Origin of the sequence: Dietzia sp. PP-33 (genome assembly GCF_033790845.1) — a bacterium.
GTDB lineage: Bacteria > Actinomycetota > Actinomycetes > Mycobacteriales > Mycobacteriaceae > Dietzia.
On the sequence record NZ_JAMYEI010000005.1, the window covers coordinates 171,293 to 228,963 of the forward strand.

The window sequence follows — 57,671 nt, forward strand, 5'->3', positions numbered from 1 at the left end:
AGTCCTCGACGCGGGCCGTGTACGTAGATCCCGGGTCGGGCCGGCGCACGACCTACGACGAGGACTCGGTGCTGGAGTTCCGCCGCGTGGAACAGGAGCCGGCGGGTCAGTAGTCAGCGGGTCAGGCGACAGCGCAGCTGGCCGGCGGCTCGAGCCCGGCATTGGTGATGAGTGCGCAGGCGAAGGACTGCTGGAGCTGCCACTGACCGTCCTGCCGGATGAACTGCGCCTGGACGTTGATGTCCTCCTGGCCGGGCTGCATGATCACCGCGTTGGCGATGAGCGTGCCGGGGATGTCGCCCTCGGCGGCGCCGGTGATGGTCACGTCGGCGCCCTGCTCGGCCTTGAGGGCCGCGATCTGGTCGAACAGCTCGGGCGCCTCGGCGCCGCCCTCCACCAGGTCGACCTTCTCCGCGACGGGGACCGTCGGGTCGGAGGCCCGGTCGAGCAGCTGGGTCAGTTCTTCGGCGGTGGGTACGGCGGCGGCCTCCTGCGCGGTCGTCGTGGGGGCCGGTGCGGTCTCGCGCCCTCCGTCGTCGTCCCCGCCACAAGCGGCGAGTCCGCCCAGGGCGAAGGCGGACAGGGAGACTGCGGCGATGGTCCGTCGAAGACTCACGCGTGGTCCTTTCGTCGTGATGGGCGATCGTCGTGTCGCACGATCGTCTGTGTTGTTCGGCTGTCAGTGTTGTGCGGTTGTCAGGCCGTTCACCGGCCCAACGAGTCCGGATCCACCATTGTTCCATCGACCGCGGCCCGGGTGGTTGACGACAGCACCGGAGCACTCCACTGTGGACCGGGTGAACAGCGTCGATACCAGCACGGACACCGCGCACGTCGTGATCTGCACCACGGGCGGCACCATCACCGCCTCGACCACCCCGGCAGGCGTGGTGGCGGGCGACTCGGACGCGGCCACCCAGGCGATGCTCGACGGTCTCCGCACGGTGCTGCCCGGGTCGGTGCGGGTGAGCGCCCGGACCCTGCTGGATGCCGACTCCTCGACGTTCGGCCCGGCGGAGTGGGACCGGGTGGTCGACGCCGTCGCCGACGTCCTCACCGATCCGGGCGTGTCCGGGGTGGTGCTGACGCACGGGACGGACACCCTCGAGGAGACGGCCATGGCGCTGGATCTCCACCACACCGATCCTCGCCCGGTGGCGGTCACCGGTGCCCAGCTGCCCGCCGACCATCCCGAGGCCGACGGCCCGGCCAACCTCCTCGACGCGGTCCTGCTCGCGGCCGATCCGGTCTCGCGCGATCTCGGCGTCCTGGTGGTCCTGGGCCGGGCGATCCTGCAGGCCCGTGGCGTGCGCAAGTGGCACACCACCGAGTCGGTCGCGTTCGCCCGGAACGCCCCGGACCTGCCCGTCGAGGACCTCCCGCCGGAGCTCGAGCGACCCACCCTGTCCGGCCGGGCGCGGTTCGCCGGCACCCGGGTCGACGTGGTCTCCTGCCCACCCGGATCAGACGCGGTGGCGTTGCGTGCATGCGTCGAGGCCGGGGCCCGCGGGCTCGTTCTCGAGGGCTCCGGCTCCGGAAACCTGCCGCCGCTGGTCGCCGAGGCCGTGGCGGAACTGTCGGTCGAGCGCCCGGACGTCGTGGTGGCGATCGCCAGCCGCGTGCCGCGGGGCGAGGCCACCGCCACCTACTCGGGGCCCGGCGGTGGCGCGGAGCTCGCGACGCGGGGCGTGCTGAGCTGCGGGTACCTGCGTCCGGGCCAGGCGCGGGTGTTGCTCACCGCGCTCTGCTCGCTCACCGATGCCGCCGACCCCACCGAGGGCGCCGCCGAGATCCGCCGACAGTGGCCGCGGTTCCATCTCTACAGCTGATGCGCCCGCCCCCTCCCGCGGGGTTACGCTGGCCTTCTGTACGGCTCCCCCGGGGTTGCGATGCCGCTCTGGTCCCGACACGCAGCGCACCCGGGGAGGGGGGAGGTGATGGCCGCCCGGGCCTCACCAGCCGAGGGAGTCCAGCGGATCGGCGGCCTCGAGTGCGGGGTCGTCCTCGGCGAAGGTCCGCATCCGACCCGGCCCGGTGAGCGCGGTCTCGAACCGCACGGAGACCCTCCCGTGGCCGGAGCCCTGGACCCATCCGTGGCCGTACTCCGGGTGCCTGACGTCCGCCCCGCTCTCGAACCGCTGGTGACCGCGCTCACGCCACGCACCGATCGCCGGCGGGCCTCCGGCTGCGTCGTCGAGCGGAGACTCCGTGCCGTCGGCCGTCACCGCCCCCGCCCCGGCCACGGCGTCCGCGGGGTCGGCCTCGTCGGTGGTGACGGTGGTGCCCACCCCGATGATGTCGGGCAGGTCCTCGTCGTCGACTCCGTGGCCCGGCCGGTTCTCCGGCCGGTACTCCTGCTCGAACAGGGCGTCCTGGTGGATCTCGGTCAGTCCCGACAGGCCCACGCCCAGCAGGCGGATCGCTCCGAAGTCGAGCGGGTCCGGGGCGAGTGACCGGGCCACGGCGACGATGGTCTCCAGCGAGGTGGTCCCGGCCGGGAGGGTGTACGAGCGCGTGATGGAGGTGAAGTCCGGCCGCTTGACCTTGACCGTCACCGTCCGGGCCGCGCGGCCGTCGCCCAGTAGCCGCCGGTGCGCGCCCTCCGCGGAGCGGCGCACGGCCATGCCGACCTGGCCGGCGGTCGTGAGATCGGCCGCGAAGGTGCTCTCGGCGCTGATCTGCTTGGCCTCGGCCCGCTCGTGCACCGGTCTGTCGTCGTATCCCCGCGCGATCCGGGCGATGGCCGGGCCCACGGTCCGCCCCAGCGCGTGGACCACGTCGTCGTCGTCCATCGCGGCCAGGTCCCCGATCGTGGCGATCCCGAACTGGGACAACCTCTCCCCCGCCACCGGCCCCACGCCCCACAGACTCCGCACCGGGAGCGGGAACAGCACCTCGGTGTGATCACGACGGGGAACCACCACCACTCCGTCCGGCTTGGCCAGTTCCGAGGCGATCTTGGCGTACTGCTTGCCGGCACCCGCGCCCACCGATGCCGGCAGGCCCGTGGCCTCACGAATGGCCGCCCGCAGGTCGTGGGCCCACCGCCGCGTCCGGTCGACGTCGGCGCCCCGGAGCTCCGGTGGTTCGAGGAACGCCTCGTCCACCGAGACCTGCTCGACCACCGGCGCGTGCTCGGCGAAGACCTCGAACACCCGCCGGCTCAGCGCGCGGTAGACGGGCATCCGCGGGGAGACGAACACCGCCGCGGGCCCGACGAGGCGCCGCGCCTGGTGGGAGGGCATGGCGGAGCGGGCACCCTTGGCCCGCGCCTCGTACGAGCACCCCGCGACCACACCGCGCCCGCCCTGGCCGCCCACGAGCACCGGGCGACCCCGCAGGGTCGGCCGGGTCAGCTGCTCGCAGGAGGCGAAGAACGCGTCCATGTCCACGTGCAGGACCCATCGGTCCTGCCCGTCCGTCACAGTCGCCCCCGGTAGGTCACGACCACCCGCGCCGGGTCAGACCCGGGCGAGCGTCATCCTGACGCCCTCGGCGAGCTCTACGGGGTCACCGTCGGCAGAGGTTCCGTCGTTCGGCCCCAGCGCGTCGACCACGGCGAAGTCGGTGGCCAGGACCTCTCCGGCGATGAGCCGGGCGTGGCGGTCGGCCCAGTCGCGGCGGGCCGCCGGGACCTCCAGCCGCACCCGGATGCGGTCGGAGATGTCGAACCCCGCACCGCGTCGGGCCTCCTGGATCTCGCGGATCCTGTCCTTGGCCCAGCCCTCCGCCTCCAGCTCCTCGGTGACGTTCAGGTCCAGCACCACCAGTCCGGCCCCGCCTGGGAGCGCGGCCGTCGACTCCGGGTCCGCGGCCACCAGCCGGTGTTCGAACTCGCCCGCCTGCAGTTCCACGCCGCCGGCCGTCACCACGCCGCCGGATTCGGACCAGTCACCGGTCTTGGCGGCCTTGATGCACGCCTGCACCTGCTTTCCGAGCCGCGGCCCGGCCGCGCGGGCGTTGACCGCCAACTCCATCCGTCCGTGGGCCGCCACGTCGCTGGTCAGGTCGACCCGGCGCACGTTGACCTCGTCGGCGATGATCCCGGTGAACGGTTCCAGTCGCTCGGCGTCGGGCATCGCCACGGTGAGGGAGTTGAGCGGCAGGCGCACGCGCAGCTGCTTGGCCTTGCGGATCGAGGACACGGTCGAACACACGTCACGCACGGCCTCCATCGCCTCCACCAACTCGGGGTCGCGCGGCAGCTCGTCCGCGGCCGGCCAGTCGGCCAGGTGCACCGACTCCTCGCCCGTGAGCCCGGTCCACACGACCTCCGACATCAGCGGCAGCAGCGGTGCCGCCAGGCGCATCGTGGTCTCGAGCACGGTGTAGAGCGTGTCGAACGCGTCGCGGGAGTCCTGCCCCGAGGACTCCCCCGCCCAGAACCGCGATCGGGAGCGGCGCACGTACCAGTTGGTCAGGGCGTCGGCGAACTGCCGCAGCTCGTCGCACGCGGAGGCGATGTCGGTGGTGTCCAGGGCCTCGGTCATCGCGTCCCGGGTGGTGGCCAGTCTGGACAGGATGTAGCGGTCCAGGACGTGCTGCGAGTCCGTCCGCCACGTGGCGCGCTCGGCCGCGTACAGCTGGAGGAAGCTGTAGGAGTTCCACAGCGGCAGCATGGCCTGACGCACACCCTCCCGGATACCCTGCTCGGTCACCACGAGGTTGCCGCCCCTGAGGATCGGCGAGCTCATGAGGAACCAGCGCATGGCGTCGGACCCGTCGCGCGCGAACACCTCGTTGACGTCCGGGTAGTTGCCCTTGGACTTGCTCATCTTGAGCCCGTCGTTGCCCAGGACGATCCCGTGGGCGGCGACGTGGGTGAAGGCCGGGCGGTCGAACAGCGCCGTGGCCAGCACGTGCAGCGTGTAGAACCACCCGCGGGTCTGCCCGTTGTACTCGACGATGAAGTCACCCGGGTTGTGGGTCTCGAACCACTCCTTGTTCTCGAACGGGTAGTGGACCTGGGCGAACGGCATGGACCCGGACTCGAACCAGCAGTCGAACACGTCGGCGACCCGGCGCATCGTGGATCTGCCGGTCGGGTCGTCCGGGTTGGGCCGGGTCAACTCGTCGATGTACGGGCGGTGCAGATCGGTGGGCCGCACGCCGAAGTCGGCCTCGAGCTCGTCCAGCGAGCCGTACACGTCCACGCGCGGGTAGGCGGGATCGTCGGACTCCCACACGGGGATCGGTGCACCCCAGTAGCGGTTCCGGTTGATGTTCCAGTCGCGGGCGCCCTCGAGCCATTTGCCGAACTGCCCGTCGCGCACGTGCTCCGGCATCCAGGTGATGTGGTCGCGGTTGAGTTCGACCATGCGGTCCCGGAACGCGGTGACCTTGACGAACCAGGCGGGCAGGGCCATGTAGATGAGCGGCTTGCCGGAGCGCCACGAGTGCGGATAGGAGTGCTCGATGGTCTCGTGTCGGACCAGGCGCCCCGCGGCTCGCAGATCGCGCGAGATGGGCGCGTTGGCGTCGAAGACCAGTTGCCCCGCGTACGGCGGGACCTCGGAGGTGAACTTCCCGTCGGGGCCCACCGGGATCACGAGCTCGATGCCCGCGGCGTCGCAGGCGTCCTTGTCCTCCTCACCGAAGGCGGGGGCCAGGTGCACGATGCCGGTGCCCGACTCGGTGGTGACGTAGTCGGCCGACAGCACCACGTGGGCGCCCGCGTGTCCGACGAAGAAATCGAACGGCGGGATGTACTTCAGGCCCACCATCTCGGTGCCCTTGACCGTCGCCACCACCTCGGAATCCTCGCCGAACTCGGGGGCGTAGACGCCGCGGCGGGCCTCGGCCACGACGAAGCGTCGGCCGGCGAGCTCACCGGAGTTCACCCGCACCACGGAGTAGTCGATATCGGGATGCACCGCGGCGGCGAGGTTGGACGGCAGGGTCCAGGGGGTCGTCGTCCAGACCAGCGCCTCCGCGCCGTGGAACGGGCTGGACTGCGGCGCCTCGAGCAACAGGCCGACGGTGACCGCCGGGTCCTGACGCATCTTGTACGCGTCGTCCAACCGGGTCTCCTGGTTGGACAGGGGCGTCTGTTCGTACCAGGAGTACGGCAACACCCGGAAGCCCTTGTAGACCAGCCCCTTGTCGTGGAGCTGCTTGAAGGCCCACAGGACCGACTCCGTGAAGTCGATGTCGAGCGTCTTGTAGTCGTTCTCGAAATCCACCCAGCGGGCCTGACGGTGGACGTACTCCTCCCACTCGTCGGTGTAGCGCAGGACCGAGTCCTTGCAGGCGGCGTTGAACTCCGCCAGCCCCATCTCGAGGATCTGCGACTTCTCGGTGATCCCGAGTTGCTTCTCCGCCTCGAGCTCGGCCGGCAGTCCGTGGCAGTCCCAGCCGAAGCGGCGCTCGACCAGGTATCCGCGCATGGTGCGGTAGCGCGGGATCACGTCCTTGACGTACCCGGTGAGCAGGTGTCCGTAGTGGGGGAGGCCGTTGGCGAACGGGGGGCCGTCGTAGAAGACGTACTCCTCGTCGTCCGCGCGCCTGCGGACGGACTCCCTGAAGGTGTCCCTGGCGTCCCAGCGGGCCAGGACCGACTCCTCGAGCGCGGGGAAGGACGGCGACTGTGCGCTGGTCCCCCCGGTGAGGTCGAGAACCGGGTACGCGCTGCCCGTCGCGGTCTGCTCGGGGTTCGCGGTCTCGGTGGTCACGGTGTCGGGGGTCATGGGCTCGGTGCTCATGGGGGGCGGACTCCTCGCGGTACGGGGCCCGCACGAGTTGGCAACCGTGGGGCCGACAGGCCTGCGCTCGGGGACGATCCGGATCGCGACTGGCACGTTCCGTCCGCGGTACCACCCCGTTTGGCGACGACGGTGCGACGCCCACTCGTGGGTCGGGGGCGTGAGACGTTCTCCCCCGGTTCGGTTCTACTGAGCCGGTCCCGTGACGGGGCCGGCCGTTCTTCCGAGCGCTCCCCGGTGATGGCCGGATCACAGCACGCCCGGCTCACAGCCGGACATCAGGTGATGCTACCCGTCGGCGCGGGTGTCCGCCTCTTCCGCCACCTCCGACGGGCCCTGCCCGGACCTGTCGGTCGCGCCACGACCCCGGACGAGGTCCACCACCAGCAGGATGAGCCCGAGGGCTCCCACCGCGATGCAGGCCCACGCCCACCCGATCTGACCGGTGGCCACGGCGGCCACGAGGAAGGCGAACCCGAGGATCGTCAGTCCGAGTGCGGCGACGAGCATGCGTTCCTCCTGCCGGGTGGCGTGTCGTGGGGCGAACCGGCCCGAGGGCGGACCCACCCCCTGAATATACGTCGGCCCCCGCACCCTGGGCAGGGGCGGGGACCGGACGAATGGAGCAGGAGGGGACTACTCGGCGCGGTGGCCGCCGTCCTTCTTCGCACCCTGCTCAGGTGCACCGGCGTTCTCCGCCGGGGCGGCGGGTGCGGCGGACCCGGTCTTGCCGAGTTCGGAGAGCTGGTTCTCCAGGTAGCTTGTGAGCCTGTTGCGGTAGTCCTTCTCGAACGTCCGCAGCTGGTCGATCCGACCTTCGAGCACGCCACGCTGCTGGTTGATGGTGGCCATGATCTCGGTGTGCTTGCGCTCCGCGTCGGCCTGCAGGGCGTCGGCCTTGGCCTGCGCCTCCTTGATCTGCTGGTCCGAGCGCGTCTGGGCGTCCTTGACGATCCCGTCCGACTTCGTCTTGGCCTCGCCGAGGATCTTGTCGGCCTCCTTGCGGGCGTCGCCGACCATCTTCTCGGACTGCGACTTGGCGTCACCGACCAGTCGATCGGACTCGCCTCGGGCCTTGGCCATGAGCCCGTCGGACTCCTTCTTGGCCTCTCCGGTGAGCCGGTCGGCCATCTCCTGCGCCATGGCCAGCACCCGGGCCGCACGTAGGTGGGTGTCCGAGTTCGCGGCACCGCTGTCGTCGCTCTTGGCGAGGGACGGCGTCGCCGCAGCCGGGGCCGGGGTGGGAACCGGGGCGGCCGGGGCGGCCGGTGCGGCGGCCTGCGGCTCCTCGACGCGGCCGGCACCCGAACCGCCCGCGGAGTCACCGGAGGACTTGTCGGACTTCTCGGGGGCCTTCCGGGCCTTCTCGAGGTCCTTGGTCAGCTCCTCGACACGCTGACGGAGGTCGTCGTTGTCCTCCACGAGCTTTCCGAGCTCCTCCTCGACCAGGTCCAGGAACTGGTCGACCTCGTCCTCGTTATAGCCCCGCTTACCGATCGGCGGCTTGGAGAACGCGACGTTGTGCACATCGGCTGGAGTCAAGCGCATGGGATACCCCTCGTGGTCGTCTCGGGTGCCGGCCCGGCGTTCTCGCACCGGACCCACGACTTCATTACTACCTTAACGCGTGCCAATCTAGTCACATTCGGCCCGCGCGTCACCAGCGGCCCGCGATACGCCTCACGCGACGCTGGTCATCAGGATGCGCAGGATCAACTGGATCACGATGATGATCACGAAGAGGACCAGGACCGACAGGTCCAGGGATACCTGACCTATCCGGACGGGCTTGATCACCTTGCGCAGCGCCTTGACAGGTGGGTCGGTGATGGTGAACAACCACTCGAGGACCACCGCCACGACACCGCGGGGGTTCCAGCCGCGGGAGAAGGAGGCGATCATCTCCACGACGATCCTGGCCAGCAGGAGATACCAGAAGACCTGGGTGATGATGTAAAGGACCAGCAGGATTTCTTGCACGTCATCACCCTACTGGCACTCGTCGACGCTCCGTCGCGGGCACCTGGTCAGGCGGGGTGGGCGGGGCGGGATCAGCGACGGAACGCGCCGCTGACGGCGTCGCGGATCTCCGCCTCGGTGAGGTCCATCCCGGCGGGCTGGAGCAGGAAGGTGCGTTCCCGATCGGACACCTTCTCCATACGGCCGTCGAGCCCGAAGACCAGTCCGGCGGCGAAGTCCACCATGCGGCGGGCGTCCCCGGAGGCCATGGTGGACAGGTCCAGCACCACGGCGCGCCCGGCGCGGAAGTGCTCCCCCAGGCTCTTGCCGTCGCCGAAACCACGAGGGCGCTCGACCACGGTCTCGGGCACGGTCACCAGTCCGTCCTCGATGAAGTCCTCCTCCGGCGCGAGCGCCACGGAACCGCGGGTCACGGGCACACCCCGCAGTGACGCCCGGGCCCCGGCCTCGGCCGCGTGGTAGCGACGGGGGCGCGGTGCCGGCTCGTCGAGTCCACCGCGTCCACGACGATCCGGAGCGTGGTCCTCGACGGGGTCGAGGTCCGACAGGCGGGTCCGGGGCACCGACTCGTCACCGAAGCGGTCGGCGGCGTACCCGTAGTCCTCGCGACGATCCCGGGCGACGGGGCCCAGGTCATCGGTCTCGTGCAGCGCACGGGAGCCGCGGATGTCGTGATGGACCGGGCGGTCGTAGTCGTCCAGGTACTCGTCCTCGTACGCCGCGACGGGCGCCATTCCGAAGTACTCCTTGAACCGGGCGATTGCGCTCATCTTCCGGGGACCTTCCTGATGCGGTTCGTCGCGGGCGTTCTCCGTGGGGAGAGGCCCCACGATGCTGCTGCTCAAATTACTGGTCGCGGCCCCAGGATCGCCGTTCCGACACGCACGCAGGTCGAACCCGCGGCTATCGCGGGCTCCAGATCGCCGGACATCCCGGCGGAGAACTGCCCGGCTCCCGGATGGTCCCGGCGCAGTGCGCGGGCCACCTCCGCGGCGTCGGCGAAGTGGGCGGCCGGCGCCCCCTCCAGCGGAGGCACCACCATGAGGCCGGCCAGGCGCAAGTGCTCCAGTGCCGCGACGTGGTCGGCGAGGCCCGGGAGGTCCTCGCGGGTCACCCCACCGCGGGTGGTGTCGCCGTCCAGGCTCAGTTGGAGCAGGACCGGCAGGACCGGGGCGTCGTCCCGCCCGGCCGCAGCCCGGGCGCGGCCCTTCTCCAGTCCGTCGGCGACCCTGACCGAGTCCACCGAGTGCACGCGGTCGGCCCATCCGGCCACGGCGGCGGCCTTCTTGGACTGGATGTGCCCGATCATGTTCCAGCGCACGCCCGCGGCCAGTCCGGGTTCGGCGGCCGACAGGTCGGCCACCTTCGCGGCCGCCTCCTGGACCCGGTTCTCCCCCAGGTCACGGACCCCCAGGCGGGCGAGCCGTGTCACGTCGTCGACGGGGTGAAACTTCGTGACGACGACGAGGTCGACCTCGTCGGTCCGGCCCGCGGCCGCCAGGGCCGCGTCGAGGCGATCCCTGGTCTCGGCGAGCCGCGCGGCCAGCTCCTCGGATCGGGGATCAGACACGGCCGGCGACCACCGGACAGGTACATCGGTACATGACCGTAACCTATCGGAGAGTCCCGACCGGTCGCCAGACGGTCAGACCTGTCGCCAGATCACGCTGGCCTGGCGCCCGGTGCGACCCTGCCTCCGATAGGAGAAGAGGGAGTCGTCGGCGATGGTGCACCGCGGGTCGGTGTCGACGCGGACGACTCCGAGACCGGCGAGTTGGCGAGCGAGTCCGGCACGCAGGTCCACCCCGGTTGTCCCGTCGACGGTCCGGGTGCGGCTGCCCGGGAGCGCCGTCTCGACCTCGTCCGCCATGTCGTCGGGGAGTTCGTAGTGCTGCCCCGCCGCGGCCGGCCCGAGCAGGACGGTGATCCGTTCGGGACGTGCACCCAGCGAGGTCATGGCCCCGATCAGCGAGGGCACGATCCCGCCCACCGCGCCCACCCGGCCGGCGTGGACCGCGCCGATGACCCCCGCCTGCTCGTCGGCGGCCAGGACCGGGACGCAGTCGGCGGTCAGTACCGCGAGGGCCAGCCCCGGCCGGTCGGTCACGAGCCCGTCCGTGGCCGGGACCGCTCCCCCCGTGGGCCGGGTGACACGTGCGATCCGGGTGCCGTGGACCTGGTCCATCCACACCACGTCCGAGGCCGGCAATCCGAGCCTGCGCGCGAGGCGGGCCCGGTTGGTGGCCACCGAGGCCGGGGCGTCGCCGACGTGGTCGCCGAGGTTGAAGGAGGCGAAATCCCCGGTGGATGCTCCGCCACTCCGGTTGGTGATGACACGGCGGACGCGCCCGGGACCGCGCGTGGCTCGGGTGGTCATGTCCCGCGCTCAGTGCCGCATGAAGGGCGGGACGTCGATGTCGTCGTCCTCGTCCCGGCGCCGCGAACCCGCGGAGCCGGCGCCGGACTGCGCCGGGGTCGACTCGCGCCGCTCCTCGCGACGGCCGCCGTCGAGCGGGGTCGATCCGAGTCCGGAGGCACCGCCGGTGTCCCCCGAGGCGCCGGGGACCGACTCGTCGTCGTCGAGGTGATGACGCCCGCGCCGCGACAGTCCCGTGCCGGCGGTGACCTGACGGGAACCACCCTCGAAACCGGCCGCGATCACGGTCACCCGGACCTCGTCCCCGAGCGAGTCGTCGACGACGGTTCCGAAGATGATGTTGGCGTCGGGGTGCGCCTCCTCCTGGACGAGGGTCGCGGCCTCGTTGATCTCGAACAGGCCCAGATCGCTGCCACCGGCGATCGACATGAGCACGCCCTTGGCGCCCTCCATCGTCGTCTCCAGCAGCGGCGAGTTGATGGCGGCCTCGGCGGCCTTGTAGGCCCGGCCCTCGCCGCGCGAGGAACCGATGCCCATGAGGGCGCTGCCCGCACCGGACATGACGCCCTTGACGTCGGCGAAGTCCACGTTGATCACGCCGGGGGTGGTGATGAGGTCGGTGATGCCCTGGACACCGTTGAGGAGGACCTCGTCGGCGGTCTTGAAGGCCTCCATCATGGACACGCCCGCGTCACCGAGCTGGAGCAGGCGGTCGTTGGGGATCACGATGAGGGTGTCGCAGGCCTCGCGCAGACCCTCGATGCCCACCTCGGCCTGTCCCCCGCGGCGCTTGCCCTCGAACGAGAACGGGCGCGTGACCACGCCGACGGTCAGCGCGCCGAGCTTGCGCGCGATGGACGCCACGACCGGCGCGCCGCCGGTTCCGGTGCCGCCGCCCTCGCCGGCCGTGACGAAGACCATGTCCGCCCCCTTGAGGACCTCCTCGATCTCGTCCTTGTGGTCCTCGGCGGCCTTGCGGCCGACCTCCGGGTCGGCGCCGGCGCCCAGGCCGCGGGTCAGTTCGCGGCCGACGTCGAGCTTGACGTCGGCATCGGACATGAGCAGGGCCTGCGCATCCGTGTTCACCGCGATGAACTCGACACCCTTGAGACCCTCGTCGATCATCCTGTTGACGGCGTTGACACCGCCGCCCCCGATTCCGACGACCTTGATGACTGCGAGGTAGTTGTGCGGTGAGCTCATCGAGGCCCGGCCTTCCTATGGGGGTGTCGTGCTCGGTTGCATGCTGTCTCGACGGAGTCCCCCGACGGTGAACTCTCACCCTCAAGTTGAGGGTTAAAGTTGCTGGTCAGAGGCGGTTTCCGTCGTCGGATCTCACGGTAGGGCCACCGGCCCCACACGTCCACGAGGCTCGCGGGCGTGTCGTGTCTACCGCGAGGCGGGCAACGCCGGATTGGCCACGTTCCAGACCTGGCCCGGCTGTTCGAGGACCATCTGCAGAGCGACCGCCTTCTCGTGATCACGCCCCGCGGATCCCCACTCCACGGTCCGCCCGTCGACGAGGGTGAGCACGATCGACGCCGGGGTCTCGACCTCCACCGCGGCGATCTCCTGGCCCGCGGTCCCCCGGACCTCGGCGAAGACCGTCGCCAGGTCCCGGACGATCCCGGGCAGGTCGGCGCGGGCCTCGTCTCCCACGGTGAGCACGGGTGTGCCGGGCGGCGGCTCCCCCTGACCGAAGTCGATACCCTGCCCGTCGACCAGGTGCTGTGCGCCGTCGACCTCCACCACGACGAGTGCGGTGCGCTCGATCAACTCGATCCGCAGGGTCGAGGGGTACTCCCGCTTGACCGTGACCTGGTCGACCCTCGGGATACCGGCGACCCGGCGGGCCACCGCGTGGGTGTCCACCTGCAGCAGCGGGGTGCCCGCCGGCACCGCCGCCCGCTCGGTCACCACCTCCTCCGGGATGGTGCGGATCCCGTCCACCTGCACATCCCGGACGGAGAACACCGGCAGGAAGTACAGGGCGACGTACCCCACCAGCAGGACCACCAGTGCCACGCCGAGCCCCATGTAGATGCGGTTGGTGCGGCGACGTCGCCTACGGAGCGTGGCCCGGACCGCCGGGTCGGAGTGCCGCACCCGCTCGTCGGAGCGGCGCAGGGTGGCCTCGGCGAGTCTGCGGTCCGGATCGTCGGACACCGTGTGCTCCGTCCGGTCCGCCGGGTCCTCGAGCGGCTCGTCGGTCACGGCGCGGCCCTCGTGCGCGGATCCGTCCCGCTGCCCGCGGGCCCGGCCACGATCCTCGGGCCGAGCGTGGTGATGTCGCCGGCGCCGAGGGTGAAGACGACGTCGCCCGCGCGGGCGACGTCGAACACCGCGGCCAGGGCGGCGTCGAGGTCGTGGACGTGGTGGACGGGGCGGGTGACGTGTCGGGCCACCAGTCCGCCGTCGACACCAGGCTCGGGCTGCTCGCGGGCGCCGTACACGTCCAGAACCACCACCTCGTCCGCGAGGGACAGGGCCCGCCCGAACTCCTCGGCGAAGATCCGCGTCCGCGAGTACAGGTGGGGCTGGAAGACGGCGATCAGCCGTCCCCCGTCCGAGGAGACGATCTCGCGCGCCGCCCCGAGGACGGCCGTGACCTCGGTGGGGTGGTGCGCGTAGTCATCCCAGACCCGCACCCTCCCGCCACCGAGTACGGCCGTTCCCTTGGGTTCGAACCGGCGCCCCACTCCCCCGAACCCGGACAGACCGGCGAGGAAGCCGTCGACGTCGATCCCGGCGTCCGGACCGATCTCCCGTGCGGCCAGCAGCGCGGCGAGCGCGTTGAGCGCCATGTGTTCGCCCGGGGTGCCCACGTGGAGCTCCCCGCGGGGCCGCCCGTCGAGGGTGAGCCCGGCGCGGGTCCCGCCCGCGTCGACGTCGATTCCCGCGAGTTCGCCACCGACGGGCAGGTCGGTGCGGGGCCCGGTCGAGGTGCGGTACCCCACCACGCGGACCCCCGCGGCGGCCGCGCGACGGGCGCGTTCGACGGCACCCGGGTCGTCGAGGCACACCACGAGCGCACCGGTCTCGGGGATCCGGGCGAGGAACGTGTCGAAGACCTCGAAGTACGCCTCGGCGGTGCCGAAGTGGTCGAGGTGGTCGGGCTCGGCGTTGGTGAGGATCACCACGTCCGGCTCGTAGTGCACCAGGGAGCCGTCGGACTCGTCGGCCTCGGCCACGAACACGGGGTCTGCGCCGCCGCGGGCGTTGGTGCCGAACTGCAGCACGGTGCCCCCCACCGCGAAGGACGGATCCGCGCCGGCGGCCAGCATCCCCGCGATGAGCATCGATGTGGTGGAGGTCTTGCCGTGCGTTCCGCACACCATGATCGACCGGCCGGCCCGGGCGAGGTGACCGAGCACCTGCGATCGGGTGACGACGGGGATCCCGGCGGCCCTCGCCGCGACCAGCTCGGGATTGTCCGCGGGGATCGCTGCCTTGGACACCACCACGATCTGCGGCGGCGCGGCGAGCGCGTCCAGCGCCGCCGCGTCGTGGCCCACGCGGACCACCGCACCTCGGCCGGCGAGTGTCCGTAGCTCGGCGGAGTCCCGGGCGTCGCTGCCCGAGACGGCCACCCCGTGGTCGAGCAGGATGCGCGCGACGGCGGACATCCCCGCGCCGCCGATCCCGATCATGTGGACCCGGGTCAGGCCGTCGGGCACGGTCGAGCCGGCGGTGTCTCCTGGTGGTGTGCTGCTCTCGGTCAACGCCTGGCCTTTCCGGCGGCGTCGAGCGCGATTCGCGCCACGACCTCCGCCGCATCTCGTGAGCCGCCGTGGACGGCGGCCGCGGACATCGTCCGCAGGCGGTCCGGGTCCAGCGCGAGCGGCAGGATCGTGGACCGCAGGTAGTCCGGGGTGAGGGCGGCGTCCTCGACGAGCAACGCGGCCCCGCCGGCGACCAGGTCACGGGCGTTCAGCGCCTGCTCCCCGTTACCGTGCGGGAGCGGGACGAACACCGCGGGGAGCCCGACCGCGGACACCTCCGCCACGGTGATGGCCCCCGAGCGGCACAGGATCAGGTCCGCAGCCGCGTACGCCAGATCCATCCGGTCCAGGTACGGCACCACCACGTACGCGGGGCCGTCCCCGACGACCCGCGGGGCGTCCCCCACGTTCTTCGGCCCCACGGCGTGGAGCACGCCCACACCGGAACGCGTGAACTCCGAGGCGACGGCGGCCATGGCGGAGTTGAGCGACCGCGCCCCCTGCGACCCGCCCACCACCAGCACGGTCGGTGCGTCCGGGTCCAACCCGAAGGTCGCGCGGGCCTCGGCGCGCAGGGCCGCACGGTCCAGGGTGGCCACGGCCCGCCTGACCGGGTTGCCCACCACCCGGGCGTCCAGACCCGAGCCGTTGACCGCCGCCAACGTGGCCACCGCGAAGCGGTCGCCGACCTTGTTCGCCATCCCCGCGCGGGAGTTGGCCTCGTGGACCACGATCGGGACCCGGCCCCGGGTGAGAGCCGCCGCCAGGTACACGGGGACACAGGCGTACCCGCCGAACCCCACCACCACGTCGGCTTCCGTCCGGCGCAACACCTCGCGGGCGCCCCGCACCGCGCGCACCAGTCGGGCGGGGAGCCGGAACAGGTCGCCACCGACGCGGCGGGGCAGTGGCACGGGATCGACCAGCTCCAGGGGCACGCCGCGCCGCGGGACCAGTTCCGTCTCCAGACCCCTGGGGGTGCCGACGGCGGTCACCCGCGCGGTGGGGTCGAGCGCGGTGACCGCCTCACCGACGGCGAGGGCGGGCTCGATGTGGCCCGCCGTCCCGCCACCCACCACCAGGACCGAGGGCCCACCGGAACGTGGTGCGCTCATCGCTCGCGTCCCCGGTGGATCGGGCTGGGCTTGCCCGCGCCCGGCGTCTGCCGCGACCCGGGCTCGGATGCGGGGCGTCGCGGTTGGCGACGGTCGGCCTCCCGACCGCGGACCGGGCGGGCGTTGCGGCCGGTCATGGCGGTGGCCCCGCGGCGGCGGTCGCGGGCGGCGTCCGCCGGGATCGGCATCGACTCGTAGGCGGGCGCACCGGGCGTGCCACGCGCGGGCCGGGGTACCGGCGCGGGTTGGGCGGCCCCGCGAACGGGTGCGGACCTCCCGCGGCCCTGTTGACCCGAGCGCGGCGGGGTGGACGGCCGTGCGGCGGGCGGCCGCTGCGCCGGCTGCCGGGTGACGGGATCGCCGTAGCGCCGGGCTCCGGCGCTCGACCGCCCGGGTGTACCGGACGCCGGCACGGGCCGCTCCGGGGTGTACGGGCGCGGGTCGGGCAGGGTGGTCCACCGACGACGGCGCCGCTCGGGCGAGCTGAGGATCGCGGAGATCGCCTCGGGCTCGTGTCGCGCACAGTTGGCGAGCAGCCCCAGAGACGTGAGGGTGACGATCGCCGAGGTGCCGCCGTTGGAGATGAGGGGCAGCTGTAGGCCGGTGACCGGAAGCAGGCCCACCACGTACCCGATGTTGATGAACGCCTGGAGGACGATCGTCGTGCTGATGGTGCCCGCCAGCAGACGCCGGAACGGGTCGGCCGACCGCAGCGCGATGCGCATACCCGCCCACCCCAGGGTCAGGTACAGCGAGACCACCACGGCGGCCCCGAACCACCCGAGTTCCTCGCCGATGATCGCGAAGATGAAGTCGTTGGTGGCCTCCGGCAGGTAGAACCACTTGGCACTGGACTGGCCCAGACCCACCCCGAACAGTCCTCCGTCGGCCAGGGAGAGCATCCCCTGATACGACTGGTAGGCCGAACCCTGCGGGTTGGAGAAGTCACCGACGAAGGTGTTGAAGAACGTCCGGATGCGCTCGAAGCGGTAGGCGAACGTCACGGCGAGCACGCCGAACACGACGGTGCCGAACGCGATCACCCACACGAAGTGCCGGGTGGGGTACCCGGAGAACCACAGCACGCACAGGAAGGCGATGGTCACCGCCGTGGCCATGCCGAGGTCGGGGGCGACGACGACGAGGGCGGCGACCACCCCGTACCCCACGATGGCCGGGAAGAGCAGATCGAGCCAGTACCCGGTGCGTATCCGCTTGGCCACCACCGAGGACGCCCAGACGATGAACGCCAACTTGGCGATCTCCGCGGGCTGGATCCCGAAGAACCCGAGATCGATCCAGCTGCGCGACCCGTTGATCTCCATGCCCACACCCGGGATCAGGACGGCGATGAGCAGACCGATGGACACCAGCAGCATCGGCAGCGCGGCCGCCCGGAGCACCTCGAACCGCATGCGCAGGGCCACCACGAAGCCCACCCAGCCGATCGCGACGAACACCGCCTGGCGCAGGAAGATGTCGAACGGCGTGCCGCCACCGGAGAACGCGAGGACGTTGGAGCTCGACAGCACCATCCCCAACCCGATCACGGTGAGGAGAGCGGTGACCACCATGACCACGTGATACGAGGTCAGTGGGGCTCGGTTGATCGCGGCCAGGGGGCCGGCGATGCGGCCCAACAGGTCGGGCCGGGAACCGGCGTGGTCGTCGGGACCGGCGTCGGGCTCGGCGCGGGCGCCGCGACCGTCGCCCCGGCGAGCGGGTTCCTGCTGTGCCATGCCCTACCTCCCGGCAACCCGGGCCACGGCGAGCACGAAGCTGCGCCCGCGGTGGCCGTAATCGGTGAACATGTCCATCGACGCGGCGGCGGGGGCGAGCAACACGGTGTCGCCTCCGGTGGCCATCCGTGCGGCCTCGGCGACCGCGCGGTCCATCGTCCGCTGCGGCTCGTCGGGAGCCGCTGCACCGTCATCGTCTCCCGAGGCCAGCTCCACGACGGGCACCCCCGGCGCGTGTCGGGACAATGCCTCGGCGATCAGCCCGCGATCGCGACCCATCAGGACCACACCACGCAGGACCTCCGACACCTCCGCGACCAGTGGGTCCACGTCGGCGCCCTTGAGCAGTCCACCGGCGAGCCACACCATCGACCCCCCGGCCAGCAGGGAGGTGCGTGCGGCGTGGGGGTTGGTCGCCTTGGAATCGTCCACGAACCGGACCCCCTCCACCGTGTCGACGAACTCGGCGCGGTGGGCGCCCGCGGTGAATCCGCGGAGCGCGGTGGCCACGTGGTCCGCCCCCGCGCCCACCGACATCGCGACGGCCGCGGCGGCCAGCGCGTCGAGGATGCCCGCGGGGCCGGGCGGGCGGACGTCCACCGCCGGCAGCAGCCGCACCTCGTCGTCGTTCTCTCCGTGGCCGGCGTCGTCGCCGGACGGTCGCGCGGTGAGGACTCCGTCGAGCACCCCGAACTCACCCGGCCCGGGTGGGCCCAGTCGCACACCGATCCTGGTGGCGGCGGTCGAATCCGCCAGGAGTCGAGCGGCGATCCGGTCGTCCGCACCGGCCACCGCCACCCGCCCGGTGAGGACCCGCGCCTTGGCCGCCGCGTAGGCCTCCATCGACCCGTGCCAGTCCAGGTGGTCCTCCGCGATGTTGAGGACCACTCCCACGTCGGGTCGACAACTGGGCGCCCAGTGGAGCTGGAAGCTCGACAGTTCGGCCGCGAGGACCTCCACCCTCGGCTCGGCGAGCAGCACCTCGGTCACCGGCAGCCCGATGTTCCCGCACGCCCGGGCCGCCATCCCCGCCTCCACACAGATGGCCTCGAGCATCGAGGTCGTGGTGGTCTTGCCGTTGGTGCCGGTCACCGCGAGCCACGTACGCCTCGGTCCGAACACCTCCGCCGAGTCGGCACGCCAGGCCAGTTCGACGTCGCCCCACACCTCGAGGCCCGCCTCGGCGGCCGCGCGCAGCAACGGGGAGTCCGGCCGCCACCCGGGGCTGGTCACCACCAGGTCGACGCCTCCGGCACCGGTGGCACCGATCAGCTCCGCGGCGCGGTCGAGACCCACGCCCACGCACTGCACGCCGTCCGGGAGGGACTCCCGCAGGCGATCGACGGCCTCCGGTCGCGCGTCGGCCACCACGGGCTCGGCGCCGAGTGCGCACAGGATCCGGACCGCACCGGGGCCGGACACCCCGGCGCCGAGAACCAGCACCCGGGCGCCGTCCAGCCCGGGAATGTCCACGCCCTGCCGGGCCGCTCCGGCCCGCGCCGTCTCCGACCGTGTCACGTCCCTCATCCCGTCGAGCTCGAGAGCCAGTCGGCGTAGAACAGCGCGATCGCCAGGCCACAGGAGATGGCCACCAGGAGCCAGAACCGGATGGTCACCGTGGTCTCGGCCCAGCCGCCGTTCTCGAAGTGGTGGTGGATCGGCGTCATCCGGAACGGTCGACGGCCGGTGGTGCGGAACGCGACGACCTGGATGAGCACCGAGACGAACTCGATCACGAAGACCGCGCCGACGACCACCATCAGGAGCTCGGTGCGGGAGACCACGGAGACGCCGGCGACGATGCCGCCCAGGAACATCGAGCCCGTGTCGCCCATGAAGATCTTGGCCGGCGCGGCGTTCCACCACAGGAAGCCCAGGCACGCCCCGAGCGCGGCCGAGCAGACCACCGCGATGTCGAGCGGATCGCGGACCTGGTAACACCCGGACAGATCCACCCCCTCGGCCGTGGAGAAGCACGAGTAGCGGAACTGCCAGAAGCTGAACACCACGTAGGTGCCCATGACCATCGCCATGGAGCCGGCGGCGAGCCCGTCGAGGCCGTCGGTGAAGTTGACCGCGTTGGACCAGCCGTAGACCAGCAGCACGATGAAGACGAGGAAGACGGCCACCGGGAAGGTCACCGCGACGAAGTCCCGCAGGTAGCTCAACGACCTGCTGGCCGGCGTGAGCCCGTCGTCGTTGCGGAATCCCAGGACCAGGATGCCGAACGCCAGGGCGGCCAGGACCTGCCCGACGGTCTTGGACAGGATGCCCAGGCCCTTGTTGTGCCGTTTGAACACCTTGAGGCCGTCGTCGATCATCCCGACCAGCGCGAGCGCGGTGGCCAGACCGAGGATGAGCAGGCCGGAGGCGGTGAACCCCCCGCCCCCCACCGTCAGCTGGCCGACCAGCCCGGCCACCAGGTAACCGAGCCACACCGCGGCGAGGATCCCGACCCCGCCCATGTTCGGGGTCCCGCGCTTGCTCATGTGGGACTGCGGTCCCTCCAGGCGGATCTCCTGGCCGAAGCCGTGGCGACGGAAGTAGATGATCAACAACGGGGTGAGGAAGATGCTCACGACGAACGCCACGATGCCGGCGATCATGATCTGGGTCATTCGGACTTCCCCTCACCGCGCGCCGCGAGCAGATGCTCCGCGACACTCCACAATCCGACGGCCGACGAGGCCTTGACCAGCACCACGTCACCGGGTTCGACACGGTCGTCGAGGACGGCCATCGCCTGGTCGACGGACTCGACGTGTTCCGCCTCGCTGCCCCACGACCCCTCCTGCACCGCCCCCTGGAACAGGGCGCGCTGCGGGCGGCCCGTTCCGACCACCACCAGTTGGGAGACGTCCAGACGCACCAGGAAACGTCCTATCAGGTCGTGCTCGGTCACGGAGTCCTCACCGAGTTCGGCCATCTCCCCCAGGACCGCCCAGGTCCGGCGATGACCTCCACCCGCCCGCGCCATGAGTGCCAGGGACTTGAGCGCGGCGCGCATCGAGTCCGGGTTGGCGTTGTAGGAGTCGTTGATCACGGTGACACCGTCCGCGGTGACCCGGACGTCCATCCGCCGCGCGGAGGCGGCCCGGGCCGTTCCGAGCGCGGCGGCGATCGCGTCCACGTCCATGCCACAGGCCATACCGACGGCGGCGGCCGAGAGGGCGTTGCCCACCTGGTGCTCGCCGTGGACACGCAGCGCCACGTCGGCCGCGCCACCGGGTGTGACCAGTCGGAAGGAGGACCGGACCTCGTCGTCGAGCGTCACGTTCTCCGCGCGGACATCGGCGGATCCGCCCAGTCCCACCGTCACGACCTCGGCGGACGTCCGGGTGGCCATGGCCAGGACCCGGTCGTCGTCGACGTTGAGTATCGCGACCCCTCCGTGGGCCGCGTCCGGGAGCGCCTCGACCAGCTCGCCCTTCGTCGCGGCGATGATGTCCCGCGACCCGAACTCGCCCAGGTGGGCGGTGCCCACGTTGAGGACCACCCCGATCCTCGGTGGGGCGATGGCCGCCAGTTCGCTGATGTTGCCGGGGGCACGGGCGCTCAGTTCGAGGACCAGGAAGTCCGTGGACTCGTCGGCGCGCAACGCGGTCCAGGGGTGTCCGATCTCGTTGTTGAACGAGCCCGGAGGGGCGACGACGGTCCCGGCGGCCGAGAGCACCGCGCCCACGAGATCCTTGGTGCTGGTCTTGCCGGACGAGCCCGTGATCCCGACCACGACGAGCCCGTGATCGGCGACGAGCCTGTCCACGCTGGCGCGCGCCAGGGAGCCGAGGGCCGCGAGCACGGCCGCACCGGAGCCGTCGGAATCGGCGGTCAGGGCCATCGCGTTGGTCTCGCGTGGGTCGACGGGCGGCACCACGATCTGCGCTCCCACACCGGCGGGGACCCCGGTGACCTCGCGGGCGACCAGCGCGGCCGCGGCACCCGCTTCGAGTGCGCGGGCGACGAAATCGTGGCCGTCGACCCGCTCGCCGGGAAGGGCGAGGAACAGGCCGGCGTCCTCGAGGCGCCGGGAGTCGAACTCGACGGATCCGGTCACGACGGTCGCGGGGTCGCCTCCGACCACCCGACCGCCGACGATCCGGGCGATCTCGCCGAGGGTGAGGTCGATCATGACGTACTGTCCTCCGTCTGGCCTGCTGACCCGGTGTATTCCAGGCGTCTGATGAGCTCTTCTGCCGCGCGGGCCCGGTCGTCGAAGGGGAAGACCGAACCGTCGATCTCCTGCCCGGTCTCGTGCCCCTTCCCCGCGATCACGATCACGTCGCCCGGGCGTGCCCAGTCGATCGCCGCGGCGATCGCCGCTCCCCGGTCCCCGATCTCCTCGATACGGGTCCCCCCGGTCGCCGCGCCGTCCGCGCCGGCGCGGACGGCGGCACGGATCGCGGCGGGGTCCTCGCCACGCGGGTTGTCGTCGGTCACCACCACCAGGTCGGCGACCTCCGCCGCGGCGGCGCCCATGAGCGGACGCTTGCCCGGGTCCCTGTCCCCGCCCGCACCCAGCACGACCGCCACCCGCCCCCGGGTCTGGGCGCGCACGGAACGGAGCACCGCGGCGACCGCGCCGGGCTTGTGTGCGTAGTCCACGAGGACCCGGAAGTCCTGGCCCCGCACCACCGGCTCCAGTCGTCCCGGGACCCGCACGTCCGCGAGACCGGCCCCCGCGGACCTGACGTCCTCCCCCAGGGCGTCGACCACGGCCAGCGCGACCAGAGCGTTGGCGACGTTGAAGCGGCCGAGCAGCGGCAGTTCCACATCGACCACCGCGCCGTCCGGCCCGTGGGCGGTGAAGGTCTGGGTCCCCTGCTCGGTGGTCGTGGACTCCCCCGCCGTCCAGTCGGCCTCCCCGTCCGGCTCGGCCGAGACCGTCACCGCGTCGGGTCGGGAGTCCAGCAGCCGCCGACCCCACTCGTCGTCGACCACGATGACGGCCCTCGTCGCCGGCCGCACCGCCGAACCCGGGTCCGCCGCGGCGTCGAAGAGTCGGCTCTTCGCGCGGAAGTAGTCCTCCATACTCGGGTGGAAGTCCAGGTGGTCCTGCGAGAGGTTGAGGAAGGCACCGACGGCGAACCGTGTCCCGTCCACCCGTCCGAGCCGCAGCGCGTGGCTCGAGACCTCGGCGGCCACGGCGCGCGCGCCCTCGGCGCGCATCACTCCCAGCAGCGCCTGGAACTCGGGGGCCTCGGGGGTGGTGAGACTGCTGGGCAGGGACCGTCCGTGCACACGGCTGCCCGTCGTACCGATGATCCCGGCCGCGAGGCCGCACCCCTCGAGGGCCGCCTCCACCAGGTACGAGGTCGTGGTCTTTCCCGAGGTGCCGGTGATGCCCACGACATCCAACACCGATGACGGGTCCCCGGCGACCGCCGCCGAGACGGCGCCCAGGACGGAGCGCGGTTCGGGGTGGACGAGGACCGGGACGCGCTCGACGAGGGACCCCATCAGCTCCAGACCGTCGACATCGGTCAGCACGGCCGCGGCCCCCGAGTCGAGTGCGGTCGCACTGAACGAGGCGCCGTGGATCCTGGTGCCGGGCAGTGCCGCGAAGAGTACGCCGGGACCGGCGTCCTGGGCGCGAATGGTCGCTCCGGTCAGGTCGGTGTGGGCAGCCGCCCTGTCGCCGAGGAGGGTGGCCCGCACCCTGTCCGCCAGCTGTGCCGCTGTCGTCATCGCCTGTCCTCGACCCGCCTCTCGTTGTCCGTGACCTCCCGTGAACCCGCTACACGCTACCCTGCCGGGCGCCGGTCACCGCGCCTGCAGGACCAGGTCCGGCGCAGGGGCGGACGGCGGGATGTTGTCCCGGTTGACCAGCCAGGAGGCGATGTCGTGGAACAGCGGCGCGGCGGACGCGCCGAGCGCTCCGCGCTGGGGGGCGTCGAGCATGATCGCGATCACGTACCGCGGATCGTCGGCCGGCAGGATCCCCGAGAAGGTGATCCAGTACCGCGAGTTCGAGTAGCAGGAACATCCCGGGTCGATCTGCTGTGCCGTTCCGGTCTTCCCGCTGATCTGGTAGCCGGCGACCGCGGCCTGCGGGCCGGTACCGGTCTGTGCCCCGGGACCCGACTGCACCACGGAGCGGAACATGTCGCGCACCGTGCGAGCGGTCTGTTCGCTCACCACGCGCTCTCCCTCCGGTCGGTCCGCCACGTGCGACTGACCGTCCGGGCCCACCCGCTCGGCGACGATCCGGGGCGGCACCCGGACACCGTCGTTGGCGATCGTCTGGTAGATCCCCGCCATCTGCAGGGTGGTCATGGACAGGCCCTGCCCGATGGGCAGGTTGGCGAAGGTCCCGCCCTGCCAGTTCTCCAGATCGGGGACCAACCCGGCGGATTCACCGGCGAGTTCGATACCGGAGCGCTGCCCGAGCCCGAACTTCTCCAGGTACTCGGAATACGGCGCCTTGCCTACCCGCTGGGCCAGCATGAGGGTCCCCACGTTGGAGGACTTACCGAAGATGCCGGTGGTCGTATAGGGCGTGGGCCCGTGCTGCCACGCGTCGGAGACGGTCACCCCCTCCATGCTGATGCTGCCGTCGACGGAGTGGACCTCCCCGGGGTCGGTCAGACCCGCCTCGATCGCGGCCGAGGCCGTGACGATCTTGTTCACCGATCCGGGTTCGAACGGCGAGGTGATCGCCGGGTTCCCGAGGTCGGCCCCCCGCTCGAGCTCCGCACCGATCCCCACTGAGGGGTTGAAGGTGTTGTCATTGGCCATCGCCCTGACCTCGCCGGTCTGGGCGTCCAACACCACCGCCGACGCGTTCTGCGCCCCGGAGGTGTCCTTGGCGGACTGCACAGCCTTCTGGACGTGCCATTGCAGGTCCGCGTCGAGGGTGAGACGGATCGTGTCACCGTTGCGCGGCGTGGTGACGTTACGCAGGGTTCCCGGGATGACCGTGTCGTCCTGCGCCCTGTCGAAGGTCTGACGGCCGTCCTCGCCGTCGAGTTGGTCGTTGAAGGCCGCCTCGATCCCCTGGAGCCCGATGAGCGTGCCGTCGTCGCTCTTCGACGTCGCGCCCACCACGTTCGCGGCGAGTGCTCCCCCCGGGTACTCGCGGATGTCCACGCGCTCCGCGCCGATCATGGGGAACTTCTTGGTGATCGCGTTGGCCTGGGTGACGTCGACGTTGCGGACGAGATAGGTGAAACCACCCTCGGAGGTGAGCTTGGCCTCGATCTCGTCGCGGTCGACCGCGTCCCCGAGTACGGACTCGAACTCGTCCGCGATCTCCTCGACCAGCTCCTCCCAGGTGGGTTTGGTGCGGTCGAGTTCCTTGCGTGCCTGAGCATTGCGCTCCTCGACCAGGGGCTGGATGGACAGATCCCGGGCCTCACGGGTGAACGCGATGGGGTCGCCGTCGAGGTCGACGATGGCGCCCCGGGTGGCGGGCAGCACCTGGTGGACCTGACGTTGACTCTCGGCCCGCGCCGCGAGTTCGGTCCCGCCGATCGTCTGCACCCACAGGAGCTTGACCAGAGCGATCACCATGATCACGACGAAGGCGGAGCGCATCCAGGTGAACCGCCGGTCGCTCGAGGCGGCGGTGAGGACCCGGCCGGAGCGGGTGGGTGGCCGTCCCTCACCCGGCCGGGTGCCGCGAGTGGCCCCCGAGGGGACCCGGGGTCCCTTTCCCGGGGTGCGTCGATCGGTCATCGAGGGGGCCTTTCGCAGATCAGTTCGTCATCATGAGCGGGCCGGGCACCGGGGCGAGCGTCGCGGGGTCGCCGCCCGGCGGGAGCGCGGGCGAAGCTCGTTCGGGTGCAGGTGGTTCGGGCGCAGGTGGTTCGGGCGCTGAGTCCCCGGCGGGAGCCGGGGGAACGGGCGCGTCCAGTGGGGCCGGCGGCGCCACCGGGGTCGGGCGGCCGGCGAGAGGCGGATACGGGACGGGGGCGACCCCGCGCGGGGTCCTGTCCTGGGGAGCCTGCGCGGGCGGTGCGTCGAATCCGCCCCGGTCAGGCGACCTCGACGAGCCGGACGCTACCGGAGCGGGTTGCAGTGGTTCGATCGGCGCGCCGAGCTGGGCCTCGGGATCGCCGACCACCTGGATCACACCGTCCGAGCCCCTGGTCAGGATCGGGGCGCTGGCGACTCCGACCATCCCGAGCTTCTCGGCGCGCTGCGCCAGGACCTCCGCCGAGCGGGCTCGCTCGTTGGAGGCCTGCAGCGCTTCCATACGTTCGACGAGCTCCACGTTGGCGTCGCGCGCGTTCTTGAGGTCGTAGGTGTCCTGGGTGGTCTGGGCCGACAACAGGAGGGTGCCGCCCACACCGGTACCGATGAGGAGGAGCATGACGACGACGAAGGGGATCCTCCCCGCCAGCTCGGCAGGGCTCAGTCGTTCCGCGGGCACGACCACCGTGCGTCGGCCGCGGACCGAGCGCGTGACCGGCTTCCGACGTAGACCGACGGCACCGACACCGGTCGCCGGCGGGGGCGTCTCGGTGGTGGTCCCGGGCCCGGTGCCGAGACCGTCTTCGGAGCCTGGCGTGTCGATCGTGCTCGTCATGGGGTTCTCCCGTCGATACGCCGGACGCATCGCACCCGGACCGAGGCCGAGCGCGGGTTGTGGTCGATCTCGGTCTGTGAGGCCTTCTCCGCTCCGCGGGTCACGGCCTCGAACTCCGGCCCGTGACCGGGGAGTTCCACCGGCAGCCCGGGCGGGGTGCGCGAGGCGATCCGCGTGGTCAGCTCCCGCTTGACGATCTTGTCCTCGAGCGAGTGATAGGCCATGAACACCGCCCGCCCGCCCTCACGCAACAGGTCGAGGTACCCGGGCACGGCGCTGCTCACCGCCTCGAGCTCGGCGTTGACCTCGATGCGCAACGCCTGGAACACGCGCTTGCCGGGGTGGCCGCCGGTCCGCCGGGCACCCTGCGGGATGGTGTCGTAGAGCAGCTCGACCAGCTGGGCGCTGGACGCGATCGGATCGGTGTCCCGACGGCGCACGATCGCGGAGGCGATCTGGCGGGCGAACCGCTCCTCTCCGTAGACCCGGAAGATCCTGGCGAGGTCGTCACGCGTGTAGTCCGCCAGGATGTCGGCCGCGGTCGGACCCGTGGTGGGGTCCATCCTCATGTCCAAGGGGGAATCGACCGAATAGGCGAACCCGCGCTCGGGCACGTCGAGCTGCATCGAGGAGACTCCGAAGTCTAGGAGAACACCGTCGATCGCCGGACCGGACTCATCCCGGGCATCGGTGGGAAGACTGTCCACGATGAGGTCGAAGTCGTCGAAACGGGCGTGGACGGGCGTGAAGCGGTCCCGGAATGCGGTGAGACGCCGGGTGGCCATCTCCAGGGCCGCCGGATCGCGGTCCACTCCGAGCACCCGCAGATCGTCGAACTCGGCGAGGAGATGGGAGGAGTGGCCACCCAACCCCAACGTGCCGTCCACGATAACCGGACGACGCCCCTGGGCATCCGCGGCCTCGATGACCGGCCGGAAGAGTTCGATGGTGCGGTCGAGGAAGACGGGGATGTGTCCTGATCGCGCCGCCGCGCGGTCGGCGTCGGGCTCGTCTGCCATCTCGCCTCCCTCGCGTCCGGATGTCGTCGGTGCTGCTCCGGTTGTGGTGGAGCCCCCTGGTCCCCGTCCGGTACCCACCTGGCGTTGGGGAAGTACGTCAGGGTGGTGCCGGGCAGGGGCCGGGGGGCTCCGTCCGTCGTGCTGTCGTGCTGAAGTTCTCGTCCGGCCCGGGGGTCAGAACTCGATCCCCAGGGAAGTGCCCTCCATCTCGGAGAACACGGGTAGGTTCGCCGCGCTGTAGCGGTCCCAGGCCTCCGCGTCCCAGACCTCGAGACGCTCCCCGAGACCATTGACGACGCAGTCCTTGTCGAGACCGGCGTAGTTCCGCTGACTCACCGGGATGGATACCCGCCCCTGTGAATCGAGTTGTTGCACTTCCGCACCGCTCACCAGGAGCCGGAAGAACGCCATATGCCTCTCGCTGAGGTTGGCGGTCGGCCGGACCTTTCTGACCAGCGCGTCGAACTCGTCCTCCGGGAAGACCGAGAGCGTGTTGGTGAACCACCCACACACGACCACCCCGTCCGCCAGGCCTGACCTGAATCTGGCGGGGATCGTCAGCCGCCCCTTGTCGTCGAGCTTGGGACGGTGGGTCCCGTACCCGACAAAGGCTCGTTCACGCCCGGAGTCGGCGGGGTCGGTGTCGGTCACCCGCCACCTCCTGGGTTCAGGCCCCTTCGAGCTCCTTGCGTCCCCCACTGTACCCCACAACGCCCCACAAACAAGGTCTGCGCCCCACTTCGCCCCACCGTGTTACATCAATGCAGTTCACACGCCTCAAATGGGCTGCGGACCGCCGATCGCCTGCGCATGGGACCCGGTCCGGATCGGCAATCCAGGCGGCACAGGTGGTGCTGATGTGACGGTTTCGTACGAATGGGGTGGTGTGTGGACTTTGGGTGGGGCGAAGTGGAGAGGCGGGGGGACTCGTGGCGGAACACGTCTGCACCGTCTCGTCCCGACCCTGTGGCGTCCTGAACCCCTGGCGTCCTGAACCCGTGGCGTCCTGAACCCGTGGCGTCCTGAACCCCCGCAAATAGGCGGGAGGGGCGAGCGCTGGTGCGCTCGCCCCTCCCGGAACGTGATCGGTGCTGCGTGGCTACTGCTCGAAGCGACGGCGGAAGCGGTCCTCCATGCGGGATGAATAGCTACGGCCGTCGGCGGCCTTGGGTGAGGTCCGCCCGGCGCCGGGCACCCGTGAGCCGCTCCCTGTAGTGCCACCCGACGAGCGCTTGGACGGCGCCGAGCGCATGGCGAGCACTCCCGCCGCGAACATCACGAGGAACCCCACGAGACTGAGGACGGGGAAACCGCCCGGCTTGAAGTCCAGTGCCAGCCCTCCCACGAGGAGCGCCACCCCGACGAGGCCGAGGACCACCACAAGACCGGCGGGACGTCGACCACCGGGCCCGCTGGTCTTTCTAACGGACGACGCGAACTTGGGGTCGTCGGCATAGAGCGCGTTCTCGATCTCGTCGAGCATGCGCTGCTCGTGCTCGGACAGGGGCACTTCGACCTCCTTCAGATGCTCGCGGTTACGAGCGCGGCCGGCTCGGCCGTGTGACGTCGACCGTCTACGGGAAATCAGCCGGTCAAGGGTTCCCCCCATCATACGAGCGCGAGGCGGCGGTGACCACCGAGATTGCTGCGGATGTGCCGGAAGGTCGGCCCGTATGTGGCCCCCGCTCTCACGCGGCAGGTCCCAGGACCCCCAGCCGCTCGTCCACCAGGTCGAGGAACCGCCCGACGGCCCAGAGGAAATCGTCCGCCATCCGGGGTGTCACGGTGCGGGGAAGCCCGTCCTCGACCGCTGCGGCAAGAGACGAGTACCCGCCGAACGCAGTGGCCCATTCCCCCAGCTCGGGTACCTCTGCCGCGAGTCGGTGCCACACATCGGACGGTCCGCGTCGACGCGGGCCCGGTGACAGCAGAGCCGCTGCCGCGGATCGCGCGGCCCGGTAGGACTCGAGGAACCGTTCGGCAGGTGAGGGGGCGGCCACCGCACGCCCACGGTGCAGTTCGGCACGTCCCGCCCGTCCGAGGGATCCCACAGCACCCCCGCCCGGTGCCCGTCCCATGATTCTCGATCCCATCTCCGCTGCACCTCCCCTTCTGCCCGCACGCTATCGGCGGGGTCCGACACAACTCGCGGTCGCGAACGCCCACACGTGATGAGATGGGGTGGATGGACACCGTGATCACCCGCCTGGACGCCGGGGAATTCCGTGACCGACTGCCGGAGGCGCTCGGTGTCTACGTCGACGCCATGGCCTATCCACCCCAGGTGATCCGGTCGCGCGCCCCGGCGTGGATCGAGCACAGCCACCGGGACGGGTGGTCGGGGGTCGCCGCCTTCGAGGCGCCCCGTCGTCGACTGTTGGGGCACGCCCGTGGCCCCCTGGTCGCGATCTGTTACGGCTACCGGGGCGCTCCCGGCCAGTGGTGGTACGAACAGGTCGCACGGGGGTTGCGCGAACAGGACACGGAGTTGCCCGCGGACTACGTCGAGCTGACGGAGCTGCACGTGTCACCCCGCTACCAGGGACGCGGTATAGGAACGGGCCTGCTCCGGAGTTTCCTGTCCGGTCGCACGGAGGAATCCGTGCTCCTGTCGACCCCCGAGGTCGACGACGAGGCCAACGGAGCGTGGCGACTGTACAGGTCCATGGGGTTCACGGACGTGCTCCGCTCGTACAGGTTCGAAGGCGATGCCAGGCCGTTCGCCGTACTCTCGCGTCCGCTCCCCCTCACCCCACTCGAGAGGCCCTCGTGACCAACCGGCATGACGTAGTGGTGATCGGTTCAGGCCACAACGGCCTGATCTGCGCCGCCTATCTCGCCCGCTCCGGGTTGGACGTGCACGTGGTGGAGAAGGACACGGTCCTGGGCGGTGCCACCTCGACGGTCGAGCGCTATCCCGGGCACCGCACGGATCGTGGGTCGTCGGCTCACCTGATGATCCGACACACCGGGATCCCGGAGGAACTGAACCTGGCCGCCCACGGACTGCGGTACGTGGACTGCGACCCGTGGGGGTTCGCTCCCGCCCCGCCGGGCAGCGACGAGCCGCCGATCGTCTTCCGACACGACCTCGACGCCACCTGCGCCAGTATCGCCGCGGCCTGCGGTGAGGCCGACGCGGACGCCTACCGTGGATTCGTCCGCCGATGGGACGTCCTGGCCGGGCGGATGATGAAGGGCTTCGGTGTGCGCCCCACAGCCGCCGGCCTGGGCTCGGCGTTCCTCGGCAAGGAGGATCTCCGGGATCCCTTCGGCACCGTCCAGACCTTTCTGTCCTCCGGCGACGCGCTGCTCGACGCCACCTTCGACTCGGAGAGGCTCAAGGCCGCGCTGTCCTGGTTCGGCGCCCAGTCCGGCCCGCCGATGTCCCATCCGGGCACCGCGCCGATGATCGGCTTCGCGGCCCTGATGCACCGGACCCCTCCCGGCCGCGCCGTCGGCGGGTCGGGCGCCCTCGCGGAAGCGCTGGTGTCCGCGGTCCGAGCCGGAGGCGGTTCGGTCACGGCGGGGTCCGGCGCCACCGCGATCCGCCGATCGGGCGACGGTTGGCGGGTCGACACCGAGGCGGGACCGTCGCTGTACTGCTCCGTCGTCGTCGCCGCCTGTCACGTCCACACCACCCTCGATCTCCTCTCCCGGGACCTCCCCGCCGCGCGGCTCGACGCCTGGCGCCGCCGGATCCGTCCGGGGTTCGGACTGGGGATGGTCGTCCGCCTCGGCACGACCGATCTGCCGCGGTACCCGGGTGTGCCCACGGCCACCAGTGCGCGCGGGTTGCAACTACTCGTGACCGACCGTCGCCGGCTGGACCACCGCTACGGTGTCGCGGCCGCCGGCGGACTCGACGCGGACCCCGCCGTCCTCGCCATGAGTTTCAGCTCGCTCGACCCCTCGCTCGCCCCGGCGGGCCGCCACGAGCTGACACTGTGGTCGCAGTGGCACCCCCGTCACCTGGCCGACGGCCGATCCTGGTCCGAGGCCGGCCCGGGCGAGGCGGACCGGATCATCGCGGCCGCCGAACGCTTCGCTCCCGGGTTGAGTGACTCGATCGTCCACCGGCACGTCCAGACCCCGGAGGACCTGGAGACCGAACTCGGGTTGATCGGGGGCAACGTCATGCACGTGGAGATGTCCCTCGACCAGATGCTCCCCATGCGCCCCCACCCGGATCTGGCCGACCACACCGTCCCCGGTGCGGACGGCGTCTTCCTCACGGGCGCCTCGACCCACCCGGGAGGAGGGGTCATCGGCACCAGTGGTCGGACTGTGGCCCGACTCGTCGGTCGTCGACTCGGCACGTCGACGCGGCGTCGGCGACGCACACGGGCACAATGACGATCGTGACAGGACCCAGCACCACCGCGACCGGACCCGTGGCGGCCCCGGGGCCCAGCGCGAAGCGACGACTACTGGGTGTGACCGCCCTGGTGACGATGCTGTTCGTCCTCACCGGTTGCCTCCAGCTGAACGCCCAGATGAGCGTGCGCAAGGATGACACGGTCTCGGGTCGGATCCTCGTGGCCGGAGACAACCCCGCGCAGACGGCCGCTCTCGACCGGCTGACCACCCCGTCCGGTCTGGAGCAGAAGGTGAGGATCACGGCCTACTCCGCGGACGGCTTCACCGGCAGGGAGATCTACTTCACGCAGCTGACGTTCGCCGAGGTGGATGCACTGTCGCTCGCGATCGAGGTCGAGGGGGCCCGTCCGTACACGATGGGTTTCCGGCGAAGCGGCGACACGGTCTCCTTCACCGGCTCGGTGGACCTGTCCGGCGTCCCCGCGGACCGGACGGAGTCCGCCACCACCCGGGTGGACCTCACGTTCCCCAACCGCATCAGCGAATCCAACGGCACGCCCGGTGGAGGGAACTCGGTGAGCTGGACCCCCGCGCCCGGATCCATCACCCGGATGCAGGCGTCATCGTCCTACCCCGACCCGGCCGCACGGGGCTTCGCGGTGTGGATGATCGTCGGGATCGGGGCCGCGCTCCTGGTGTCCATCGGGACGGTCCTCGCCGCCCGAACCTCGCGGGCGCGGGCGGACCGGCTCACCCGCTGAACGCACGCGCAGGCGCGGTTCGGTACCGGTCCGCCCGCGTCAGGCCCTGCTCGCCCCGACCCCCGAGGACGGCACCATCGACAGATTGGTCAACACCTCGTGGGTGGCCCGCGAGAAGTTCAGGGTGTTGAAGTGCAGGCACGGCACGCCCTCGCCGATCAGACGTTCACACAGTTCGGTGGCGAACCCGATCCCCACCTCGCGGACCGCGGCGCGGTTCTCCTCGGGCCCGTCCCCCGCCGCTGACCGCAGTCGTTCGGACAACCCGTCGGGCAGCGCGCACCCCGACAGCTCGACCATGCGCTTGACCTGCCGCAGGCTCGTGACGGGCATCAACCCGGGGATGATCGGCTTGGCGGCCGCCTCCGGGTCCGCCGCCGCAACGCGGTCCCGTAGGCGCAGGTAGTGCTCCACGTCCCAGAACATCTGAGTGATCGAGTACTCGGCGCCGGCCCTGAGCTTGTTGAGCAGGATCTCCGTGTCGTGGTCGAGGTCACGTGCCCGGTAGTGTCCCTCCGGGAACGAGGCGACGCCCACGTGGAAGTCCCCGACCTCGTGGATCAGCCGGACGAGCTCCTCGGCGTAGTGCAGTCCCTCGGGATGCGGAGTCCAGTCGCCCAGCGGGTCCCCGGGCGGGTCCCCGCGGAGCGCCAGGATGTTGGAGACCCCGACGTCGGCGTACATCTGAATCATCTCGCGCAGTTCCGCGATCGTGTGCCCCACCGCGGTGAGATGGGCGATCGGGACCAGATCCGTCTCGCGCACCACGCGCTCCACCACCCGGACCGTACGGTCGCGGGTCGACCCGCCGGCCCCGTAGGTGACGGAGACGAAGGCCGCTCCGAGTTCGGAGAACACGGAGGCCGCGCGCCACAGACGGTCCTCCGCGGCCTCGTCGCGGGGCGGGTAGAACTCGACGGAGAACGGCACCCTGGGGGTGGTCGACACGGCGATCCGCTCCACGATGCTCGGGTGCCGGTCGCCGCCCACTGGCTCGGGTTCGGGTAGCTGGGTCACCGGACCAGGGTAGCCCGACACGCGTCGGTGCCGACCTCCACCCGGCGACTAGGATCACACGGAGCGAGGGCGCCGGACTCCGACGCCCGGAAGGGATGGTGACCGTGGTCACGGCGACTCGTCCAGGCGACGGAGACCGGGTGCTCGGGGCCCTCCGCCACCACCTCGACGGACGACGCCGGGTCGTGGCCGGGGTCGACGAGCGGGTGGACGCCCTGGCAGGCCTGCTCTCCGACTTCGTCCTGACCGGTGGCAAACGGATGCGGCCCCGGTTCGGTCTGGCGGGCTGGTCGGCGGCGAGCTCCGCCGACGCGATCGCCCCTGACGAGATCGTCACCGCATGCGCCGCACTCGAGCTGATCCAGGCGTGCGCCCTGATCCACGACGACATAGTCGACGCCTCCGACACCCGCCGTGGTCGACCGACGGTCCACCGCTCCGTCGAGGCGGCGCACCGGGAGCACGGGTGGGCCGGGGACCCCGCACGGTACGGCGTATCCCAGGCGATACTGGTCGGCGACCTGGCCCTGACCTGGGCGGACGAGATGTTCGTGACCTCGGGTGTCGCTCCCGACGCGCTCGGACGCGCGCTCGGTCCCTGGTACGCGATGAAGACCGAGGTGCTCTCCGGCCAGATGCTCGACATCCTCGCCGAGTCCTCCGGCGCGACGGACGAGCTGACGCCCACCCGGGTCAACCGCTTCAAGACCGCGGCATACACGGTCGAGCGTCCACTCCACATCGGCGCCGAACTGGCCGGGGCCGGCGACGACACCGTCGCGGCACTGCGGGAATTCGGCGTGGCGGTGGGTCAGGCCTTCCAGCTCCGCGACGACATGCTCGGGGTGTACGGGGATCCCGAGGTCACCGGCAAACCGTCCGGGGACGACCTCCGGGAGGGCAAGCGGACCCTCCTGTTGGCCCGGGGCCTGGCCCTGGCACCGACGGGGGACGCGGACTTCCTGCTCGCCGTGCTGGGCACGGATCTCGACCCCGCCGAGCTCGAACGGGCCCGCCGCGTTCTCGTCGACTCGGGAGCGGTCGCCTCAGTCGAGGCGGAGATCGACTCCCTCACCGTGCGGGCCCTGGACGCGATCGGCTCCGACGCGGTGAGCGACCACGGCCGGGACACTCTGCGCGACCTGGCCGAGGCCGCCACCCGCCGATACGCGTGATGACGGCCCCGGACCCCGTACCGGAGACCGCGGCGAGCACCTCACTGGCCACCTCGGCCCGGTCCGCCCTGACCGGTCCCTCCGGCCCCGCCCTCCGGCGCGGGGTCCTCGGTTCGGTCCTGCTGACCCTCGGCGGGTTCGGCGCCGGTGCACTGCCGGTGGACGGCGGCCCCGCGGCGGCCGTGGGCCTGCTGGGGTTCACCTTCGGCCACGGTGCCATCCTGGCTCTCGCCCTGTGCTGGATCGGCGTCGTGCTCATGGTCACCGCATGGCTGGCGCTCGGCCCGCGGGCGTTCTCCGGTCGGCTCCCCACCCGGGACGCGGTCTGGGCCACCGCCCTGTGGGCGCTCCCGTTGCTCCCCGCCGTCCCGATGTTCAGCCGCGACGCCTGGTCCTACCTCGCCCAGGGGGCGATGACCGCGGCAGGGGTCGACCCGTACGAGTTCGGCCCCGAGGCGAACCCCGGCCCCTTCACGGACGAGGTCAGCCCTGACTGGCGGTCGACCGCGACCCCGTACGGCCCGCTCCATCTCCTCCTCATGCGGATCGTCGTGGGCATGTCCGGCGGGCACCCGGCGGTGGGGATCATCATCCTGCGCCTGCTGGTGTTGGCGGCACTCGCCGCGCTGACGGCTCTGCTGGTGATGGCGGCCCGCCGCACCGGAGTCGACGCGGGGGCGGCCGTGTGGCTCGCGTGCGCGTCACCCCTGGCAGTGATCCACCTGGCAGGGGGTCTGCACAACGAGGTCTTCCCGCTCGTGGCCTGCGTCGGGGCGGTGGTGCTGGCACTCGACGGGCGTCCCTCGTGGGCGGGCGCCGCGATCGGGATCGCGGTGGCCTTCAAGGCGACCGCGGTGATCGTGGCCCCGTTCCTGCTGTGGATCGCCCTGTCGCGACGCCGCGCGGACCCGGCCGAGGCACGACCGGGGCTCCGGGCTCTCACCGACACGGCGCTGGCAGCCGCGGTCGCCGCGGTCGTCCTCGCGCTGGCCACCCTCGCCTCGGGTACCGGGATCGGTTGGCTCGACGCGATCGCCGTGTCCGACCGCGTGATCAACTACCTCAGCGCTCCCACGGCCGTGGCACATCTGGTCCACGCTGTCGCGGACTCCCCCGGTTTCGAGGACGTCCTGGCGGTCTCCCGGCAGGTCGGACGAGTGGTACTCGCGGTGACACTCGTGGCGGTGTGGTGGCTCCACCGTCGGGACCGGATCACCGCGATCCGCGGGATCATGTGGGCTCTGCTGGCCTTCGTGGTGCTCAACTCGCTCGCCTGGCCCTGGTACCACGTGTGGGTGGCCGCGTTCTGGGTGCTGGCGCGCCCCGGACGGCGGTCCACCTCGATCGCGGTCGCGCTCACCGTGTTCCTGGTCATGGCGATCGGCCCGAACGGCTCGACCAGTCTCTACAGCCCCGTACTCGTCGGGATCGCCGTGATCGGCTCCCTGCTCGCGGGCTGGTGGTGGTGGAGGGCGACCGACGGGGTCAGAACGCCATCGCCTGCGCGCGACGGATGACCTCGCGGGCGCGGTGACCGTGCAGGGCGTCCGCCGGGCGACCCGGCAGACTGTCGTCCGGTGTGAACAGCCACCGCAGGATCTCCGCGTCGCCGTATCCCCCGTCCCGGAGCACGGAGACGAGTCCGGGCAGGAATCGCGCCACCTCGTCGTCGTCATCCAGGAACACGGCGGGGACCACCACCACGCCGGCACGTCGGACGGCGAGCAACGCGCCCTCGCGGAGGAGGTCGTGCACACGGGTGACCGGGATGCCCAGACGCCGGGAGACCTCGGGAAGGTTGATCGTCTCGACGTCCCCTGGCAGGACGTCATCGCAGTGCGGAACGGTACTCACGGTCACCAGGTTAGTCCCAGGCGAGCTCCCGGACACCACCGCGGGGCACGCCGCCCGGTCACGTGACGGGATCGGGAGCCCGGGAGGCAGAATGGACCACATGACCACTCACGACGGGCAGCTACCAGGGCCGGGCGCCCTGCTCGACGGGCGGTACCGCCTGGACGCCGTGATCGCACGCGGCGGGATGTCGATCGTCCACCTCGCCACCGACGAGCGGTTGGACCGTCACGTCGCCGTCAAACTGCTGGACCCGGCGCTCGCCGGCGATCGCGCCTTCGTCGACCGGTTCACCCTCGAGGCCCGGTCCGTCGCCCGGCTCTCCGACCCCGGCATCGTCCAGGTCTTCGACCAGGGCGTCGAGGGCGACACCGCCTTCCTCGTGATGGAACTGGTCCCCGGCGGAACGCTGCGCGAACTGCTGGACGAGCGCGGACCCATGCCGCCGTACGCGGCCGCCGCCGTGTTGCGCCCCCTCCTGGGCGCACTTCGCGAGGCCCACGAGGCCGGGCTGGTCCACCGCGACATCAAACCGGAGAACGTCCTGATCTCCACCACCGGGGCGGTCAAGCTCGCCGACTTCGGACTCGTCCGTGCGGTGGCCGAATCCAGGGCCACCTCGCGGAGCGTCGTGATGGGGACCGCCGCGTACCTGTCGCCGGAACAGATCTCCGGCGATGACACCGACGGCCGTTCCGACCTCTATTCCCTGGGGGTCCTCGCGTACGAGATGCTCACCGGGGAGCCGCCCTTCAACGGGGACAACTCGATCGCCGTGGCCTACCGGCGCCTGGACACCGATGTCCCGGCGCCGTCGGACCAGTCGGACTCGGTGGCCGAGGACCTCGACCACCTGATCCTCCGGGCTACCCGCCGCAGCCCCGAGGACCGTTACCCCGGCGCCGGGGAGATGATCGACGACCTGGACCGGGCCGCCGAGATCGGGCGCTTCCCCACCTACGTCGTTCCGGCGCCGAGCCAGTCGTCGTGGTCCCGGGCACGCGCCGCCGCCGCGCGATCGGCACCCGGGGGCGACTCGGAGTTCGACGCCGCCGACCGCGAGAGCGGTGAGGCGCTGAACCACGGGAACGGACCCGTCCCGACTCGCGTGCAGACCCGGGCAGGCCTCGAACCGTCGCCGCCGCAGCCCGCCGCGGCCCCGTACCCACCGGGGGAGGTCGAGCGGTCCCCCGACCGGACACCGATCCGCCCCCGGCGCAAGCTCGGTCTGCTGTGGCTGGTGGTGGTCCTCGCCGTAGCCCTCGTGCTGGCCCTCGCCGGCTGGTGGCTGGGCTCCGGCCGCTTCGTCACCGTCCCCGCCGTGCAGGGGATGTCGGTGGGGCAGGCGACCGACGCCGTGAACGAGGTCGGGTTGGCTGCTTCCACCCGCGACGCCTTCAGCGACGACGTGCCCCCGTCGGGGCTGGTCGGGACGGACCCCGAGGCCGGTGTACGGGTGCCCCGCGGCGAGACGGTCGCGGTACTGGTCTCCGTGGGACGTCCGGTCGTGCCCGAGGTGGGCGCCGGACGGGACGTCGACACCGTCTCGGCCCTGTTGCGGGAGAACTCCCTCGAGCCCGTCCGTGGCGGCACCGAACACTCCGACTCGGTCCCGGTGGGTCAGGTCGTGGGCCTGGAACCGCGGTCCGGCACGACCGTCGACGTGGGTACGCGGGTGTCGATGGTGACGAGCTCCGGTCCCGCACCCGTGAGGGTGCCCGACGTCGTGGGGCTCGAGGAGGACCAGGCCAGGGCCGCGCTGGAGGGGTCCGGTCTCACCGTATCGGGGGTCAGACGGGTCTACGACGGCGAGGTGGACGGCGGGCTCGCCGTGGGCACCGACCCCGACCCCGGAACGGACGTCGCACGCGGAGACGACGTGACGCTGCTGGTCTCCAACGCGCTCACGGTCCCCGACGTTACGGACGTGCCCGTCGACGAGGCCGCGCAGGTCCTCGAGGAGGCCGGGTTCACCATCGTCCGAGAGGCCCCCGTCACCGACCGGCAGATCTCCGACGGCCGGGTTGTCCGCACCGACCCGCCCGCCGGTCGGCGACTCGATCCGGCCAACGCGGTGTTGCGGATCGTCCCGTCGAACGCCGTGACCGTCCCCGTGGTGTTGGGTGCCAGGGCCTCGAACGCGCAGGAGACCCTGCGGGACGCCGGGTTGAACCCCACCCTCGACACCGGGTCCCGGAGCGGGATCGTCTACGGCCAGAACCCCCTGCCCGGACGGGTCGTGGCCCGGGGCAGTGAGGTCGAGATCGACGCCCTGGGGTGAGGCCGTCGGCGGCGCCCTGCGAGACCGGTGTGGTGCCTACGTCCTCAGTTGCGGAGCATCTCGGCCACGAGGTAGGCCAGCTCGAGCGACTGCTGCGTGTTGAGCCGCGGGTCGCACGCGGTCTCGTACCGGCCGGCCAGATCGAGGTCGGAGATGTCCTGGGCGCCCCCGAGGCACTCGGTCACGTCCTCGCCCGTGAGCTCGATATGGATCCCGCCCGGGTGCGAACCGAGGGCGTGATGGACCTCGAAGAAGCCCTGGACCTCGTCGATGATGCGATCGAAATGCCGCGTCTTGTAGCCGTTCGACGTGGAATGGGTGTTCCCGTGCATCGGATCGCACTGCCAGATGACCTTGTGACCCGAGGCCTCGACGGCCTGGACGATCGGCGGTAGCGCGTCGCGCACCTTGTCGTTGCCCATCCGCGAGACCAGGGTCAGACGCCCGGGTCGGTTCCGCGGGTCGAGCTTCTCCACGTACTCCACGGCGAGTTCCGGGGTCGTGGAGGGGCCGATCTTCAGACCGATCGGGTTCTCGATGAGCGAGGCGAACGCCACGTGCGCGTCGTCGATACCGCGGGTCCGCTCACCGATCCACAGGAAGTGGGCCGAGAGGTCGTACAGTCCCTGACCCGCGTCCCCGGTGAGCCCGGTGCCGTCGTCGGCCAGGCGCAGCATCGCGCGCTCGTAGTCCAGAACGAGGGCCTCGTGGGAGGAGAAGATGTCCGCCGACCGCAGGTTCTCGTCGGAGACCCCACAGGCATCCATGAACCGCAGGCCGCGGTCGACCTCCGCCGCGAGCGCCTCGTAACGCGCGCCTGCCGGCGACCCCGCGACGAACTCCATGTTCCACTCGTGGACGCGGTGCAGGTCCGCGGTCCCGGACGCCGTCAGCGACCGGACCAGGTTCATCGCGGCGGCGGCGTTGGCGTAGGCCCGGACCAGGCGGGACGCGTCGTGCCCGCGGGCGCTCTCGTCCGCCTCGAGTCCGTTGACCATGTCTCCGCGGTAGGAGAACAACCCGGTCGCGTCACGGTCCGCGGACCGCGGCTTCGCGTACTGACCGGCGATCCGGCCGACCTTGACCACCGGCATCGACGCACCGTAGGTCAGGACGACGGACATCTGGAGGAGCGTGCGGATGACGCCCTTGATGTGCGGCTCCGTGTTGGCCTCGAAGGTCTCGGCACAGTCCCCGCCCTGGAGCAGGAACGCACGGCCGTGCGCGACGTCGGCCAGTCGGTCCGAGAGGTGCTCGACCTCCGAGGGCACACAGATCGGCGGAACGCTCTCGAGGACCTTGCGCATCGCCGCAGCGTGATCCGGATCCCACGACGGCTGCTGCAGTGCGGGTCGCGAGAGTGCATCGGCCAACAACCGATCGAGATCCGCCGAGAGCGGAGGGAGGTCGGGAAGCTGCGCGATGTCGACGTCGACTGTCCAGTTGCTCACCCGGCGAGGATACGCCACCGCTGCACGCGGCGACCTCAGAGACCCAGGTGGGGCTCTCTCGCAGCGATGGCCCGGAACCGCATCAGTGCGTGCCGTGCATCGCCGAGCGCGTCGTGTGCACCGCCCGGGTGCGGTGGCAGGTCCGGCCGGTCGGCCATCTCCCACAGCTGACGCACGTCCCGGGTGAACTTCGGCATCGCCGCCGGGAGCTGGGTCATGTCACCCCAGAGCTGACAGACCGCCACGTGGTCGTAGGCCCCGATCCACGCCCACAACTCGACGGGCCCGGACACCGGCGCGGTGACGAAGTCGTACAGTTCGTCCCTGATCCGCGCGCGTGACATCCACGCCCCGGACGACGGGTTGGGCAACTTGGGCAGCACGTTCCGGCGCACCCACGGGCCCGCCTTCGCCGGGTCGAACTCCGTGGACACGGCGTAGAATTCGCGGCCGTCCTCCGCCACCATCCCCACCGAGACCAGGTCGATGGTGGTGCCGTCCTCGATGAACTCGCAGTCGTAGAAGTAGCGCACCGAATCAGCGCTGTCCCTCGACGGGCCGGTCGAGGAGGTTGTGCCCGGACTTCCGCACCGCCTCGTAGCGCTTCTTCATGTCCGCGCCATAGGTGTCGTGGACGTACTCCTGGCCAGTCAGCGCCTGGATACGGCGCATGACCTCATCAGTGATCTCCCGCTCGGCGTCCCGGTCGCCCTCTCTCCCCGCCCACGGGGCCATGTCGAGCGGCTCGCCGAGCATGACCCGCACCTCGACGGGCCCCCTGCGGAACCTGCTGATCTTGCGGACGTACTCGCCCGTTCCGATCACGCCCACCGGGATGATCGGCACCCCGGCGCGCAGGGCGAGCCGTGCGGGTCCGGTCTTGCCGCGGAACAGACGACCGTCCGGGGAACGGGTCCCCTCCGGGTACATCCCCAGGACCTGCCCCGACGAGAGCACCTCCAGGCCCGCTGTCAGAGCCGCGTGCGCGGCGTCCGCGTCCGTGCGGTCGATCGGGTACGCCCCGGCTCCGGCGAAGAACCACCTGCTGAGCATGCCGCGGAGTCCCGTACCCGTGAAGTAGTCGCTCTTGGCGAGGAAGTTGATCTTGCGGCGGAGGACGAGCGGGGTGAACAGCCAATCGGCCACGGACTGGTGATTGCCCGCCAGGAGCGCCGCACCCTTCTCGGGGAAGTGCTCCTGCCCGGTGATGACCGGGCGACTGGTCAGTTTGAGAAATGGCCCGATCAGCACGTACTTGAACAACCAGTACAGCAACGTGGTCACCGGTCCTCGGGTCGAATGGGAATTGCCGAAAGCGGATACTACCCCGACCGGTCCGCGGATCCTGTCGGGACGAGATTCGGTGGCCAGAGGTCGGGGTCGGGGACGAAGGTCGCCACGACCGTGCACTCCCCGGGGTCGAAGTGCGAAGCCACCAACACGCACCGGGACAGCAACGCGGGCAGTGGGAGCAGCGCCCGGAAACCATGGTGCTCCAGGCGGAGTCCGTCTCCCTCGACCGTCGGCGATGAGACCGGTGGGGCCGGAACGGGGCACTCCATCCTGTACCCCCCGCTACCGTCGGGCGCGACGGACGGCGTCACCGCACCCCGTGCGAGTTCCGCCAGGGCCACGGTCCTGCCCGGCGCACTCCCGACGGCGACGACCTCGATCGGCCCCGCGAGGAAATCCGAGACGTCCGTGGCGAGCAGTGACATGCGGTGCGCCTCGCGCACCCTGGAGTCGGCGCGGTCGCCGGCCGCCATGGACGCGAACCGGACGTGGGCGGGCCAGCGCGACTCCACGAAGGCGGACAGGTCCCCCGCGGCCGCGATCCGGCGCACCGCCGCCAGGTCGCCGTCGAGTTCCGCCACCACCGTGTCCCACACCCCGGCCGCGGCGGCCCTCCGGGCGTATTCCCACCCCAGCACCGCGGCGAGGGGGGCGTCGCTGCCGGTGGCCAGCGCCGCGAGTACATCGTCGTCGGGGTCCACCGCGCCCGACCTGTATGCCTCCAGCCTCGTGGTGGGGTCGTCGGCACGGACCTCGACCGGACCCTCGTCGGTGGTGTCCAACCGGGGATCGACCGCGTCGGGGTCCCCGGTCAGGATCAGAGCCGTCCCCCCGTCGTCCAGGAGCAGCTCCGCGGTGGCGTGGGACCTGTCGGCGGGGTCTCCGCCCATGACGATCACGACCCTGGTGCCGGTCACCGCGACTCGGTCCGGCGTTTGAGCTCCCGCAACGCCTCGGAGAGGATCCGCCGCTCGGCCCGGTTGCGCAGCCGCCCGATCACCGGCACCACGAGCTCGATCTCCAGCTCGTAGTCGACCCTCGTGCCGCCCTCGACCGGCTCGAGGTGATACGAGCCCTTCTGGGCGCGTTGGAGCGCCGAGCTCTCCAGCCGCCACTCCACGGCCTTGTCATCAGCGGACCAGGAGTAGTCGAGAACGTAGTCGTCGACGATCGCGCCGGCCTCCAGGGAGAACCGGACCCGGTCGGGTCGACTGTCCGCGCCGATCGACAGGACTTCCGCCACCTTGATCGACGTGGACCATTCGGGGTACGTGTCGAAATCGGAGATGACGGCCATCACGTCCTCGACGGTCGCATCGATCACCGTGGAGTCCCTGGTCGGCCAGACCTCGGGGGCACCGTTGTCCTCGCTCATATCCCCCAGCTTCACACATCTTCGCGCTGGATGTCCTCGAGTCATCAGCGCCCCGGGTACATGGGTGGCGTGATCGTCGACCCGCCCCGGGGATAGTGTGTCCTCACTGCGATTAGACCATCGAACGTCCCCACCAGGAGGACCCTTTGCGCGAATATGTCGCCGCTCCCGCCACTTTCACCGTCCCTGACGACTGGTCCTGCGTCCAGGCGGCCTACGACCGCGCGGAGCGGACACCGGACAACGTGGCGTTCCAACGGCCGGTGGACGGCAGGTGGACGGACGTCACCAATACCGAATTCGCCGAGACGGTCCGCGCCGTGGGGCTGGGCCTGGTGGCTCGCGGTATCGAGGCCGGGGACCGGGTCGCGCTGCTGTGCTCGACCCGATACGAGTGGAACGTGATCGACTTCGCGATCTGGGCGGCCGGCGCCGTCACGGTGCCCGTCTACGACAGTTCCTCTGCCGAGCAGATCCGCTGGATCATGGAGGACTCGGGCGCGCGACTCATCATCGTCGAGAACGAGACCCACGCCGCCACCGCCCGTGAGGGGACCTCCGGGTCGGACGCCACCCCCGACGTCCTCGTGATCGAGGGCCACTCCCCCGCGTTGGACCTCCTCACCGCAGCCGGGTCCGACGCGGATGCCGGCGTGCTCGACGCGCGGCGCGCCGGGGTGACCGCCGACTCCCCCGCGACGTTGATCTACACCTCGGGCACCACGGGCCGGCCCAAGGGCTGCATGCTCACCCACCGCAACTTCATGTCAGAGGCGCTCGCGGTCCTCGAGACCCCGTTCAACCAGTACCTGCGCCAGGACGCGACCACGGTGATGTTCCTCCCGCTCGCCCACGTCCTCGCCCGCGCCATCACCTACGCGGGATTCCACGCCGGCGTCCGGATCGCTCACTCGTCGGACCTGACCAACCTCGTGGACACGTTCGGCGAGATGCGGCCGCACTACATCCTGGCCGTCCCCCGCGTGTTCCAGAAGGTCTTCACCAAGGCTCAGGCCACGGCCCAGGACGGCGGCACCGTCAAGGCGTGGATGTTCGACAAGGCCACCGACACCGCGGTCGCCTACTCCAAGGCGAACCGAAGCGGCCGGGTCGGACCACTACTACGGCTCCGCCACGCCCTGTTCTCCAAGCTGGTCTACTCCAAGCTCGTCGCCGCACTCGGCGGACAGTGCGAGATCGCCATCTCCGGTGGTGCCCCGCTGGGTGAGCGCCTGACGCACTTCTTCGACGGCATCGGCGTCAACATCTTCGAGGGTTACGGCCTCACGGAGACCTGCGCCGCGATCGCGGTTAACACCCCCGGCCAGATGCGTATCGGCAGCGTCGGTCAGCCTCTCCCCGGGTGTGCCGTGCGTATCGCGCCGGACGGCGAGGTCGAGGTGAGCGGCCCGGTGGTGACCTCCGGCTACTGGCGCAACGAACGCGCCACGGCGGAGGCCTTCTCCGACGGCTGGTTCCGGACCGGCGACCTCGGTTCCCTGGACGAGGACGGCTATCTGACCATCACCGGCCGCAAGAAAGAGATCATCGTCACCGCCGGGGGCAAGAACGTCGCCCCGAGCCAGCTCGAGGACGCGCTCCGTGCCGACCCCCTCGTCGCCGAGGCGGTGTGCGTGGGCGACGGCAAGCCGTTCATCGCGGTGTTGCTCACCCTCGATCCGGAGGCCCTCGAGAGGTGGAAGAGCCACCACGGCAAGACCGGTTCGCTGTACGAGCTCCTCGGCGACGCAGCCATGATCGAGCATTTCGACCAGGCCCTGGCCCGGGCCAACAGGACCGTCTCCCATTCCGAGGCGATCAAGAAATACCACGTGCTCCCCGACCAGTTCACCGAGGAGACCGGCGAACTCACCGCCTCGCTCAAGGTCAAGCGCAACGTCGTGCACCAGAAGTTCGCGGCGCAGATCGAGGATCTCTACGCCTGATCGACGGGTGGTCCGCCGCCCGCCCGTCCCGCCCGGACCGGCGGGACCGGCGGGACGGGGTCAGTCTCCGGAGAGCACCCGTTCCATACCGCGGGCGAGGTCCTCCCACCGCCAGGAGTCGAGGACCCAGGTGCGACCGCGGACACCCATCGCGGAGGCGCGTGGACGGTCGGTGAGCAGACCGGCCACCGCATCGATGATCTCGCCCTCCGACGTGCCGTCCACCACGAGACCGGTGGTCCCGTCCAGCACCGTCTCCGGCGCCCCGCCGCTCCGGCCGGCGACCACGGGCACGCCGCAGGCCGAGGCCTCCAGGTAGACGATCCCCAGCCCCTCCACATCGAGTCCCCCACCACGGGTGCGGCACGGCATCGCGAACACGTCCGCCATCCGGTGGTGGTCGACGATCTCGTCCGCCGGGACCCGGCCGGTGAAGATCACCCGGTCGGCCACACCGTGTCGGCGCGCCAACCCCTCCAGTGTCTTACGGTGGGGTCCACCTCCGACGACGACGAGGACCGCCTGCGGCACGCGGCGGACGATCTCCGGCATCGACCGGATCAACGCGTCCTGGCCCTTCCGCGGGACGAGGCGCGACAGACACACGATCACCTCCCGGTCCGCCACCCCGTACCGCTCTCGGGTCGACTTCCGTCGCACTGGATCAGGCCGGAACCTCTCGGTGTCGACCCCGCCGGGTTGGTGGACGAGCCGTGCGTGTGGACCGAACGCCGCCGCGAACCGACGTCTCGTGTAGTCACTCACGTAGGTGACGGCGTCCGTGGACTCTCCGATCACCCTGAGCACCTGGCGCGAACCCGGCAGCATCGACCATCCCACCTCGTGACCGTGGGTACTCGCGACGATCCGGTCGACAGGCCCGTCGCGGAGGACGGGCGCCATCGCCGCCAGGGGCGCCGCGGCGCCGAACCACACGGTGCTCGCGCCGAAGTCCGAGGCCAGCCGCCGGGCACGCGCGGCGAGATCAGGGGTCGGGAGCAGCATCTCCGTGGGGACCCTCTCGACCAGGTAGGGCCGGGATGCGTCGTAGTCCGCCGACTCGTCCCCGCGGAACGTCGAGGTGAGCACCGCGACGTCCTCGGCGTCGAGGTGGGCCAGGTAGGTCTCCAGGTACGACTGGATGCCGCCGGGTCGCGGCGGATAGTCGTTGGTGATCAACAGGGTCCTCGTCATCGGGTCCGAGCCTGCCACAGCGCCACGACGACGCGCCTGCCCGGTCTCCCCGGGTCAGTAGCGTCGGATCGCGCTGACCGGCATCGCGTCGACCTTCTCCAGCTTGACCGGGACGCCGTAGGTCGGCGCGTGCAGCACCAGACCGTCGCCTGCGTACATGCCGACGTGGGTCGCCTCCGGGAAGTAGATCACGAGGTCGCCCGGTTGGATATCGGCCATCGCGACGGGCGCTCCCGACACCGCCTGCGCCTGACTCGACCGCGGTAGCGTCTTGCCCTCCCGGGCGTAGGACCACACCATGAGTCCCGAGCAGTCGAACTCCGACGGGCCGGTCGCCCCCCATGAATACGGCGCGCCGAGTCGGGTGAGGGCCACGTTCAGAGCGGCCGAGTTGACCCCGTCGGCGGGCGGCGCGACGTAACCCGGGGGCACGAGCGGCCCTCCGGCCCAGAGCCGACGTTGGGTGTCCGAGAGCGCGTCCACCCGGGTCCTCACCTCGTCGATCCGCGCCCTCATCTCGTCCGTCCGGCGATCGATCTCATCCGACCGATTCTGTGCGTCCCGGGCGGATACCCGCGCGAGCTCCGAGGCCGCCTCGGCGTCCAGTCGGAGGCGGGCGGCCTCCACCGAGGCCGCCCGCGACGCGTCGAGCGCGCTGGTGGTCGTACCGGAGAGCCGCTGCAGGGTCCCGAGCCGGTCGACCAGGTCGCGGGGACTGTCGGCGAGTACCGCGGCACGGGTGGCGCCGGTGTCACCCCCCCGGTAGCGCATGGTCGCGAGGCGGTCGACGAGGGACTGGTCCCGCGAGGCGTCCACATCGGCGGCCAGAGCACGTGCGACGGCGACACCGGCCTCACGTTCGCGACGATCACGCTCGGCGACCGCGCGGTCGAGGTCCGACCGTGCCTGATGCAGTTCCTCCCCCAGGGCACCGGCCTCCTCGGACAACCGCGCCAGCTCGGCCAGGTCCTCGCCGGCCGGGGCGGTGTCGACGGTGGGAGCGATCGAGGTGGTGGGAACGGTGGGGGCGGTAGGGGTGGTGGGGGCGGTAACAGTGGCGGGGGGCGCAGGGGGCTCGACGACACCCGGCGACGTACCGGGCGGTGGGGCGAGAATCTGCGCCGAGGCCACCCCGGCACCAGCGCTCAGTACTGTTGCCGCGGCCACGGATATCGCGACCGCTCGGACACTGCAGGTCATGGGCACTGTCGAGCTCTCGGTTAGGTGTTCTCTGACGACCGGAATGCGGCGGAGACGCCGTCATGCTCCGTGGTCGGGATGGTACAGACGACGAACCCCGCCGACACCGGTTATGCGTCCGGTGGTCGGCGGGGTTCGGGAGAGCGCGTGACCCGGGGCGACTCAGTAGTAGCGGGTCGCACCGTAGAACGGCATGGAGTCCAGCGGGGCGTAGTGCACTGAGCTGCCCGAGGACGGGGAGTGCACGACCTGGCCGTTGCCGGCGTAGAGGCCGACGTGGCTGGCGCCGTCGTAGAAGGCGACGATGTCGCCGGGCTGCAGGTCGGCCTTGGCGACCTGGGTGCCTCCGCCGATCTGGGCCTGGCTGGTGCGCGGGATGGAGATCCCGGCCTCCTTGTATGCCCAGGACGTCAGACCGGAGCAGTCGAACGAGCTGGGACCGGTGGCGCCCCACACGTAGGGGGAACCGACCCGGGTGCTGGCGGCGTCGACGATCCGCTGGCCGGTGGAGACGACCGGAGCCGGGGTGGCGAACTCGACAGGTGCCGCCTGGGCGGGGGCCGCCTGCACGAGACCGGCGGGGAGGGCGACGCCCTCAGGGAGGTCGACGGTGACCTGGGCGGGCACGCCCGGCAGGCGGAGCTCGACGGGCACGTCCACGGTCACGGGCGCGGCGGCCGCGGTACCGGAGGCGGCTACGGCGGCCCCGGCTGCGAGCAGTCCTGCGGCGGCGGCACGGCGCCCGGTCGAACTGGTCTTGATGCTGTGAGCTCCCACGAGACTGATATCCTCTTCCTTCCTGCGACACCGACCGGGTTAGCTGACGGGTTCGGACACGGAAGTCTGTCCTACGCCCCCGGGCCTTTTCGGCCTACAGGCGATTCACCCCAGTGGAACGTGGTTCCCCGGTGCGCCCTGCGGGCGCTTAGGTGGTGACCCCGGCTCCCCACCGGCGGGCGGGTGATGACTTCCGAGGTCTCAAAAAGGTTACGAAACCATCTCGTCGAAGTCCAGTCCATCCGCTACGCGGCGGTGTGAGTAGCCACGATCTCGAGGGACGAGACCATTCCGAGTTCCATGAGCACCTCGATCGCGGTGCGCACCTCAGGCTCCAGGACGTATCCGCACGACTCCTCGGAAAGTGCGCTCACCTGCACAGAATCGGAAGTGAGCAGAGCGACAACGCAGTCCTCGCACTGTTGCGGGCGAACCGGGCACCGTGAGCAGTCCATCGACAACATGATCTACATCACACTCCGTCCTGGGCGTGTTGCCCATTCGTTACCGCGCCGCGATCTACCGCCCGCGACAGACCGTAGGGGCGGGGTACGACATCCCCTCCCGCGGTCGCCGTCGGACGGGTGGCCACCCCGGCCCTGTCGGACCGGGTCGCTACCGTTTCCGGCATGCCCTCGCCTCCTACCCGAGTCCCGGCCCGACCGTCCGGGGTCCAGGCGGCGTTCGACGAACTCGAACCGATGCTCTCCGAGGTGACGTTCGTCGTGGTGGACCTGGAGACCAGCGGCACACGACCGGGGACGGACGAGATCACCGAGATCGGAGCGGTTCGCGTGCGGGGCGGCGAGGTCCGGGCGGAGCTGTCCACGTTCGTGGCCATCGACGGCCACCTCCCTGGACACATCAGCAGGCTCACCGGCATCGCCCCCGGGGATCTCGTCGGGGCCCCCTCATTGGGCGAGGTGATGGCGACGTTCCTGGAGTTCTCGCGCGGGGCCGTCCTGGTAGCCCACAACGCGCGGTTCGACCTCGGGTTCCTCCGCGCGGCAGCCGCGTCCACCGGCCATCCGTGGCCCGACCCCCCCTCGGTCTGCACCCTCGCCCTGGCGCGGAAGGTGCTCCACCGGGGCGAGACCCGCGGTCATCGTCTCGGTGAGCTCGCCGCTCATCTGGGCTCGGCCGTCGAGCCGAACCACCGGGCCCTCCAGGACGCCCGTGCGACCGTCGACGTTCTCCACGCCCTCATCTCCCGGGTCGGCGACTGTGGGGTCGCCACGCTCTCGGAGCTCCGTGCGTACGACGGTCGCCTCACGCCCGAGGTACGGCGCCGCGCCTCCTTGACCGACCCGCTCACCACCGGGCCCGGGGTCTACGTCTTCCGAGACGGCTCGGGCGGCGCCCTCTACGTGGGCTCGTCCGGCTCGGTACGCCGGAGGGCCCGCTCCTACTACTCCGGCGGGGACTCGCGCAGCAGGATGCGGACCATGGTCGGGCTGGCCGCGAGCATCGAGTCGGTGGCGTGCGCGCACCTGTTGGAGGCATGGACGGTGGAGGACCGACTCATCGATTCCCTCCAGCCCCCGTACAACCGACGCTCCCGCAACCCCCGACGCGGGTGGTGGCTCTCCCCGCCCACCGGCAGGGCGATCCGTGGGCAGGTGACGAGGAGCCCGGACCACCCGTTCGCCCTCGGTCCGTTCCGGCGGGCCGACGACGCCAGGGCCGCGTGGCAGGACCTTCTCGAGGCCACCGACTCCCCTCCCGATCAGGAGACCTGGGCGGGGCTGGTCACCGGGCGGGACTCGACCCGTCTCCGCGAGGTCGTGGGTCGCGTCGACGCGCTGGCGGCGGACGGGGCCTTCGAGCGCGCCGCACGGTTGCGGGATCGTGTCGCGGCTCTCGTCCGGATCCTCGCCCGCCAACAGGAACTCGCCGCGACGGCCGGCCTGGCCGAGCTCGTCCTCGCCCAGCCCGCCCCCGGACGTACCTGGGCGGTGGCCGTCGTGCGACACGGTCGCCTCGCCGCCTCCGGGATCGTCCCGGCCGGGGCAGCCCCTCTCCCCGTCATCGATTCACTCACAGCGGGGGCCACGACCGTGCAGCCCGGTCCCGGCCCCTTGTGCGGGGCCACCGCGGCGGGGATCAGACACGTTCACAGGTGGATCGACTCCGCGCCCACCCGCATCGTCTCCACCGCGGGCAGCTGGACTCTCCCCATCGACGGGGCCCACACCCTGACCTGGTGGGCGGACCGCGCCGAGCGGGCGGCCTCCGGCGACCACGGCGTAGGGGCCGGGGCCGGGCTCAGTGGCGAGTGGCGCTGAACGACGCCCACCTGTCCAGGAGTCGACCGGCCTCACCGGCGTCGATCGCTTCCGCGGCCCGATCAACCGCCGATCTCATCGCCGACACCAGGTCGGCTCCCGGGTCGAGTCCGTCGAACGCCACCAGCGCCGCCGCCGAGTTCAGGAGTACCGCGTCCCGGACCGGCCCCTCCCGGCCCGCGATCAGCTCCCGAGCGACACCGGCGTTGTGGCGCCCGTCGCCGCCTCGCAACTCCTCGATCCCACACGTGGCCATCCCGAAGTCCCCGGGGGCGATCTCGTCCTGGCCTATCCGGCCCTGGGCGACTCGTAGCACCCGGGTCGGTCCGGTCATCGTGATCTCGTCCAGGCCGTCGAAGCCACGCACCACGAGTGCCGACCGTCCCCGCAACGCGAACACCTCGGCCATCACGGTCAAGAGGTGCTCGAACGCGCAACCGATGAGGTTGGCCGTCGGAGCGGCGGGGTTGGTCAGGGGTCCCAGGATGTTGAAGACCGTCGGGATACCGATCTCCCGTCTGGGCGCGGCCGCGAAGCGGAGCGCGGGATGGAATACGGGTGCGAAGCAGAAGGCCACCCCGACCTCCTCCACGCAACGGGCGACCTCCTCCGGACCCAGGTCGATCGCGACTCCGAGGGCCTCGAGGACGTCGGCCCCGCCGCTCTTCGACGACGCGGCGCGGTTTCCGTGCTTGACCACGGGTACGCCACAGGCACTGACCACGAGTGCGGACATCGTGGAGATGTTGACCGTCCCCTGCCTGTCGCCACCCGTGCCCACGATGTCCACGCAGGGGCGGGAGGTGGGGACCCGACGGGAGTAGGCGAGCATCGTCGAGGAGAGGGCGTCCAGCTCGGGGCCCGTCACGCCCTTCATGGCGAGCGCCACACCGAACGCCGCGATCTGCGCGTCCGTGGCCTCCCCCTCCATGATCCGGGACATGGCCCATCCGGCGTCCGCCGGATCCAGGTCCCCTCCCGCCGTCAGGGTGCCGAGCACCCCGGGCCACGACCGGCCCTCGTCGAACGCTGCAGAACTCCCCACGTGAGCCGACCCCTCTCCCTCGATCCGGTCGGTCCGTCACCGACCATTCACACTGCGACAATCGTGCCACCAGGGCCCCGGGCCTCGCCCGCTGACTCCCTCTCCATGCCCCGCCCGGCCATCCCACGCGGAGTCTGTGAAGGCACTGATTTCTCCCGCCAGCCCCCGGGCGGGGTGGGGTCTGTGACGTACCGGCGGAGAGTTCTAGGAATGACCTGCGAAAACCCCGTGTGGACACGCCGAAATCGGGGGTCCGTGCAGCCTCCTCCCACCTCAGGGGTCATACTTGGCCCTGTGACGAGCGCAGTGGATAACTCAGGATCGGCAATGGCTCAGCGCGTTCATTCGCTGAACCGGCCGAACATGGTCAGTGTGGGCACAATCATCTGGTTGTCCCAGGAGTTGATGTTCTTCGCGGGCCTGTTCGCGATGTACTTCGTCTCCAAGGCGAACTCGGGAGGTGACTGGCCTTCCTACCCGACGCACCTCAACGTCCCGTTCGCCCTGACTATCACGGCGATACTGGTGGCGTCCTCGGTTACCTGCCAGATGGGCGTCTTCGCCGCCGAGCAGGGTGACGTCTTCGGTCTCCGCCGCTGGTACATCATCTCGGCGCTGATGGGCACGGTCTTCCTCGTCGGCCAGGTCTACGAGTACGTGATGCTCTACCTCGAGGGCACCACGATCTCGTCGAGCGTCTACGGATCCGTCTTCTTCATCACCACCGGATTCCATGGTCTCCACGTGGCGGCCGGTGTACTGGCGTTCGTCGTCCTCGTCATGCGGACGACGATGTCACGGTTCACACCCGCCCAGGCCACGGCAGCGATCGTCGTGTCGTACTACTGGCACTTCGTCGACGTGGTCTGGATCGGCCTCTTCGTCACCATCTACTTCATTCAGTAGTCAGCTGGCCGCAGGACGCTGCGTCCAGCAGGTCCCAACTCCAAAGGGAACTCACAATGAACTCACCTCACCCACCCGCTGCGGAATCCCCGTCGCCGGATCCCGCGGTGAATCCGGCTCGTCCGGCCTCGGCCAGGCGGCGCCGAAAGGCGACCGGCGCGCTCGTCATCGCCGCCGGTCTGCTCGGCGCCGGGGCCATCGCCACGGCCGTCGTCCCCGAGCCCCAGGTCGCGACGGCCCAGCAGGACCAGGCTGCGCTCATCGCCGAGGGCAAGTCGATCTACGACATCGCGTGCATCACCTGTCACGGCCAGAACCTCCAGGGTGTCGAGGACCGCGGCCCGTCGCTGGTCGGCACGGGCGCCGGCGCGACCTACTTCCAGGTCCATTCCGGACGTATGCCGGCGGCCAACAACGAGGCCCAGGCCGAGCGCAAGAAGCCGCGCTACAGCGAGCACCAGATCATCGCGCTCGCGGCGTACGTGGACCTCTACGGCGGTGGCCCCGAGATCGTCACCGATCCGGACGGTGGGATCGCCCAGGGTTCCCTGCGTGGTGCCTCCGGCCAGGCCAGGGCGGAGGAGATCGCGCGCGGTTCCGAGCTCTTCCGCCTCAACTGCGCCTCGTGCCACAACTTCACCGGACGTGGCGGCGCACTGTCGGCGGGCAAGTACGCTCCGACGCTCGATCCTGCGAACGAGCAGGAGATCTACCAGGCGATGCTCACCGGCCCGCAGAACATGCCCAAGTTCTCGGACCGCCAGCTCACGCCTGACGAGAAGAAGGACATCATCGCCTTCGTCAAGGACACGGACTCCAAGGTCTCGCCCGGCGGTTACGCCCTCGGCGGTCTCGGCCCCGTGACCGAAGGTGTGGCCATCTGGCTAGTCGGCATCGTCGCCCTCATCGGTGCGACCCTGTGGATCGGATCCCGTTCATGAGTGAGACCCCCAAGAACCCGTCCCCCGCGGACCTCGACCGGATGAGCGATGCCGAGCTCGTCCGGTTGGGGACCGAGCTCGACGAGGTAGACGTCCGGTTCCGGGAGAACCGGTGGCCGGAAGGTGTCACGTCCCGATCCGAGAAGCGTGCCGCCCGCGCCGTCACGATCTGGTTCGCGCTCTCCGCGGTACTGGCGTTGGCCTTCGCCGTCATCTACATCGCCTGGCCCTGGGAGTACCGCGGCGAGGGCGAGGACGGCTACTGGCTCTACATGATGTACACGCCGCTGCTCGGGTTGACGATCGGTCTGTCGATCCTCTTCCTGGGCTTCGGCGCCGTGCAGTTCACCAAGAAGTTCATCCCCGAGGAGGTCTCGGTCCAGACGCGTCACGACGGGGTGTCGGACGAAGTCGACCGCCGGACCATCGTCGCCGAGCTCAACGACTCCTGGAAGACCTCGACCCTCGGGCGACGCAAGGTCATGGGAGGCGTCCTCGGCGCGAGTGTGGGTCTCATCGGACTGTCGGCGATCCTCCCTCTCGGCGGCATGATCAAGAACCCGTGGCGACGCGGGGAACTCGACGTCGCCGGCGACGGAACCCTGCACACCACCGGGTGGACGCTCGCCTCGGACAGCCGGCCCGACGGTCTCCCCGCCGAGAAGGTGTACCTCGGACGCGACACCGGCAAGGTCTACCCGGACGGTCATCCCCCGGCGGGCGAGGGGCGCCTCGAGCGCATCCACGTCGAGGACCTCTCCGCCGGTGGACTCGAGTCCGTGTTCCCGCTTCCCGAGCACGCCCTGGGAGACTTCGAGGAGCACATGCACTCCATCCACGGTGTGCGAAACGCGGTCATGTTGATCCGCTTCCGCCCCGCGGATGCGGCCAAGGTGATCAAGCGCAAGGGCCAGGAGAACTTCAACTACGGCGACCTCTACGCCTACTCGAAGATCTGCACGCACCTCGCCTGCCCCACCTCTCTGTACGAGCAGCAGACGCACCGCTTCCTCTGCCCGTGTCACCAGTCGCAGTTCGACGCGCTCGAGTACGCGAAGCCGGTCTTCGGCCCCGCTGCCCGTGCGCTGCCGCAGCTGCCCATCGCGGTTGACAGCGAGGGTTACCTCGTCGCCAACGGCGACTTCATCGAGCCGGTCGGACCTGCCTTCTGGGAGCGTCGTTCATGAGCAACAACAGCAAAGTCTCCGCGGTCGGCAACGAGCTCGACTCGCGGTACACCATGGCCAAGGGCATGCGCCGGCAGATCAACAAGGTCTTCCCGACGCACTGGTCCTTCCTCCTGGGCGAGATCGCCCTGTACAGCTTCGTCATCCTGCTGATCTCGGGCGTGTATCTCACCCTCTTCTTCGACCCGTCACTGTCGAAGGTGATCTACCAGGGTGCGTACGCCCCGCTCAACGGGATCGAGATCTCCCGCGCCTACGAGACGGCACTCAACATCTCGTTCGAGGTCCGCGGCGGGCTCTTCGTGCGGCAGATCCACCACTGGGCGGCGCTGTTGTTCGTCGCCTCCATGGTCGTACACATGATCCGCATCTTCTTCACCGGTGCGTTCCGGCGACCGCGTGAGGCGAACTGGGTCATCGGTTGTGTCCTCCTGCTCCTTGGTATCGTCGAGGGCTTCCTCGGCTACGGCCTGCCGGACGACGTCCTCTCAGGCACCGGCCTCCGGATCACCTCGGGCATCATCGTCGGCCTCCCGGTCATCGGGACCTGGATGCACTGGATGATCTTCGGCGGGGACTTCCCCGGCGACCTCATGATCCCGCGCTTCTACGTGCTGCACGTGCTCATCATCCCGGCCATCATCCTGGCGCTGATCGCCGCTCACCTCGCGCTGGTCTGGTACCAGAAGCACACGCAGTTCCCCGGCCCCGGCCGTACGGAGAACAACGTGGTCGGCGTCCGGATCCTCCCGGTCTTCGCGGTCAAGTCCATCGCGTTCGGCGCCATCACCGTCGGCATGCTCATGCTCTTCTCGGGCCTGTTCACGATCAACGCCATATGGAACCTCGGCCCGTACAACCCGTCCCACATCTCAGCCGGTTCGCAACCCGACTGGTACATGTTGTGGACCGAGGGTGGCGCTCGTGTGATGCCTGCGTGGGAGCTCTACCTGGGGCCCTACACCGTTCCCGCGGTGCTCTGGGTGGCCGTGATGCTCGGCGCCATGGTGGCCGTGATGTTCCTGTACCCGTGGATCGAGTCCAAGCTCACCGGTGACACCGCGCACCACAACCTGCTGCAGCGTCCGCGTGACGTTCCGGTGCGTACCGCTGCCGGCGTCATGGCCCTCACGTTCTACGTCATCCTGGTGCTGATGGGATCCAACGACCTCATCGCGTACCACTTCAACATCTCGTTGAACGCGACGACGTGGGCTGGTCGGATCGGCCTGATCCTGCTGCCACCGGTCATGTACTTCTTCACCTACCGTCTCTGCCTGGGCCTGCAGCGGGCGGACCGCGAGGTGCTGGAACACGGCATCGAGACCGGCATCATCATGCGGATGCCGCAGGGCGAGTTCGTCGAGGTCCACCAGCCGCTCGGCGCGGTCGACGAGCACGGCCACGCCGTGCCGCTCGAGTACGCCGGTGCCAAGGTCCCCACCAAGATGAACCAGCTCGGCGCGGCCGGTCGTCCCCCGCGGGGTGCGCTCACGGCCGACCCCGTCGACGAGGTGCGGATGCTCGACGACGCAGACCACGACAAGCACCACCAGGAGCACTCGATGCTCACCACGTTGCAGGAGGAGAACCGTACTCGTCGCCACGACGAGCACTGATCCCCCGACGACACCCGACCGCGGGCCGGACCTCCACCCGGAGGTCCGGCCCGCGGTCTCGTATCACCCACCCCGCAGACACCTCCCGGGCTCCACGTCCCATGACGGCCGTCGACCGGACGGCGCAGCCGGGATGGACCGACATGTGGAGGCCGGTATGACCGATTCAGTGCGGGGACCCGATCCGGGCCGCGGCATCGTCATCACCGAGGAGTTCGAACTCGCGCTGAGCCACCTCCACAACGGGGACGACCTCTTCCTCACCGGTAGGGCGGGCACCGGAAAGACGACACTCATCCGGCGCTTCCTCGCCGAGACCGGGCGCCCCACCCTGGTGGCAGCGCCCACCGGGATCGCCGCGCTCGAGATCGGTGGCTACACGATCCACCGTCTGTTCGGCTTCCGTCCCGGCCACACGCTCGAGGACATCCGCAGTAGCGAGTACCGTCCCGGACGATTCGGTAGAGCACTCGCCGGGGTCGCCACACTCGTCCTCGACGAGGCGTCGATGATCCGGGCCGACGTCTTCGACATGATCGCAATCGCGCTCCAACGGTTCGGCCCCGATCCGTCGATGCCGTTCGGCGGGGTGCAGGTCGTCCTGGTGGGCGACCTCTTCCAGCTCCCCCCGGTCGTCACAGCCTCCGAGGTCCCCTCCTTCGAGAGCGTCTACGCCACCCCATACTTCTTCTCGGCGCAGTGCTACAGCCGCGAGGACTTCAAGACCGTGGACCTCACCCACGTGTTCAGACAGTCGGGAGATCCCGCACTCACCGCGACACTCAACTCGATACGCGAGGGAACACTCATCGGTCGGGCGCGAGACGAACTCAATGCCCGGACACACCCGGGGTTCGAACCACCTGACGACCAGTTCTGGCTGACCCTGACCACGACCAACCGGATAGCGACGACCCGCAACCGGCGACGTCTCGAACGCCTGCCGGGATCCGAGCTCGCCATGACCGCCACCACCACCGGCGACCTCACCGGCTTCGAGCTGCCCACCGACGAGGTCCTGCGGTTCAAGGTGGGAGCGCAGGTCATGATGCTCACCAACGACGCGGCGGATCGGTGGGTCAACGGATCGATCGGTCGCGTCCTCGATGTCACCTTCGGTGGACGCGGTGATCGCGGCGAGCGAGGGCCGGTCGTCATAGTCGAGTTCACCGGGGGTGACGTCGCCGAGGTCCCCGTGTTCACCTGGGACCTGACCCGTCCGGTGGCGGACCGTGGCGGCATGCGTCACGAGATCGTCGGCACGTTCACCCAGTTCCCGCTCAGGCTGGCGTGGGCGATCACCATCCACAAGAGCCAGGGGCAGACTCTCGACCGGGTGGTCGTGGACCTCACCGGGGGCACCTTCGCGCCGGGGCAACTCTACGTCGCGCTCAGTCGGTGCCGGTCGCTGGCCGGGCTGGTGCTCACCCGCCCGGTCCTCGCCGAGGATCTCAAGACCGACCGACGGATCATGCGGTTCCTCCGCGCGCCCGGGCCGGACGGTCCGGAGCGTCGCTTCTGTTCGATCGCCGCGCTCACGGTGGGCGACGACAGCTCGCGTTCCCGGCCCCGGCCGGTGGAACTCGCGGTCGCCTTCCCCGACGGCACCGCCGTATCCACCCTCGTCAATCCGCAGCGTGACCTCGCACAGGCGAGGACGGATTATCGGATCGCGGTCGCGGACGTCCTGTTGGCCCCGACGCTGCTCGAGGCCTGGACGATGATCGCCCCGCTGCTGGACGGTCACACCCCTGTCGGTGTGGACGTGGACCGGACCCTCGGTCTCATCGACTCCGAGCTCAGGCGGCTCGATAGTGCGATGCCGTTGCCACCGGGCGTCGACGTCCCCTCGCTGCACCTCACA

At 70.7% G+C, this 57,671-nt stretch carries 51 protein-coding genes and 1 riboswitch (2 of these 52 running past the window's edge); of the genes, 15 read left to right on the forward strand and 36 right to left on the reverse strand.

Annotated elements, in window-relative coordinates; all coding sequences use genetic code 11:
• Positions 1 to 113: the 3' portion of a hypothetical protein gene (locus NJE57_RS10745; protein WP_319028401.1), read on the forward strand. The gene continues 901 nt to the left of window position 1, outside the view; only the last 113 of its 1,014 coding nucleotides appear in the window; the start codon falls outside the window, past its left edge; its stop codon occupies positions 111 to 113.
• Between the two features lie 8 nt (positions 114 to 121).
• Here NJE57_RS10745 and NJE57_RS10750 read toward each other — a convergent pair whose 3' ends face one another.
• The gene (locus NJE57_RS10750) at positions 122 to 616 is read right to left on the reverse strand and encodes a hypothetical protein (RefSeq protein WP_319028402.1); all 495 of its coding nucleotides are present in this window, start codon (positions 614 to 616) and stop codon (positions 122 to 124) included.
• A 181-nt stretch (positions 617 to 797) separates the two neighbouring features.
• Between NJE57_RS10750 and NJE57_RS10755 the strand changes: the two genes are divergently transcribed.
• Entirely contained in the window at positions 798 to 1,829 is a 1,032-nt protein-coding gene (locus tag NJE57_RS10755; protein ID WP_319028403.1) for an asparaginase, read from the forward strand.
• Positions 1,830 to 1,952: 123 nt separating this feature from the next.
• Here the strand turns inward: NJE57_RS10755 and NJE57_RS10760 are convergent, their stop codons facing one another.
• From NJE57_RS10760 to NJE57_RS10870, 23 genes are all read right to left on the reverse strand, one after another.
• Positions 1,953 to 3,425, reverse strand: a complete 1,473-nt coding sequence (locus tag NJE57_RS10760; protein WP_319028404.1) for a DNA polymerase IV — start codon at positions 3,423 to 3,425, stop codon at positions 1,953 to 1,955.
• Positions 3,426 to 3,461: 36 nt separating this feature from the next.
• Positions 3,462 to 6,686, reverse strand: coding sequence for an isoleucine--tRNA ligase (gene ileS, locus NJE57_RS10765; RefSeq protein WP_413464403.1), 3,225 nt, complete (start codon positions 6,684 to 6,686; stop codon positions 3,462 to 3,464).
• Positions 6,687 to 6,989: 303 nt separating this feature from the next.
• A complete protein-coding gene (locus NJE57_RS10770) occupies positions 6,990 to 7,268 on the reverse strand; it encodes a hypothetical protein (protein WP_319028406.1) in 279 nt (92 codons plus the stop codon).
• Positions 7,269 to 7,337: 69 nt separating this feature from the next.
• Positions 7,338 to 8,249 carry a DivIVA domain-containing protein gene (locus NJE57_RS10775; protein WP_319028407.1) on the reverse strand — a complete coding sequence of 304 codons (912 nt, stop codon included), beginning with the start codon at positions 8,247 to 8,249 and terminating at the stop codon, positions 7,338 to 7,340.
• A gap of 132 nt (positions 8,250 to 8,381) precedes the next feature.
• On the reverse strand, positions 8,382 to 8,681 hold the full coding sequence (locus NJE57_RS10780) for a YggT family protein (RefSeq protein WP_319028408.1): 300 nt from the start codon (positions 8,679 to 8,681) through the stop codon (positions 8,382 to 8,384).
• Positions 8,682 to 8,752: 71 nt separating this feature from the next.
• Positions 8,753 to 9,451: a cell division protein SepF gene (locus tag NJE57_RS10785; RefSeq protein ID WP_319028409.1), complete on the reverse strand. Its 699-nt coding sequence runs from the start codon at positions 9,449 to 9,451 to the stop codon at positions 8,753 to 8,755.
• 71 nt (positions 9,452 to 9,522) lie between these two features.
• Positions 9,523 to 10,251, reverse strand: a complete 729-nt coding sequence (locus NJE57_RS10790) for a YggS family pyridoxal phosphate-dependent enzyme (protein ID WP_319028410.1) — start codon at positions 10,249 to 10,251, stop codon at positions 9,523 to 9,525.
• Between the two features lie 75 nt (positions 10,252 to 10,326).
• Positions 10,327 to 11,058: a peptidoglycan editing factor PgeF gene (gene pgeF / locus NJE57_RS10795; protein ID WP_319028411.1), complete on the reverse strand. Its 732-nt coding sequence runs from the start codon at positions 11,056 to 11,058 to the stop codon at positions 10,327 to 10,329.
• Positions 11,059 to 11,067: 9 nt separating this feature from the next.
• Positions 11,068 to 12,261: a cell division protein FtsZ gene (ftsZ, locus tag NJE57_RS10800; RefSeq protein ID WP_319028412.1), complete on the reverse strand. Its 1,194-nt coding sequence runs from the start codon at positions 12,259 to 12,261 to the stop codon at positions 11,068 to 11,070.
• A 186-nt stretch (positions 12,262 to 12,447) separates the two neighbouring features.
• Positions 12,448 to 13,272, reverse strand: coding sequence for a cell division protein FtsQ/DivIB (locus tag NJE57_RS10805; protein ID WP_319028413.1), 825 nt, complete (start codon positions 13,270 to 13,272; stop codon positions 12,448 to 12,450).
• Entirely contained in the window at positions 13,269 to 14,708 is a 1,440-nt protein-coding gene (murC, locus tag NJE57_RS10810) for a UDP-N-acetylmuramate--L-alanine ligase (RefSeq protein ID WP_319028525.1), read from the reverse strand. Before murC ends, NJE57_RS10805 begins: the two co-directional genes overlap by 4 nt.
• Positions 14,709 to 14,776: 68 nt before the next feature.
• Entirely contained in the window at positions 14,777 to 15,895 is a 1,119-nt protein-coding gene (gene murG / locus NJE57_RS10815; protein ID WP_319028414.1) for an undecaprenyldiphospho-muramoylpentapeptide beta-N-acetylglucosaminyltransferase, read from the reverse strand.
• The gene (ftsW, locus tag NJE57_RS10820) at positions 15,892 to 17,634 is read right to left on the reverse strand and encodes a putative lipid II flippase FtsW (RefSeq protein WP_319028415.1); all 1,743 of its coding nucleotides are present in this window, start codon (positions 17,632 to 17,634) and stop codon (positions 15,892 to 15,894) included. The genes murG and ftsW overlap by 4 nt, the downstream gene beginning before the upstream one ends.
• Positions 17,635 to 17,637: 3 nt before the next feature.
• Complete coding sequence (murD, locus tag NJE57_RS10825) at positions 17,638 to 19,161, reverse strand: UDP-N-acetylmuramoyl-L-alanine--D-glutamate ligase (RefSeq protein WP_413464398.1); 1,524 nt, start codon at positions 19,159 to 19,161, stop codon at positions 17,638 to 17,640.
• Positions 19,158 to 20,252, reverse strand: coding sequence for a phospho-N-acetylmuramoyl-pentapeptide-transferase (gene mraY / locus NJE57_RS10830; RefSeq protein WP_319028417.1), 1,095 nt, complete (start codon positions 20,250 to 20,252; stop codon positions 19,158 to 19,160). The genes murD and mraY overlap by 4 nt, the downstream gene beginning before the upstream one ends.
• Positions 20,249 to 21,763 carry a UDP-N-acetylmuramoyl-tripeptide--D-alanyl-D-alanine ligase gene (locus NJE57_RS10835; protein ID WP_319028418.1) on the reverse strand — a complete coding sequence of 505 codons (1,515 nt, stop codon included), beginning with the start codon at positions 21,761 to 21,763 and terminating at the stop codon, positions 20,249 to 20,251. Before NJE57_RS10835 ends, mraY begins: the two co-directional genes overlap by 4 nt.
• A complete protein-coding gene (locus NJE57_RS10840; protein WP_319028419.1) occupies positions 21,760 to 23,319 on the reverse strand; it encodes a UDP-N-acetylmuramoyl-L-alanyl-D-glutamate--2,6-diaminopimelate ligase in 1,560 nt (519 codons plus the stop codon). The genes NJE57_RS10835 and NJE57_RS10840 overlap by 4 nt, the downstream gene beginning before the upstream one ends.
• A 75-nt stretch (positions 23,320 to 23,394) precedes the next feature.
• Positions 23,395 to 25,308, reverse strand: a complete 1,914-nt coding sequence (locus NJE57_RS10845) for a penicillin-binding protein 2 (RefSeq protein ID WP_319028420.1) — start codon at positions 25,306 to 25,308, stop codon at positions 23,395 to 23,397.
• Between the two features lie 19 nt (positions 25,309 to 25,327).
• Positions 25,328 to 26,161 (reverse strand): hypothetical protein, encoded by an 834-nt coding sequence (locus NJE57_RS10850; protein ID WP_319028421.1) that lies wholly within the window; start codon positions 26,159 to 26,161, stop codon positions 25,328 to 25,330.
• Positions 26,158 to 27,180, reverse strand: coding sequence for a 16S rRNA (cytosine(1402)-N(4))-methyltransferase RsmH (gene rsmH / locus NJE57_RS10855; protein ID WP_319028422.1), 1,023 nt, complete (start codon positions 27,178 to 27,180; stop codon positions 26,158 to 26,160). The genes NJE57_RS10850 and rsmH overlap by 4 nt, the downstream gene beginning before the upstream one ends.
• A 174-nt stretch (positions 27,181 to 27,354) precedes the next feature.
• Positions 27,355 to 27,831, reverse strand: coding sequence for a division/cell wall cluster transcriptional repressor MraZ (locus NJE57_RS10860; protein WP_319028423.1), 477 nt, complete (start codon positions 27,829 to 27,831; stop codon positions 27,355 to 27,357).
• Between the two features lie 448 nt (positions 27,832 to 28,279).
• The gene (locus NJE57_RS10865) at positions 28,280 to 28,690 is read right to left on the reverse strand and encodes a DUF3040 domain-containing protein (protein WP_319028424.1); all 411 of its coding nucleotides are present in this window, start codon (positions 28,688 to 28,690) and stop codon (positions 28,280 to 28,282) included.
• A gap of 178 nt (positions 28,691 to 28,868) precedes the next feature.
• Positions 28,869 to 29,273 carry an SAV_6107 family HEPN domain-containing protein gene (locus tag NJE57_RS10870; RefSeq protein ID WP_319028426.1) on the reverse strand — a complete coding sequence of 135 codons (405 nt, stop codon included), beginning with the start codon at positions 29,271 to 29,273 and terminating at the stop codon, positions 28,869 to 28,871.
• Between the two features lie 92 nt (positions 29,274 to 29,365).
• Here NJE57_RS10870 and NJE57_RS10875 point away from each other — a divergent pair, with 92 nt between their 5' ends.
• Genes NJE57_RS10875 through NJE57_RS10885 form a run of 3 tightly spaced genes read left to right on the forward strand, consistent with a single transcriptional unit; the run spans position 29,366 to position 32,261 of the window.
• Complete coding sequence (locus NJE57_RS10875) at positions 29,366 to 29,953, forward strand: GNAT family N-acetyltransferase (protein WP_319028427.1); 588 nt, start codon at positions 29,366 to 29,368, stop codon at positions 29,951 to 29,953.
• The gene (locus NJE57_RS10880; protein WP_319028428.1) at positions 29,950 to 31,536 is read left to right on the forward strand and encodes an NAD(P)/FAD-dependent oxidoreductase; all 1,587 of its coding nucleotides are present in this window, start codon (positions 29,950 to 29,952) and stop codon (positions 31,534 to 31,536) included. The genes NJE57_RS10875 and NJE57_RS10880 overlap by 4 nt, the downstream gene beginning before the upstream one ends.
• Positions 31,533 to 32,261, forward strand: a complete 729-nt coding sequence (locus NJE57_RS10885; RefSeq protein WP_319028429.1) for an LppM family (lipo)protein — start codon at positions 31,533 to 31,535, stop codon at positions 32,259 to 32,261. The genes NJE57_RS10880 and NJE57_RS10885 overlap by 4 nt, the downstream gene beginning before the upstream one ends.
• Before the next feature lie 39 nt (positions 32,262 to 32,300).
• Here the strand turns inward: NJE57_RS10885 and metF are convergent, their stop codons facing one another.
• The gene (gene metF, locus NJE57_RS10890; RefSeq protein WP_319028430.1) at positions 32,301 to 33,278 is read right to left on the reverse strand and encodes a methylenetetrahydrofolate reductase [NAD(P)H]; all 978 of its coding nucleotides are present in this window, start codon (positions 33,276 to 33,278) and stop codon (positions 32,301 to 32,303) included.
• Positions 33,279 to 33,373: 95 nt separating this feature from the next.
• On the opposite strand from metF, the gene NJE57_RS10895 reads away from it, so the two are divergent.
• Both NJE57_RS10895 and mptB read left to right on the forward strand, forming a co-directional pair.
• Complete coding sequence (locus NJE57_RS10895; protein ID WP_319028431.1) at positions 33,374 to 34,453, forward strand: polyprenyl synthetase family protein; 1,080 nt, start codon at positions 33,374 to 33,376, stop codon at positions 34,451 to 34,453.
• Positions 34,453 to 35,970 (forward strand): polyprenol phosphomannose-dependent alpha 1,6 mannosyltransferase MptB, encoded by a 1,518-nt coding sequence (mptB, locus tag NJE57_RS10900; RefSeq protein ID WP_319028432.1) that lies wholly within the window; start codon positions 34,453 to 34,455, stop codon positions 35,968 to 35,970. The genes NJE57_RS10895 and mptB overlap by 1 nt, the downstream gene beginning before the upstream one ends.
• Here mptB and NJE57_RS10905 read toward each other — a convergent pair.
• Positions 35,939 to 36,307, reverse strand: coding sequence for an Rv2175c family DNA-binding protein (locus tag NJE57_RS10905; RefSeq protein WP_319028433.1), 369 nt, complete (start codon positions 36,305 to 36,307; stop codon positions 35,939 to 35,941). The two genes, mptB and NJE57_RS10905, sit on opposite strands and share 32 nt — an antisense overlap.
• A 100-nt stretch (positions 36,308 to 36,407) precedes the next feature.
• Here NJE57_RS10905 and pknB point away from each other — a divergent pair, with 100 nt between their 5' ends.
• A complete protein-coding gene (gene pknB, locus NJE57_RS10910) occupies positions 36,408 to 38,588 on the forward strand; it encodes a Stk1 family PASTA domain-containing Ser/Thr kinase (protein ID WP_319028434.1) in 2,181 nt (726 codons plus the stop codon).
• 44 nt (positions 38,589 to 38,632) lie between these two features.
• Here the strand turns inward: pknB and NJE57_RS10915 are convergent, their stop codons facing one another.
• From NJE57_RS10915 to NJE57_RS10935, 5 genes are read right to left on the reverse strand one after another with little or no spacing between them, the layout of a single operon-like run.
• Entirely contained in the window at positions 38,633 to 40,039 is a 1,407-nt protein-coding gene (locus tag NJE57_RS10915) for a class II 3-deoxy-7-phosphoheptulonate synthase (protein WP_319028435.1), read from the reverse strand.
• Between the two features lie 35 nt (positions 40,040 to 40,074).
• The gene (locus NJE57_RS10920; RefSeq protein ID WP_319028436.1) at positions 40,075 to 40,572 is read right to left on the reverse strand and encodes a polyadenylate-specific 3'-exoribonuclease AS; all 498 of its coding nucleotides are present in this window, start codon (positions 40,570 to 40,572) and stop codon (positions 40,075 to 40,077) included.
• A 4-nt stretch (positions 40,573 to 40,576) separates the two neighbouring features.
• On the reverse strand, positions 40,577 to 41,314 hold the full coding sequence (locus NJE57_RS10925) for a lysophospholipid acyltransferase family protein (RefSeq protein ID WP_319028526.1): 738 nt from the start codon (positions 41,312 to 41,314) through the stop codon (positions 40,577 to 40,579).
• A 47-nt stretch (positions 41,315 to 41,361) separates the two neighbouring features.
• Positions 41,362 to 42,249, reverse strand: a complete 888-nt coding sequence (locus tag NJE57_RS10930) for a hypothetical protein (RefSeq protein ID WP_319028437.1) — start codon at positions 42,247 to 42,249, stop codon at positions 41,362 to 41,364.
• Positions 42,246 to 42,707 (reverse strand): SRPBCC family protein, encoded by a 462-nt coding sequence (locus NJE57_RS10935; protein WP_319028438.1) that lies wholly within the window; start codon positions 42,705 to 42,707, stop codon positions 42,246 to 42,248. The genes NJE57_RS10930 and NJE57_RS10935 overlap by 4 nt, the downstream gene beginning before the upstream one ends.
• 146 nt (positions 42,708 to 42,853) lie before the next feature.
• On the opposite strand from NJE57_RS10935, the gene NJE57_RS10940 reads away from it, so the two are divergent.
• Entirely contained in the window at positions 42,854 to 44,653 is a 1,800-nt protein-coding gene (locus NJE57_RS10940; RefSeq protein ID WP_319028439.1) for a long-chain fatty acid--CoA ligase, read from the forward strand.
• A 60-nt stretch (positions 44,654 to 44,713) separates the two neighbouring features.
• Here NJE57_RS10940 and NJE57_RS10945 read toward each other — a convergent pair whose 3' ends face one another.
• From NJE57_RS10945 to NJE57_RS10960, 4 genes are all read right to left on the reverse strand, one after another.
• Positions 44,714 to 45,847 (reverse strand): glycosyltransferase family 4 protein, encoded by a 1,134-nt coding sequence (locus tag NJE57_RS10945; protein WP_319028440.1) that lies wholly within the window; start codon positions 45,845 to 45,847, stop codon positions 44,714 to 44,716.
• A 54-nt stretch (positions 45,848 to 45,901) separates the two neighbouring features.
• Complete coding sequence (locus NJE57_RS10950) at positions 45,902 to 47,047, reverse strand: NlpC/P60 family protein (RefSeq protein WP_319028441.1); 1,146 nt, start codon at positions 47,045 to 47,047, stop codon at positions 45,902 to 45,904.
• Between the two features lie 162 nt (positions 47,048 to 47,209).
• Entirely contained in the window at positions 47,210 to 47,824 is a 615-nt protein-coding gene (locus NJE57_RS10955) for a C40 family peptidase (RefSeq protein ID WP_319028442.1), read from the reverse strand.
• Positions 47,825 to 47,837: 13 nt separating this feature from the next.
• Positions 47,838 to 47,989, reverse strand: a riboswitch (cyclic di-AMP (ydaO/yuaA leader).
• Between the two features lie 80 nt (positions 47,990 to 48,069).
• Complete coding sequence (locus NJE57_RS10960) at positions 48,070 to 48,198, reverse strand: hypothetical protein (RefSeq protein WP_319028443.1); 129 nt, start codon at positions 48,196 to 48,198, stop codon at positions 48,070 to 48,072.
• A gap of 255 nt (positions 48,199 to 48,453) precedes the next feature.
• Between NJE57_RS10960 and NJE57_RS10965 the strand changes: the two genes are divergently transcribed.
• Positions 48,454 to 50,109, forward strand: coding sequence for a DEDD exonuclease domain-containing protein (locus NJE57_RS10965; protein ID WP_319028444.1), 1,656 nt, complete (start codon positions 48,454 to 48,456; stop codon positions 50,107 to 50,109).
• Here NJE57_RS10965 and trpD read toward each other — a convergent pair.
• On the reverse strand, positions 50,090 to 51,154 hold the full coding sequence (gene trpD, locus NJE57_RS10970; protein ID WP_319028446.1) for an anthranilate phosphoribosyltransferase: 1,065 nt from the start codon (positions 51,152 to 51,154) through the stop codon (positions 50,090 to 50,092). The two genes, NJE57_RS10965 and trpD, sit on opposite strands and share 20 nt — an antisense overlap.
• Before the next feature lie 294 nt (positions 51,155 to 51,448).
• Here trpD and NJE57_RS10975 point away from each other — a divergent pair, with 294 nt between their 5' ends.
• The 5 genes from NJE57_RS10975 to NJE57_RS10995 all read left to right on the forward strand — a co-directional run.
• Positions 51,449 to 52,060 carry a heme-copper oxidase subunit III gene (locus NJE57_RS10975; protein WP_319028447.1) on the forward strand — a complete coding sequence of 204 codons (612 nt, stop codon included), beginning with the start codon at positions 51,449 to 51,451 and terminating at the stop codon, positions 52,058 to 52,060.
• 56 nt (positions 52,061 to 52,116) lie between these two features.
• Positions 52,117 to 53,001 carry a cytochrome c gene (locus tag NJE57_RS10980; RefSeq protein WP_319028448.1) on the forward strand — a complete coding sequence of 295 codons (885 nt, stop codon included), beginning with the start codon at positions 52,117 to 52,119 and terminating at the stop codon, positions 52,999 to 53,001.
• The gene (locus NJE57_RS10985) at positions 52,998 to 54,188 is read left to right on the forward strand and encodes a ubiquinol-cytochrome c reductase iron-sulfur subunit (RefSeq protein ID WP_319028449.1); all 1,191 of its coding nucleotides are present in this window, start codon (positions 52,998 to 53,000) and stop codon (positions 54,186 to 54,188) included. The genes NJE57_RS10980 and NJE57_RS10985 overlap by 4 nt, the downstream gene beginning before the upstream one ends.
• Positions 54,185 to 55,807, forward strand: coding sequence for a cytochrome bc complex cytochrome b subunit (locus NJE57_RS10990; protein ID WP_319028450.1), 1,623 nt, complete (start codon positions 54,185 to 54,187; stop codon positions 55,805 to 55,807). The genes NJE57_RS10985 and NJE57_RS10990 overlap by 4 nt, the downstream gene beginning before the upstream one ends.
• A 157-nt stretch (positions 55,808 to 55,964) precedes the next feature.
• A protein-coding gene (locus NJE57_RS10995; RefSeq protein WP_319028451.1) for an AAA family ATPase crosses the window boundary here: on the forward strand, positions 55,965 to 57,671 show its 5' portion. The gene runs 765 nt beyond the window's last position; 1,707 of the gene's 2,472 nt are visible here — the first part of the coding sequence; it begins with the start codon at positions 55,965 to 55,967; its stop codon lies beyond the right edge, outside the window.

Excerpts from the sequence above, each read along its gene's own strand:
- NJE57_RS10895 (WP_319028431.1), top strand. The coding sequence starts at position 33,374 with ATGGTGACCGTGGTCACGGCGACTCGTCCAGGCGACGGAGACCGGGTG.
- ftsW (WP_319028415.1), bottom strand. The coding sequence starts at position 17,634 with ATGGCACAGCAGGAACCCGCTCGCCGGGGCGACGGTCGCGGCGCCCGC.
- pgeF (WP_319028411.1), bottom strand. The coding sequence starts at position 11,058 with ATGACCACCCGAGCCACGCGCGGTCCCGGGCGCGTCCGCCGTGTCATC.
- murG (WP_319028414.1), bottom strand. The coding sequence starts at position 15,895 with ATGAGCGCACCACGTTCCGGTGGGCCCTCGGTCCTGGTGGTGGGTGGC.
- NJE57_RS10870 (WP_319028426.1), bottom strand. The coding sequence starts at position 29,273 with ATGGGATCGAGAATCATGGGACGGGCACCGGGCGGGGGTGCTGTGGGA.
- NJE57_RS10935 (WP_319028438.1), bottom strand. The coding sequence starts at position 42,707 with ATGAGCGAGGACAACGGTGCCCCCGAGGTCTGGCCGACCAGGGACTCC.
- rsmH (WP_319028422.1), bottom strand. The coding sequence starts at position 27,180 with ATGGCAGACGAGCCCGACGCCGACCGCGCGGCGGCGCGATCAGGACAC.
- NJE57_RS10775 (WP_319028407.1), bottom strand. The coding sequence starts at position 8,249 with ATGCGCTTGACTCCAGCCGATGTGCACAACGTCGCGTTCTCCAAGCCG.
- NJE57_RS10980 (WP_319028448.1), top strand. The coding sequence starts at position 52,117 with ATGAACTCACCTCACCCACCCGCTGCGGAATCCCCGTCGCCGGATCCC.
- mptB (WP_319028432.1), top strand. The coding sequence starts at position 34,453 with ATGACGGCCCCGGACCCCGTACCGGAGACCGCGGCGAGCACCTCACTG.
- NJE57_RS10950 (WP_319028441.1), bottom strand. The coding sequence starts at position 47,047 with ATGACCTGCAGTGTCCGAGCGGTCGCGATATCCGTGGCCGCGGCAACA.
- NJE57_RS10885 (WP_319028429.1), top strand. The coding sequence starts at position 31,533 with ATGACGATCGTGACAGGACCCAGCACCACCGCGACCGGACCCGTGGCG.
- NJE57_RS10965 (WP_319028444.1), top strand. The coding sequence starts at position 48,454 with ATGCCCTCGCCTCCTACCCGAGTCCCGGCCCGACCGTCCGGGGTCCAG.
- pknB (WP_319028434.1), top strand. The coding sequence starts at position 36,408 with ATGACCACTCACGACGGGCAGCTACCAGGGCCGGGCGCCCTGCTCGAC.
- NJE57_RS10845 (WP_319028420.1), bottom strand. The coding sequence starts at position 25,308 with ATGACCGATCGACGCACCCCGGGAAAGGGACCCCGGGTCCCCTCGGGG.
- NJE57_RS10835 (WP_319028418.1), bottom strand. The coding sequence starts at position 21,763 with ATGATCGACCTCACCCTCGGCGAGATCGCCCGGATCGTCGGCGGTCGG.
- murC (WP_319028525.1), bottom strand. The coding sequence starts at position 14,708 with ATGATCGGGATCGGCGGCGCGGGGATGTCCGCCGTCGCGCGCATCCTG.
- NJE57_RS10840 (WP_319028419.1), bottom strand. The coding sequence starts at position 23,319 with ATGACGACAGCGGCACAGCTGGCGGACAGGGTGCGGGCCACCCTCCTC.
- murD (WP_413464398.1), bottom strand. The coding sequence starts at position 19,161 with ATGAGGGACGTGACACGGTCGGAGACGGCGCGGGCCGGAGCGGCCCGG.
- NJE57_RS10875 (WP_319028427.1), top strand. The coding sequence starts at position 29,366 with ATGGACACCGTGATCACCCGCCTGGACGCCGGGGAATTCCGTGACCGA.
- NJE57_RS10945 (WP_319028440.1), bottom strand. The coding sequence starts at position 45,847 with ATGACGAGGACCCTGTTGATCACCAACGACTATCCGCCGCGACCCGGC.
- NJE57_RS10785 (WP_319028409.1), bottom strand. The coding sequence starts at position 9,451 with ATGAGCGCAATCGCCCGGTTCAAGGAGTACTTCGGAATGGCGCCCGTC.
- ftsZ (WP_319028412.1), bottom strand. The coding sequence starts at position 12,261 with ATGAGCTCACCGCACAACTACCTCGCAGTCATCAAGGTCGTCGGAATC.
- NJE57_RS10990 (WP_319028450.1), top strand. The coding sequence starts at position 54,185 with ATGAGCAACAACAGCAAAGTCTCCGCGGTCGGCAACGAGCTCGACTCG.
- NJE57_RS10985 (WP_319028449.1), top strand. The coding sequence starts at position 52,998 with ATGAGTGAGACCCCCAAGAACCCGTCCCCCGCGGACCTCGACCGGATG.
- ileS (WP_413464403.1), bottom strand. The coding sequence starts at position 6,686 with ATGACCCCCGACACCGTGACCACCGAGACCGCGAACCCCGAGCAGACC.
- mraY (WP_319028417.1), bottom strand. The coding sequence starts at position 20,252 with ATGACCCAGATCATGATCGCCGGCATCGTGGCGTTCGTCGTGAGCATC.
- NJE57_RS10850 (WP_319028421.1), bottom strand. The coding sequence starts at position 26,161 with ATGACGAGCACGATCGACACGCCAGGCTCCGAAGACGGTCTCGGCACC.